Origin of the sequence: Microtetraspora niveoalba, from assembly GCF_001570405.1 — a bacterium.
GTDB lineage: Bacteria > Actinomycetota > Actinomycetes > Streptosporangiales > Streptosporangiaceae > Microtetraspora > Microtetraspora niveoalba.
The window spans coordinates 1-54,631 of sequence record NZ_BBYM01000046.1; the positions used below are offsets into that span (position 1 = coordinate 1).

The 54,631-nt window shown below is 67.2% G+C and carries 59 protein-coding genes, 1 tRNA gene and 4 pseudogenes; 37 read left to right on the forward strand and 27 right to left on the reverse strand.

Annotated features, from left to right (window positions below):
- Positions 1-462: pseudogene (locus tag AWQ70_RS33405) on the reverse strand (hypothetical protein); the annotation flags it as partial.
- Between the two features lie 441 nt (positions 463-903).
- Here AWQ70_RS33405 and AWQ70_RS38190 point away from each other — a divergent pair.
- From AWQ70_RS38190 to AWQ70_RS33430, 8 genes are all read left to right on the forward strand, one after another.
- Positions 904-2,271, forward strand: coding sequence for a 3'-5' exonuclease (locus tag AWQ70_RS38190; protein ID WP_281197168.1), 1,368 nt, complete (start codon positions 904-906; stop codon positions 2,269-2,271).
- Between the two features lie 47 nt (positions 2,272-2,318).
- The gene (locus tag AWQ70_RS38195) at positions 2,319-2,969 is read left to right on the forward strand and encodes a DarT ssDNA thymidine ADP-ribosyltransferase family protein (protein WP_245647274.1); all 651 of its coding nucleotides are present in this window, start codon (positions 2,319-2,321) and stop codon (positions 2,967-2,969) included.
- Positions 2,969-4,909 carry an ADP-ribosylglycohydrolase family protein gene (locus AWQ70_RS38200; protein WP_084518099.1) on the forward strand — a complete coding sequence of 647 codons (1,941 nt, stop codon included), beginning with the start codon at positions 2,969-2,971 and terminating at the stop codon, positions 4,907-4,909. The genes AWQ70_RS38195 and AWQ70_RS38200 overlap by 1 nt, the downstream gene beginning before the upstream one ends.
- Positions 4,910-5,099: 190 nt before the next feature.
- Complete coding sequence (locus AWQ70_RS33410) at positions 5,100-5,933, forward strand: helix-turn-helix domain-containing protein (RefSeq protein WP_169808779.1); 834 nt, start codon at positions 5,100-5,102, stop codon at positions 5,931-5,933.
- Positions 5,934-6,036: 103 nt separating this feature from the next.
- A complete protein-coding gene (locus tag AWQ70_RS33415; RefSeq protein WP_169808780.1) occupies positions 6,037-6,444 on the forward strand; it encodes an ATP-binding protein in 408 nt (135 codons plus the stop codon).
- Complete coding sequence (locus AWQ70_RS33420) at positions 6,441-6,713, forward strand: hypothetical protein (RefSeq protein WP_157530774.1); 273 nt, start codon at positions 6,441-6,443, stop codon at positions 6,711-6,713. The genes AWQ70_RS33415 and AWQ70_RS33420 overlap by 4 nt, the downstream gene beginning before the upstream one ends.
- Before the next feature lie 137 nt (positions 6,714-6,850).
- Entirely contained in the window at positions 6,851-7,690 is an 840-nt protein-coding gene (locus AWQ70_RS33425; protein WP_067185486.1) for a sigma-70 RNA polymerase sigma factor region 4 domain-containing protein, read from the forward strand.
- Positions 7,690-8,514 (forward strand): protein phosphatase 2C domain-containing protein, encoded by an 825-nt coding sequence (locus tag AWQ70_RS33430; protein WP_067185488.1) that lies wholly within the window; start codon positions 7,690-7,692, stop codon positions 8,512-8,514. Before AWQ70_RS33425 ends, AWQ70_RS33430 begins: the two co-directional genes overlap by 1 nt.
- 43 nt (positions 8,515-8,557) lie before the next feature.
- On the opposite strand, the gene AWQ70_RS40730 is transcribed toward AWQ70_RS33430, so the two are convergent.
- Positions 8,558-10,183: a restriction endonuclease gene (locus AWQ70_RS40730; protein ID WP_218004752.1), complete on the reverse strand. Its 1,626-nt coding sequence runs from the start codon at positions 10,181-10,183 to the stop codon at positions 8,558-8,560.
- 235 nt (positions 10,184-10,418) lie between these two features.
- Here AWQ70_RS40730 and AWQ70_RS33435 point away from each other — a divergent pair, with 235 nt between their 5' ends.
- From AWQ70_RS33435 to AWQ70_RS33460, 8 genes are all read left to right on the forward strand, one after another.
- Positions 10,419-10,829 carry a plasmid replication, integration and excision activator gene (locus AWQ70_RS33435; RefSeq protein WP_067185574.1) on the forward strand — a complete coding sequence of 137 codons (411 nt, stop codon included), beginning with the start codon at positions 10,419-10,421 and terminating at the stop codon, positions 10,827-10,829.
- A 23-nt stretch (positions 10,830-10,852) separates the two neighbouring features.
- Positions 10,853-11,101 carry a hypothetical protein gene (locus tag AWQ70_RS33440; protein ID WP_157530777.1) on the forward strand — a complete coding sequence of 83 codons (249 nt, stop codon included), beginning with the start codon at positions 10,853-10,855 and terminating at the stop codon, positions 11,099-11,101.
- Complete coding sequence (locus AWQ70_RS33445; protein WP_067185492.1) at positions 11,101-11,415, forward strand: hypothetical protein; 315 nt, start codon at positions 11,101-11,103, stop codon at positions 11,413-11,415. Before AWQ70_RS33440 ends, AWQ70_RS33445 begins: the two co-directional genes overlap by 1 nt.
- Positions 11,416-11,503: 88 nt before the next feature.
- Positions 11,504-13,006 carry an FtsK/SpoIIIE domain-containing protein gene (locus AWQ70_RS33450; protein WP_084518094.1) on the forward strand — a complete coding sequence of 501 codons (1,503 nt, stop codon included), beginning with the start codon at positions 11,504-11,506 and terminating at the stop codon, positions 13,004-13,006.
- Complete coding sequence (locus AWQ70_RS39520; RefSeq protein ID WP_157530779.1) at positions 13,003-13,155, forward strand: hypothetical protein; 153 nt, start codon at positions 13,003-13,005, stop codon at positions 13,153-13,155. Before AWQ70_RS33450 ends, AWQ70_RS39520 begins: the two co-directional genes overlap by 4 nt.
- 98 nt (positions 13,156-13,253) lie before the next feature.
- Positions 13,254-14,831, forward strand: coding sequence for a replication initiator (locus AWQ70_RS33455; protein ID WP_067185576.1), 1,578 nt, complete (start codon positions 13,254-13,256; stop codon positions 14,829-14,831).
- The gene (locus AWQ70_RS38210) at positions 14,831-15,007 is read left to right on the forward strand and encodes a helix-turn-helix domain-containing protein (RefSeq protein WP_084518095.1); all 177 of its coding nucleotides are present in this window, start codon (positions 14,831-14,833) and stop codon (positions 15,005-15,007) included. The genes AWQ70_RS33455 and AWQ70_RS38210 overlap by 1 nt, the downstream gene beginning before the upstream one ends.
- Positions 15,007-16,356, forward strand: coding sequence for a tyrosine-type recombinase/integrase (locus AWQ70_RS33460; protein WP_218004753.1), 1,350 nt, complete (start codon positions 15,007-15,009; stop codon positions 16,354-16,356). Before AWQ70_RS38210 ends, AWQ70_RS33460 begins: the two co-directional genes overlap by 1 nt.
- Before the next feature lie 88 nt (positions 16,357-16,444).
- Here the strand turns inward: AWQ70_RS33460 and AWQ70_RS33465 are convergent.
- Positions 16,445-16,534, reverse strand: a tRNA-Ser gene (locus tag AWQ70_RS33465).
- A gap of 335 nt (positions 16,535-16,869) precedes the next feature.
- Positions 16,870-17,433, reverse strand: coding sequence for a YceI family protein (locus AWQ70_RS33470; protein ID WP_067185495.1), 564 nt, complete (start codon positions 17,431-17,433; stop codon positions 16,870-16,872).
- Between the two features lie 100 nt (positions 17,434-17,533).
- Here AWQ70_RS33470 and AWQ70_RS33475 point away from each other — a divergent pair, with 100 nt between their 5' ends.
- Positions 17,534-18,016, forward strand: a complete 483-nt coding sequence (locus AWQ70_RS33475) for a MarR family winged helix-turn-helix transcriptional regulator (protein WP_067185497.1) — start codon at positions 17,534-17,536, stop codon at positions 18,014-18,016.
- A gap of 13 nt (positions 18,017-18,029) precedes the next feature.
- Here AWQ70_RS33475 and AWQ70_RS33480 read toward each other — a convergent pair whose 3' ends face one another.
- Complete coding sequence (locus AWQ70_RS33480) at positions 18,030-18,518, reverse strand: SigE family RNA polymerase sigma factor (protein ID WP_067185500.1); 489 nt, start codon at positions 18,516-18,518, stop codon at positions 18,030-18,032.
- Between the two features lie 281 nt (positions 18,519-18,799).
- On the opposite strand from AWQ70_RS33480, the gene AWQ70_RS33485 reads away from it, so the two are divergent.
- On the forward strand, positions 18,800-19,750 hold the full coding sequence (locus tag AWQ70_RS33485) for a hypothetical protein (RefSeq protein WP_245647269.1): 951 nt from the start codon (positions 18,800-18,802) through the stop codon (positions 19,748-19,750).
- 3 nt (positions 19,751-19,753) lie between these two features.
- Entirely contained in the window at positions 19,754-20,575 is an 822-nt protein-coding gene (locus AWQ70_RS33490; RefSeq protein ID WP_067185505.1) for a MauE/DoxX family redox-associated membrane protein, read from the forward strand.
- Between the two features lie 105 nt (positions 20,576-20,680).
- Here the strand turns inward: AWQ70_RS33490 and AWQ70_RS33495 are convergent, their stop codons facing one another.
- The 5 genes from AWQ70_RS33495 to AWQ70_RS33515 form a co-directional block, all read right to left on the reverse strand.
- The gene (locus tag AWQ70_RS33495) at positions 20,681-21,862 is read right to left on the reverse strand and encodes an ATP-binding protein (protein WP_067185507.1); all 1,182 of its coding nucleotides are present in this window, start codon (positions 21,860-21,862) and stop codon (positions 20,681-20,683) included.
- A 291-nt stretch (positions 21,863-22,153) separates the two neighbouring features.
- Positions 22,154-22,792 carry a hypothetical protein gene (locus AWQ70_RS41710; RefSeq protein WP_245647270.1) on the reverse strand — a complete coding sequence of 213 codons (639 nt, stop codon included), beginning with the start codon at positions 22,790-22,792 and terminating at the stop codon, positions 22,154-22,156.
- Between the two features lie 23 nt (positions 22,793-22,815).
- On the reverse strand, positions 22,816-24,372 hold the full coding sequence (locus AWQ70_RS33505) for a radical SAM protein (RefSeq protein ID WP_067185510.1): 1,557 nt from the start codon (positions 24,370-24,372) through the stop codon (positions 22,816-22,818).
- Positions 24,373-24,377: 5 nt separating this feature from the next.
- Complete coding sequence (locus AWQ70_RS33510; RefSeq protein WP_218004754.1) at positions 24,378-24,677, reverse strand: hypothetical protein; 300 nt, start codon at positions 24,675-24,677, stop codon at positions 24,378-24,380.
- 296 nt (positions 24,678-24,973) lie between these two features.
- Positions 24,974-25,795, reverse strand: a complete 822-nt coding sequence (locus tag AWQ70_RS33515; protein ID WP_067185586.1) for a prolipoprotein diacylglyceryl transferase — start codon at positions 25,793-25,795, stop codon at positions 24,974-24,976.
- 390 nt (positions 25,796-26,185) lie between these two features.
- Here AWQ70_RS33515 and AWQ70_RS33520 point away from each other — a divergent pair, with 390 nt between their 5' ends.
- The 5 genes from AWQ70_RS33520 (at position 26,186) to AWQ70_RS33540 (ending at position 30,736) form a co-directional block, all read left to right on the forward strand.
- The gene (locus tag AWQ70_RS33520; RefSeq protein WP_245647271.1) at positions 26,186-26,725 is read left to right on the forward strand and encodes a M15 family metallopeptidase; all 540 of its coding nucleotides are present in this window, start codon (positions 26,186-26,188) and stop codon (positions 26,723-26,725) included.
- 523 nt (positions 26,726-27,248) lie between these two features.
- On the forward strand, positions 27,249-27,431 hold the full coding sequence (locus tag AWQ70_RS33525; RefSeq protein ID WP_067185512.1) for a hypothetical protein: 183 nt from the start codon (positions 27,249-27,251) through the stop codon (positions 27,429-27,431).
- 28 nt (positions 27,432-27,459) lie between these two features.
- Positions 27,460-28,545, forward strand: a complete 1,086-nt coding sequence (locus tag AWQ70_RS41715) for an NUDIX hydrolase (protein WP_067185514.1) — start codon at positions 27,460-27,462, stop codon at positions 28,543-28,545.
- Between the two features lie 197 nt (positions 28,546-28,742).
- Complete coding sequence (locus AWQ70_RS33535) at positions 28,743-29,756, forward strand: permease (RefSeq protein ID WP_084518096.1); 1,014 nt, start codon at positions 28,743-28,745, stop codon at positions 29,754-29,756.
- 5 nt (positions 29,757-29,761) lie between these two features.
- Positions 29,762-30,736, forward strand: a complete 975-nt coding sequence (locus AWQ70_RS33540) for a TIGR03943 family putative permease subunit (protein WP_157530782.1) — start codon at positions 29,762-29,764, stop codon at positions 30,734-30,736.
- Positions 30,737-30,879: 143 nt separating this feature from the next.
- Here AWQ70_RS33540 and AWQ70_RS33545 read toward each other — a convergent pair whose 3' ends face one another.
- Positions 30,880-31,725 carry a GNAT family N-acetyltransferase gene (locus AWQ70_RS33545; protein ID WP_067185519.1) on the reverse strand — a complete coding sequence of 282 codons (846 nt, stop codon included), beginning with the start codon at positions 31,723-31,725 and terminating at the stop codon, positions 30,880-30,882.
- A gap of 177 nt (positions 31,726-31,902) precedes the next feature.
- Here AWQ70_RS33545 and AWQ70_RS33550 point away from each other — a divergent pair, with 177 nt between their 5' ends.
- Together AWQ70_RS33550 and AWQ70_RS33555 are read left to right on the forward strand one after the other, a co-directional pair.
- Positions 31,903-32,682: an alpha/beta fold hydrolase gene (locus AWQ70_RS33550; RefSeq protein WP_067185593.1), complete on the forward strand. Its 780-nt coding sequence runs from the start codon at positions 31,903-31,905 to the stop codon at positions 32,680-32,682.
- A 113-nt stretch (positions 32,683-32,795) separates the two neighbouring features.
- Entirely contained in the window at positions 32,796-33,491 is a 696-nt protein-coding gene (locus AWQ70_RS33555) for a PRC-barrel domain-containing protein (protein WP_067185521.1), read from the forward strand.
- 137 nt (positions 33,492-33,628) lie between these two features.
- Here the strand turns inward: AWQ70_RS33555 and AWQ70_RS33560 are convergent, their stop codons facing one another.
- The gene (locus AWQ70_RS33560; RefSeq protein WP_067185524.1) at positions 33,629-34,594 is read right to left on the reverse strand and encodes a YihY/virulence factor BrkB family protein; all 966 of its coding nucleotides are present in this window, start codon (positions 34,592-34,594) and stop codon (positions 33,629-33,631) included.
- A gap of 290 nt (positions 34,595-34,884) precedes the next feature.
- Complete coding sequence (locus AWQ70_RS33565) at positions 34,885-35,682, reverse strand: hypothetical protein (protein ID WP_067185526.1); 798 nt, start codon at positions 35,680-35,682, stop codon at positions 34,885-34,887.
- A gap of 427 nt (positions 35,683-36,109) precedes the next feature.
- On the opposite strand from AWQ70_RS33565, the gene AWQ70_RS33570 reads away from it, so the two are divergent.
- Positions 36,110-37,477, forward strand: a complete 1,368-nt coding sequence (locus AWQ70_RS33570; RefSeq protein WP_067185528.1) for a PAS domain-containing protein — start codon at positions 36,110-36,112, stop codon at positions 37,475-37,477.
- Positions 37,478-37,562: 85 nt separating this feature from the next.
- Positions 37,563-37,949: a VOC family protein gene (locus tag AWQ70_RS33575; RefSeq protein WP_245647275.1), complete on the forward strand. Its 387-nt coding sequence runs from the start codon at positions 37,563-37,565 to the stop codon at positions 37,947-37,949.
- Between the two features lie 165 nt (positions 37,950-38,114).
- Here AWQ70_RS33575 and AWQ70_RS33580 read toward each other — a convergent pair whose 3' ends face one another.
- The 7 genes and pseudogenes from AWQ70_RS33580 to AWQ70_RS33605 form a co-directional block, all read right to left on the reverse strand.
- Positions 38,115-38,873, reverse strand: a complete 759-nt coding sequence (locus tag AWQ70_RS33580) for a MerR family transcriptional regulator (RefSeq protein WP_067185532.1) — start codon at positions 38,871-38,873, stop codon at positions 38,115-38,117.
- 75 nt (positions 38,874-38,948) lie between these two features.
- Positions 38,949-39,827: a DUF2268 domain-containing putative Zn-dependent protease gene (locus AWQ70_RS33585; protein ID WP_067185534.1), complete on the reverse strand. Its 879-nt coding sequence runs from the start codon at positions 39,825-39,827 to the stop codon at positions 38,949-38,951.
- Positions 39,828-40,053: 226 nt separating this feature from the next.
- A pseudogene (locus tag AWQ70_RS42510) lies at positions 40,054-40,260 on the reverse strand (sigma factor); the annotation flags it as partial.
- Positions 40,261-40,417: 157 nt separating this feature from the next.
- Entirely contained in the window at positions 40,418-40,891 is a 474-nt protein-coding gene (locus AWQ70_RS33590; protein WP_067185536.1) for a carboxymuconolactone decarboxylase family protein, read from the reverse strand.
- Between the two features lie 200 nt (positions 40,892-41,091).
- A complete protein-coding gene (locus AWQ70_RS33595) occupies positions 41,092-41,490 on the reverse strand; it encodes a VOC family protein (RefSeq protein ID WP_067185538.1) in 399 nt (132 codons plus the stop codon).
- Between the two features lie 192 nt (positions 41,491-41,682).
- Positions 41,683-42,036: a DUF1330 domain-containing protein gene (locus tag AWQ70_RS33600; protein WP_067185541.1), complete on the reverse strand. Its 354-nt coding sequence runs from the start codon at positions 42,034-42,036 to the stop codon at positions 41,683-41,685.
- A 218-nt stretch (positions 42,037-42,254) separates the two neighbouring features.
- A complete protein-coding gene (locus AWQ70_RS33605; RefSeq protein ID WP_174552448.1) occupies positions 42,255-42,707 on the reverse strand; it encodes an Lrp/AsnC family transcriptional regulator in 453 nt (150 codons plus the stop codon).
- A 30-nt stretch (positions 42,708-42,737) separates the two neighbouring features.
- On the opposite strand from AWQ70_RS33605, the gene AWQ70_RS33610 reads away from it, so the two are divergent.
- Positions 42,738-43,622: an SMP-30/gluconolactonase/LRE family protein gene (locus AWQ70_RS33610; RefSeq protein WP_067185546.1), complete on the forward strand. Its 885-nt coding sequence runs from the start codon at positions 42,738-42,740 to the stop codon at positions 43,620-43,622.
- 163 nt (positions 43,623-43,785) lie between these two features.
- Here the strand turns inward: AWQ70_RS33610 and AWQ70_RS33615 are convergent, their stop codons facing one another.
- On the reverse strand, positions 43,786-44,745 hold the full coding sequence (locus AWQ70_RS33615) for a HEAT repeat domain-containing protein (RefSeq protein ID WP_373282415.1): 960 nt from the start codon (positions 44,743-44,745) through the stop codon (positions 43,786-43,788).
- 51 nt (positions 44,746-44,796) lie between these two features.
- Entirely contained in the window at positions 44,797-45,465 is a 669-nt protein-coding gene (locus AWQ70_RS33620) for a HEAT repeat domain-containing protein (RefSeq protein ID WP_067185552.1), read from the reverse strand.
- 167 nt (positions 45,466-45,632) lie between these two features.
- Here AWQ70_RS33620 and AWQ70_RS42515 point away from each other — a divergent pair.
- Positions 45,633-45,713, forward strand: a pseudogene (locus AWQ70_RS42515) (helix-turn-helix domain-containing protein); the annotation flags it as partial.
- A gap of 97 nt (positions 45,714-45,810) precedes the next feature.
- On the opposite strand, the gene AWQ70_RS33625 reads toward AWQ70_RS42515, so the two are convergent.
- Positions 45,811-46,482 carry a helix-turn-helix transcriptional regulator gene (locus tag AWQ70_RS33625; protein WP_245647272.1) on the reverse strand — a complete coding sequence of 224 codons (672 nt, stop codon included), beginning with the start codon at positions 46,480-46,482 and terminating at the stop codon, positions 45,811-45,813.
- A 90-nt stretch (positions 46,483-46,572) separates the two neighbouring features.
- Here AWQ70_RS33625 and AWQ70_RS33630 point away from each other — a divergent pair, with 90 nt between their 5' ends.
- Together AWQ70_RS33630 and AWQ70_RS33635 are read left to right on the forward strand one after the other, a co-directional pair.
- Entirely contained in the window at positions 46,573-47,004 is a 432-nt protein-coding gene (locus AWQ70_RS33630; RefSeq protein WP_067185555.1) for a hypothetical protein, read from the forward strand.
- A gap of 644 nt (positions 47,005-47,648) precedes the next feature.
- A complete protein-coding gene (locus AWQ70_RS33635; protein ID WP_306303428.1) occupies positions 47,649-48,023 on the forward strand; it encodes a VOC family protein in 375 nt (124 codons plus the stop codon).
- 315 nt (positions 48,024-48,338) lie between these two features.
- Here AWQ70_RS33635 and AWQ70_RS33640 read toward each other — a convergent pair whose 3' ends face one another.
- A complete protein-coding gene (locus AWQ70_RS33640) occupies positions 48,339-48,929 on the reverse strand; it encodes a hypothetical protein (protein ID WP_067185561.1) in 591 nt (196 codons plus the stop codon).
- A gap of 1,141 nt (positions 48,930-50,070) precedes the next feature.
- Here AWQ70_RS33640 and AWQ70_RS33645 point away from each other — a divergent pair.
- The 3 genes from AWQ70_RS33645 to AWQ70_RS33655 all read left to right on the forward strand — a co-directional run bounded on the left by AWQ70_RS33645 (position 50,071) and on the right by AWQ70_RS33655 (position 51,851).
- Positions 50,071-50,439 carry an antibiotic biosynthesis monooxygenase gene (locus AWQ70_RS33645; protein ID WP_245647273.1) on the forward strand — a complete coding sequence of 123 codons (369 nt, stop codon included), beginning with the start codon at positions 50,071-50,073 and terminating at the stop codon, positions 50,437-50,439.
- Positions 50,440-50,503: 64 nt separating this feature from the next.
- Complete coding sequence (locus AWQ70_RS33650) at positions 50,504-51,163, forward strand: DsbA family oxidoreductase (RefSeq protein ID WP_067185563.1); 660 nt, start codon at positions 50,504-50,506, stop codon at positions 51,161-51,163.
- 94 nt (positions 51,164-51,257) lie between these two features.
- Positions 51,258-51,851 (forward strand): DUF6000 family protein, encoded by a 594-nt coding sequence (locus AWQ70_RS33655; protein WP_067185565.1) that lies wholly within the window; start codon positions 51,258-51,260, stop codon positions 51,849-51,851.
- A gap of 10 nt (positions 51,852-51,861) precedes the next feature.
- Here AWQ70_RS33655 and AWQ70_RS33660 read toward each other — a convergent pair.
- A pseudogene (locus tag AWQ70_RS33660) lies at positions 51,862-52,047 on the reverse strand (NUDIX hydrolase); the annotation flags it as partial.
- A 174-nt stretch (positions 52,048-52,221) separates the two neighbouring features.
- Between AWQ70_RS33660 and AWQ70_RS42305 the strand changes: the two are divergent.
- Entirely contained in the window at positions 52,222-52,443 is a 222-nt protein-coding gene (locus AWQ70_RS42305; RefSeq protein WP_306303429.1) for a site-specific integrase, read from the forward strand.
- Between the two features lie 139 nt (positions 52,444-52,582).
- Here the strand turns inward: AWQ70_RS42305 and AWQ70_RS33670 are convergent, their stop codons facing one another.
- Both AWQ70_RS33670 and AWQ70_RS33675 read right to left on the reverse strand, forming a co-directional pair.
- Positions 52,583-52,948 (reverse strand): hypothetical protein, encoded by a 366-nt coding sequence (locus AWQ70_RS33670; protein ID WP_157530786.1) that lies wholly within the window; start codon positions 52,946-52,948, stop codon positions 52,583-52,585.
- Between the two features lie 177 nt (positions 52,949-53,125).
- Positions 53,126-53,599, reverse strand: coding sequence for a GNAT family N-acetyltransferase (locus AWQ70_RS33675; protein ID WP_067185600.1), 474 nt, complete (start codon positions 53,597-53,599; stop codon positions 53,126-53,128).
- Between the two features lie 309 nt (positions 53,600-53,908).
- Between AWQ70_RS33675 and AWQ70_RS33680 the strand changes: the two genes are divergently transcribed.
- Positions 53,909-54,451 (forward strand): GNAT family N-acetyltransferase, encoded by a 543-nt coding sequence (locus AWQ70_RS33680; protein ID WP_067185572.1) that lies wholly within the window; start codon positions 53,909-53,911, stop codon positions 54,449-54,451.
- Positions 54,452-54,631 lie beyond the last annotated feature (180 nt).

The window sequence follows — 54,631 nt, forward strand, 5'->3', positions numbered from 1 at the left end:
GATCGAGGCTAGGTCCAGCTCCAGAGTGTCAGCGATGATTTCGATCAGCGTCATGGCGTCGACGTCGCGTGGATAGTGGTTCAGGGTGTGCCGCCACCATACGCTGATGGTGGCGATGACGGCTTCCTGCTCGGTCTTTCTCCAGCTGTGCCACCTGACGCCGAGTCGCAGCATCAAGGAGGGGGCGTGCAGGCCGTCGAGCTCTTCGAGGATGAGCAGCTCCATTAACCGGGGCAGGTAGTGCTTGAACTCCTCGACATCTCCCCATGTGTTCAGGCCATTCCAGGCGTAGGGCTCCAGCGCGGATGCGGTGAGCATCCGAAGTGGTGCGGCACGCGCCGCGCGAACCCGCTCAGCTGACACGCAGTGGTCACACACGTCGGTCTTGGCTGGAAGCGGGTACCGGGAGAAGGCCGCGTAGAGAGCGTCCAACGCACGGTCGAGATCAGGCGGCGTGTCCATACCGGGATGCTATTGCGCGCCTGCTCTGGGGCTGGGAACTGTTTTCCGCTGGTTACGCGGCCCGAGCCGCCGGCGGCCGGGACCGGCCCCCAGGCCGCATGCCCGGCCGCCGAGCGGGCGAGGGTCGCGAGGCGGCGCGGAGCGCCGCCCTTGATCTCTAAAAGACCAATTCGGCAGTGCGACGGAAGCCGCGCTGCGCGGTACATGACTTGGCGCAACAGAAGCGCACAGTTGCCACCGAAGAGTAGCAGATCTGGGCAGTTTGTCCCATTACTCCTAGAGTGAGAACTTCGCGCCCGTACATACGTTTAAGGATGCCATGTTTAATAGGTGCCACCTGTACCGAAAGGAAGTACAATACAGCCCCAAGGAGACATAAGATAAGAGATTAGAGAGTGGCAGAGAGTGGCTCTACTTCGGCCCCGTGGCAGGCAGTCGCAGGTGATATATCTTCCCCCAACGGGCCACTCCGTCGTCCTTGGCACAGCAGGCACGGGCAAGACTGTCATGGCAATGCTGCGCGCCCGCTACCTGGCAGATCCATCAACTCGCGGCCACGGCCCCGTTCTGCTCGTCACGTACAACAATGCACTGGTCGCATATATCAAGCATCAACAAGGTAAGGCCTTTGCGGGTGTACGGGTAGAAACGTACAGTCGCTTCGCGCGGGGATATTTGAAGAGCCGCGGACTAATGCCACATTGGGGAGCTATCGCTGAAGGAACTCCTCAACGGTCTATTATCGAAGAATCACTTCGCACTGTGGCTGCGCAATATCGACCATCAAGTTTTTTTGGGAGGGATGTCGACTTTTTCAAGGATGAGCTAGACTGGATCGGCGGAATGGGTATAGCCGACCTTGATTCATACTTGAAAGTCGACAGGATCGGTCGGGGGACAGGGCTTACGAGCAGTTCCCGAACTGCCGTATGGCGAATTCGAGAAGACTACCTGCAGCGACGAAACAAGGCAGGATATCTATACGACTGGCACGATATCGCTACAGCCGTGCGACAGCAATTAGTCAGTGACGAACGTTCATATATGTATAAGCATATAGTAATCGATGAAGGCCAGGACTTGACCCCAGAGATGATTCGTTCTCTGGTGGAGGTGGTCGATCCTTCAGGTTCCGTGACGTTCTTTGGAGACTATGCTCAGCAAATTTACGGTCAAGGACTGTCCTGGCGAGCATGCAACCTTAACATCAGCAAAGAAGAGCGCTTTGCCGATAACTATCGAAACACGGCAGCAATCGCTAGACTTGCGATTGCCATGAGCAAAATGCCGCACTTCGGTAGTGCGTATGAGGATCTAGTCGAGCCAATAGCGCCAACCGCCGAGGGTAGCCCTCCTACCGTCGTCAAATGCCGGAGCGTGGCGGAGGAACTGCTTGTTGTTCGCACTCGGGCGGCTGCCCTTTCTCAGGTTAATAGAGTCGCAGTCCTCGCCCGCACGTGGTCTGATTCCCAACGGGCAATAAATGGCCTCCGAAATGCGCGCCCGCTAACGGCCGGCTTGAATCGGTGGGATGACTCTCCGGGCATCTTCTACGGTCCCTATCATTCTGCTAAGGGACTTGAGTTTGACGTTGTGATTATGCCATTTTGCGGCGCTAAGAAGGTTCCCCTGCCTGAAGTGGTTTCAGCATTCGGACACGCTGATGCTTTGGCTCGCGAAGCAAAGCTCTTGTACGTCGGAATTACACGGGCCCGCTCCGAACTCATTGTCACCTATAGCGCGGATAACGATACACTCACCCCACTCCTCCCTGTCGAGCCGGGACTCTATGTGACGGTGACGCCTTGAAGGACATATCCGTAGCTGAAGCCCTCGCAAATCTTGAAATTAGCAGATTGGCGCATTTCACGCCCGCACTCAACCTCCCACATATACTCGGCGATGGATATATTCGTAGCAGCAAAGACTTAGCCTCTCAATCACCAGAATACTTCAGCCCCACCGACAGGGAGCGATTTGATAGGCACCCCGATAAGGTGTGCTGCAGCATGGAGTACCCCAATCCATATTATCTGGCAGAGGCTACGGGAAAGCCTGAATTCAGGAACTATCCTGATTGGGTATGTTTACTCCTGGATGTTCGGCTTGTCCTTCGACCAGGGGTTCTTTTTAGCCCGCACAACGCTGCAACGGGAGGCGGCATCCACGCGCGTGCTGGCGGGGGTGCCTTCATGGCATGCTTCCAGCACAAGGTGGGGAGCTGGGAGCGTAGGAACACCCATCACCCCAGAGTTCCTACTGACCTCCAAGCAGAGGTGCTGATCCCAGGCCCGATCGAACTGTCGTACCTCCAAGGCATAGTGGTCCCTAGCGCCGAGGACGCCCAAAACGAGTGGGGACGGCTACGCTTGCTGGGAGTCTCTAGTAACGGCTATCGGTGGGTAGTGGCTCCAGGCTTCTTCCGTAAGCTGGAGCTCTCCAGCCGGCTGCGCTTCGGTCGCGATGTCAGCGAGACCATCTGGCAGCCACCTCAGGACGGGACCTGATGAACAGCAAGAGCAGCATCGCAGTCGATCTCCTTCCAAAGGTAGAAGGAACGATAATTGGAGCTGCAGTCGGTGACGCGCTCGGATGGCCACAAGAGCAGCGAAGCGGCATCAAAGGTGGCCAGAAAGCGCGACTAGTATCGCCTCAGACGACATTCAGAGAATGGGTACGTCAAGCAGGCTCGCGCTTTAACCGGTATGACGACCCTGTTAGGCGTGGCGAATATAGCGACGACACGCAGTTGTTGCTCGCGGTCGCACGTGCATGCCTTAGCGATGAGTGGGACACACATCTTTCACGCGTAGAGCTGCCCGCTTGGATTTTGTATCAGCGAGGGGGCGGTAGAGCAGTTTTAAGCGCTGCGCGTTCTTGGGCCGTTACCGGCAAGCCGCCTTGGTACCCGTCTTCACGAACAAGATCGGAAGAGCGCGAAGCGGACTACTTCGCCCGTGGAGCAAATGGTGTTGCAATGCGTATTGCGCCACACGCGATAGTAACTGCTACGGACAGTTCCTCATCTAGGCTCATACATAGGGTTATCCGGGATGGCATTTACACGCACGGCCATCCACGCGCGCTTATCGGTGCCATTATTCACGCTCTGGCCTTGCGCTATGCTCTGACACTTAGAGGAACGCTGAGATATAGTGATCTATTGGATTTTCTCTACTCCGATCTAAGTTGGCAGGATTCTGCATTAGCAGATCTACTGCCAGCTAGCTGGAAGAGCGGTTACCAACTTGTTGCCCACGAGCCGGCGCCCTCTGCATGGCAGCGGACCGTAGACGAGACTCGTGCACTCCTAGAGATTGCACTACTCGCGCTTGAACGCGGAGCAGCAGTAGATGATGAAGTCACTCTCGCTCGTTTAGGGTGCTTCGACACTCAAAAGAATGGCGCTGGCCACATTACTGCCGTCGCATCCGTCTACATTGCAGCTCGCGCAGCCACTCGTCCAATGAGCGGCTTGCTTCTTTCTGCTTTCCTTTCTAATGCCGATACAGATACCTTGGCTTCTATGACGGCGTCGCTGCTGGGTGCTTTGCACGGTGCTGACTGGCTGCATCCACTGGCCGATCAGGTTCAGGACTCAACGTATCTTAAGCAGATGTCTCGCCTGCTGTTGGAACGCACGTTATACGGCGACGATGCGAGATCGGAAGGCGCTCTGCTAACTGGCCGGCCGCCAGTGTCCATGCGCGATATAGATCGGTTCAAGGAGGAACTTGCAGCCGGAGAGACTGACAAGAATATCTTCCTAGACGGCCGGACGGCATGGATCGAAGAAAAGGAAAAAATGTCAACGGCGAGTAACTCGTACCAAGTGACTCGCTGGAGACTCCGGACCGTCGATGGTCAATCGTTGATTTTGGACAGGGTGAGCCGTGATCGCAGGAGTGCGCCACCGAGTCAACCCGTCTCGGAGTTTCGTGGATCACGGTCATTTGCTCAACAGAGCCTTTTTCACGATCCGGTGGAGCATCTGGACGCTATCTATGATCCATCAATGTACTCTACTCGAGAGCAGCTTGCTGCTGCACTAGCTACAGCGCGACGCGAGATACAAGTTCGAGAGGAATTTAGGCGCCTCTACTCCATAGCGGCTGAATCGCCTATGTCGGCGATTATAGAAAGCCGTGGCCGCATGGAGAGTTTCCTCACGGAGCTGACCAGGCATAATGATGGCACTATGGATGATCGGCAGCCCGCCCGTCAGGTTATTAAAGATGTACGACTGTCCAAAGATGCGCTAGATGATCAGATCATTTTGGCAGCTAGAGACATTTGGCGCATGGGTGCAAGCATTGTGCATGGGCGGACTCCAGCGCCAACGAGTGAAGTAGCAAGGGACTATGTCGATGCTGCGGAGCGTGTAGCTATCCAAGTAGTGCGTTTCCATATAAGGACGCATGCAGATTCGTGGAAGAGCGGGAAATAGTTCGACAATTGAAGCGGCCACTCACAGCCACGCAGTGTCAAGCACGCGCGTGACGGCCTATTTGCGTGACGGGTTTAAGCCGTCCACCTAAGGATTGGAGGCTTCGTTCGCGGAGCATCTCCTCCCGGGTGCGCGCTCGTGGACCTATTCGTCAGTAAGGCAACTACTCCTACGTGGTAGAACCCTCGGTGTGGAGGATCGGCGAGATCGGTTGCGGGAGCTGGGGGAGCTGCTGCGGCGGCTGCGTAAGGATGTGGGGCTGACCGGGAAGGACCTGGCGCAGCGGGCCGGAGTGGCTCAGCCGACGATCTCTCGGATGGAGACCGGGCGACTGCTGCCGACTCCCGAGACGGTTGAGCGGGTGTCCGCGGCGCTTAGCCTCGACGTGGACAGGCGGCGTGAGTTGGACGCGCTGCTGTTGCGGCTGCGTGATGAGGTGTCCCGGTTGAAGAGTGGGCTTGCCGGTCGAGAGGCGGCGAACGCCGCGCGGGTTCGCTCGGCTCAGTGGATGGCCGTGTTCTCCTCGGCGATGATTCCGCCGCTGTTGCAGACGGCCGAGTATGCTCGGCTCGCTCTCTCGATCGGCCAGGATGTGGACCAGGACGACGCGGCCAAGGCGGCTGCCGTACGGGTCGAGTCTCAGGCGGTAGTTTTCGAGCCAGGTCGGAAGTTCGCGTTCGTGCTGACGGAGGGTGCGGTGCGGACGTGGCCGGGATCGCCGTCGTTGATGCCCGCGCAGCTCGACCGGCTTGCCCAGGTGTCCACGCTTCCTCATGTGCGTCTGGGGGTCGTGCCGTGGAGCGTGGAAGCGCCGGCTTTCCCTCTTCACGGGTTCACGATCTACGACGGCGCCGTGAGCGTGATCGAGAGCCTGACCGGTGATCTCACCCTGACGGAGACCGGCGAGATCGACACGCATATGGACGTGTTCGAGGCGTTCGCGGCTGCCGCTGTGTACGACGACGCTCTGCGGGATCTTCTGGGGCAGATCGGGGCGGACTACCGCGCTCTCGCAAGCAAGTAGCAGGTTCTGACGTATTTATACGTCGAATGCCTTGAGCGGCTTCTAGCGTTGGTCATACGCTGCCGGCATGGATGTATAGCCCCCTATACAACGGAGTATGCCCATGTCAGGCTGGCGAATGTCCCGCCACTTCCTCGGCTCCCCCGCCTCGATCACCGAAGCCCGCCGCTTCGTCACCACCTTCTTGAAGGGTTGGCCGTCCCTGGAATCGGCCGAACTCATCGTGAGCGAACTGGCCACCAACGCCGTACGGCACTCGGCGAGCGGTCGATTCGGCGGGATGTTCATCGTCACGATCCGCGTCAACCACCGGCGGCTGTGGCTCGGTGTCGCCGACGAGGGCGGCCCCCGCTCCCCGGAACTGCTCCCCGCCTACGAAGAGGCCGAAGGTGGCCGCGGCCTGATGCTCGTCTCCACCCTGGCCACCGGCTGGGGCGTCCTGGGTGACCACAAGGGCCGCACCGTGTGGGCCGTCCTCGACCCCGCCCCGGCCATGGCGACCCGCACATGAGCGACTGCATCGCCCCACACCTGTCCTTGCCGCAACCCAACTGCCGCGAGCTGAAATGGTTCGAGTTCGTACCTGGTGACCGGTGCCGGGTGGTGGCGTGGACATGTGACTGCACGGCCCGGTTCTACGAGCTGTACGCAATGGCCGGCGTCGGATTCATCAGGCGCACCATTCAGGGAACTCCGGTCTCGATCGTTGAGACCAACCGCTGGCCGCTCCGGCAGGCCCGCGAGGTCTGGGCGGACATCATGGCCGGACGGGCGAGATGAGCCCGCGAGGTGTCCCCAACCGACGCTCCGCCATACGGGCAACGAATCCCAAAACGGGTGAAGTCATACCGTCTAGAGGGATAGACGGCATTCTGTCCAGGGGTCTAGACTCGGCGGAGTTCAACCCTGGGGGAGCAATGCCACCGAGCGACCTTGAGCGCATAGCCGCCATCGACGATCCGTACCTGCTGCTGCGGACCGCAACCGAACGACTGAATGCCGCCCAACAGGAGGTCACCGAGTTGGCTCGGCTCCGCCGACGCGTGATCCAAGAGCTACACGCGCAAGGCATGTCATACGCGCAGATCGCCCAGGCGGCCGGGCTCACCCGTGGCCGTATCCACCAGATCCGCCACACCGGCCCGGCCCCTGAAGGCGCGTTCCTCGGCACCGGCACCATCACCCTAGCCACCCCGCTCAAGCGCGAAGCCACCAACGCCCGGCCCGTGGTGGCGATGGAAGACGTCGCAGCAGCCAAGCGGCTGGAAGACCTGGCCCGCGGCTTCGGCTTGTCGATGGAGCTCGAACACGTCCCCCTGGGCGGCGAGATCGACCTCAACCGGCCCAACCTCATCGTGATCTGCGGCCCCAAACTCTCCCCGGTCATGGGCGCCCTGTACGAGACCGATCCCGTATTGGAGTGGGTCAAGGACGGAGCTTGGACGCTGCGCGACACCCGCACTGGCGAGAGTTACCGGTCTGGCTCCGACAGCGAACCGGCCCGTCCGGTCGACTACGCGTACCTGGGCCGACTGCCTCGGCCGGACGGCAAGGGCAACGTCCTGGTCTTCACCGGCATCCACCCTCAAGGCACCCTCGGCGTCGTCCAACTCATCACCACCGAGATCGCCACCCTGTGGGGCCAAGCCGGGGACGGGCGCTTCTCCACCGTGGTCGGCGTCGAATACGACCCACAGACAGGGGAACCGGTCACAGCGGAACTCGCCAGCCCGCTCTACCGCCACGAGGACACCTGATGCGCGTCACCTTCGCCACCGAACCCGCATCCCTCAACCGACCCAACGAAGACTTCATCGCGGCAACCCCAGACGCCGTGGTCCTCCTCGACGGGGCGGGCACGCCCGCGGGCTCGGAATCCGGCTGCTCCCACGGCGTGGCCTGGTACGCACGGACGCTCGGCTCAACACTGATCGCGGCCCTCACCCAAAGCGCCGGCACCCTGACCGAGATCCTTGCCGAGGGCATCAAGGCCACCACATCGCTGCATGACTTCACCTGCGACGTCACCCACCCCGGCTCGCCTTCCGCCACCGTCGCCATGCTCCGCCGTACCGGTGACCATCTGGGCTATCTCGTCCTGGCCGACTCCGTCCTCGTACTCGACCTGATCGGTGAAGACAAACCAATGGTCATCACCGACGACCGGGAAGGCCAGATCGGCAAGCGCTACCGGACGGCCATGGACGCGCTCGACTCCGGCACCCCCGATCACACCGCTGCTCTGCGCGCGTACGTGGAGGCCATGCGGGCGCACCGCAACCGCGACGGCGGATTCTGGGTCGCCTCATCCGACCCCCTCGCCGCCGAACAAGCCCTCACGGGAACACTCCCCGCTGACCAGATCCGAGCAGCGGCACTCCTCAGCGATGGCGCATCCCGCCTCGTCGACCGCTTCCATCTCGCCACCTGGCGCGACATCCTCGACATCCTCGACCAGCACGGCCCTGGGGAACTGATCTGCCGCGTCCGCGAGGCCGAGCACTCTGATCCTCATGGGGAGCGCTGGCCCCGCGGTAAGTCGCACGACGACGCGACCGCAGCCCACTGCTACCGAGCCTGACAGCCTCTTGGAGGGCCGTGTTGCGGTCCTCCCCCGCTTGCTGTCATTGAGTGGGGCCGGGGCGACCTGATTGCGTATTGTTCGATGCGCGGGCATTTCGAGGTGGCGTTGTTCCTGGGATCACATCGATGTTCAGGTACTGCTTGATCAGGTGTTTGAGCTCGGCACCATTGATCAGCGTGATCCTGTTCCGCTGGGCGAACTGCTCGCTGGCACGTCCAAACCATGAGGTAGTGACCAGGACGCCTGTCGTTGCGTTGTGGTCTGCCATGACGCCAGTCAGTGCGTGGACGGCATCGAGGCCAACGAGACCCGCCCATCGCTTCGCCTGGATGAGGCAGACGCCGCCGAAGAAAAGATTCTTGCTGGTAGCAACAGCATCTACGCCGCCGTCCTTGGATGGAACAGTGGTCCAAGCCTCAGCTCCCATGGCCACAAACAGTTCCCTCACCAGGTGCTCGAACTCAGTGGGCGAAAGTTTGAGCAGGTTGCGGCGGGAGTCCAACCCTGAGACGACGTCCATATCTTCAGAGAACCGAAAGCGCTTGAGGTCGAAGGTGATGAATGGCTCAATGGCTTCCAAGTCATAGGGATTGGGTGAAACGAGGGCATTGAGGCGCTTTAGACAAGCAACGGGATTGACATCCGCTAGAACCAGGTCCTCGAATATTCCCCTTTCGGCCTGCACGCTCAGCAAGTGCGGACGGGCCTTCTTTCCAGTTGCCTGATCCGTAGTGTTTATCCGTCCGTTGAACACGATCGCCTCCACGATTTCGTGAGGAGTAGCCGTGAAAATTTCATGCAGCGTACGCAACGCTACACAGGCAATGAGCTTGGCGTATATCTGCTTTATTTCGGACTGCGATCGGGGCACTGAGTCTATGGCGTCACGCGCCTTCACGTACTTGTAGGCGCGGGCCATCGGGATGACGCTTTGCGGAGGGAGTTCGAACTCAATGACCAAGTCGTGATTCTCGGGACGGTATGCTACTTGATAAAGTCGAGGGAACCCATCCGGGTATACCGACCTCTCCAGCACCTTCCCCGCGAGCCACTCCATGGCTTCAGGTTGGCCGGAACTAAACTCCCTTCGCAGCTCATTTAAATGAGCGTTCTCTGCCGCCACCTGCGTTTTGACTGCAGCGACGTGGAGATCGTAAGCGGCACGAGCGGCGCTAAGATCACTAATGCGCTTTTTCTCGCGCTCTTGATGATGGGCGACCGCGCTCTCAAACCGCCTGCGCGCTGCCTGCATTTCGCGCTCGTAGCGAGACTGACCTCCGAAGAACTTACTAAGACCAGACGGTGGGAGCGGAGCATATTTCGCCCAGTCAGGAGCAGGTTCGGCGACCGCTAGGCCGCCTGGATCGAACGGTGCCAGGGAAGCTGTAGCTCGCATGTCATCGAAAGACAGAGGGCGCACATTTAGTGCCTCCAATAAGACCCTGTCCAGTTTATCGACACGCTTTGCAACATCTGAGCTTCTCTGCTCGGCCGTCGCCTGTTGCTTTTCCACGTGCAGTCGTTGGCGTTCACGTTCCTGCTCCTTGGCCCGTCTTGCCGCCTCGCGAGCCTGCCGTTCGGCTTCACGGCGAAGAGCGGCCTGACGCCGTTCCCACTCGCTACGACCACCCGCCACTCGATCGCCCCTTATTCGCTTTCGGTGCATATCGATCCATATGACGGATTCCCAGCACCTACTGTGACGTTCACTCAAGAGTAGATCGTCTTTCGGCGTTCGTCAGGAGTGCTTCCGCTTCTGGAACGGCGATGCGTTTACCCCCCTAGACAGTTAGGGTAGGGCCGGGCTATCGTCATCCGCATAGCCCCCTAGACAGTTCTCGCACAGGGCGGGACGCAAGCCAAAGCGTCTAGGGGGGTCGACAGAAGAGGAGGTGGGCTACGTGGCTCTACAGGGACCGATCCCGGTCACGTTCGACATGGTGTTCCCGCACGGCTGCTACCTGGTGGGCGAGGTCGAGGCGGTCAAGGACTTCGACGCCTCGACCAACGGCCGGTTCGTCCAGGCCCGGGACAAGCAGACGGGGGAGCTGGTCTGGCAGGTCGCGGTGATGGACGCGGACCCGACACTCAAGCCGTCGCAGAAGACGGTGGCGGTGAAGATCCTGGCCGCAGTTCAGCCGATTCCGCCGGCCCCGGTGCCGGGGGTGCCGTTCACGCCAGTCGAGTTCAATGCCGTCACGATCACGCCATACGTCAACAGCAACACCAACCGCCTGGCGTACTCGATCCGAGTCCGCGAAATGCGCGCCGTTCGGACGGGCAAGGCCGCGAGCGCGAAGGACGCAGCGTGATGGGGCGGCGGGCGGCTCACCCGGTGAGCACGATCAGCCTCAAGACGGGTCCGGGCGCCTCGGCGGTCAACCACCCGTACCCGCAGCGCTCCCCAGTGCTGGGGCTGGTCTTCGGCGGAGTTCAGGTGCTCGTCACCACCTCCGCCGCCGACCACGTCACCGCCGAGGACGTCGAGTTCGCGCAGTGCCTGGCGCGTGAGGCGGCCTCGTTCGCCCGGTCGGTGGAGCGCATGTTCCACGGCCTGCCGAACGGTCGAGGGGTGGCGGCCTGATGAAGCGCACCCCGTACACCTACGTGACCATGTCCATCGATCCGGGCAAGCCGCCCCGGCTTGCTGTCTCGTTCTACACACCCGATCTGCGGGTGGCGGCCTCGGTGCTGGACTCCGGGCGGCCGTACCTGTCGATCGAGTCCAACGAGGCCGACATCGCGGTCTCGACCAGCGGAGCCGGACCCGTCACCACGACCGATGTCGACATCGCCCGGCAGATCTTCAACGCCGCCGCGCGCTACCTGGCCGACTGCGAGCGCCTACACGACGAGCAGGAATCGGCCACTCCTCGGGCCTCCGGTGAGGCGGCCTGAGAGATGAAGCGGGGCCGCTGGAACTGGTCCTTCCGGCGGCCCCTGATCTCCCACACACGCGAATGCTTGAGAGAGGAAACCAAGCCTAATGTTCCGAAAGCTCCCCGGAGACGAGGCGCGTAACCTCGTCTCCACCACACCCGACACCGCTATCGTCTTTCGCCCGGCCGTCGTCCGGACCCCGGCGTTCGTCACGATCGTGATCTGGCTGTCACGCCTGCTCGCGGGCCTGGTCCGACTCGTCTGGCGGCACCCGATCGCCGTCGCCGTGCCGGTCGTTCCCGGTGTGATCTGGACGCTGTACGACTGGCGTCTCACCCTGCTCCTCGTCGGCCTCGTCCTCCTGGCGGGCCTGTCCTGGGCGTCCTTGCACCGGGCCTCGTTCTTGCGGCTGGTCGGCTGGCGGCTGCTGGCCTTCTGGCGGCGCGCCTGGATCTACCGCCGTCACTGGCAACCCGTGATGATCGTCTCAGGGCTCGGACGGCACTTACGCGGCCGGGACTACCTGCCCCGGCTCGTGCGAATCGACTGCGACGGCTGGGCCGACCGCGTCACCGTGAAGATGCTCAACGGGCAGGCGGTCAAGGACTGGGCCGACCGTACCGACCAGCTCGCCCACGGCTTCGGCTCACGTAGCTGCCGGGTGTCGATCGCGCGGGCGGGACGGCTCGTGCTGACCTTCCCGCGCCGTGACCCGCTGGCCGTTCCGCTGCATGCGGTGCCGATTCCGGATGTCGTCTCGGTGGGACCGGTCGAGATCGGCGCTCGTGAGGACGGCACACCGTACCGGCTCAAGGTCCACGGCACGCATGTTCTGATTGCGGGCGCGACCGGGGCCGGCAAAGGCTCGTTCCTGTGGTCGACGATCCGCGGCCTGCTCCCCACGTTGCGCGCGGGTCTGGTCGAGCTGTGGGCGCTCGACCCGAAGCTGATGGAGCTCTCGTTCGGCCGGGACCTGTTCACCCGGTACGCGGCCGACCCGGAACAGTGCGCCGACCTGCTCGACCAGGCCGTCACGGTCATGCAGGAACGCGCCGGACGTTTCGCAGGACTTCAGCGCTCCCACGTCCCTACGACATCGGACCCGTTCGTCCTGGTGCTCGTCGATGAGGTCGCGTTCCTGACCGCCTACCAGTCCGACCGCACGCTCAAGCAGCGGATCACGGCCGCGCTCGCCACGCTCACCACACAGGGCCGTGCGGTCGGCGTCGGGGTCATGGCCGCGTTGCAGGATCCGCGCAAGGAGGTCATGAACATCCGCAACCTGTTCCCCGACAAGATCGCGCTGCGCCTCGATGAATCCGAACAGGTCGACATGGTCCTCGGCGACGGCGCACGTGATCGCGGCGCTCTCGCTGACCACATCTCACCGGTTCCCGAACTCGGGGCGGGCGTCGGATACGTCCGACTGGAAACCTCGCCGGATCCGGTGAGAGTGCGGGCCGCATACGTCTCCGACGACGACATCCGCGCGATGGTCGCCGAGTATGCACACGCTGTGGACACCGTGCCGGTCCCGGACCAGGCGGCGGCCCTGGATTCCACGTCCATAACGACCCGCGTGCCGGTGATAGGGGAGGTGGCCCCGTGATCCTGGCTCACCTGCTCGCTGGGCTCCGTTGCTCCGGCTGCGGAGTGCTCGACGTGCTGTGGCTCGACCCGGTGCGCGGCCTGATCGAGTGCCACGAATGCGGACAGACCGCCCTTACCTTCCCAGAGATCGGAAAGGAGGACAGTTGACCGACACCATCGACGCCAACCCGGCCGGGGGAGACCAGGCGATCTCCCCCGGCCCCTCCTCTCACCTCAGCAACCGGGCCACCCCCCGTGCGCTGCGCATGGCCCAGCCACTTGCCCGCGAGGTCGTCGAAGAGATCGCCAAGCAGTACGGCGTGTGCATCCGCCCCATCGCCCTCCGGCGGCTCGACACCTACACGGGCAAGGCCGAAACCATCGACGTGCCGTGCGGGGCCACGCTCGAAAGCAAGTGCCCGCCGTGCGCGAAGCGGAACCGACAGCTTCGGATGGCTCAATGCCGGGAGGGCTGGCACCTCAACTACGAACCCGTCAACACCCCAAACGAGGCCGACGACTATCAGCGCTACCTCGTCGAACTCCGCGCCGACGCCCAGGCATGGCGGGCTGAGGCGGAAAAGGCCGGCGAGGACACCACCGACCTGGACGCCGCGATAGGCGATCTCGATAACGAGATCACCCGGGCTGGGATGCGCGGCACCGTCCTCGGCCGTACGACGGGGAAGCGGTCGCGCTCGACAAGGCGGCGGCAGGATGCCCCAGACTTGCCCAGGCGGACCATGAGTAACACGACGCTCGGGCGGACCTTCACCGGCTCGGACGGCAAGACGTTCCGGCCGTCGATGTTCATCACGCTCACCCTGCCGTCGTACGGGCGGGTCAGGAAGAACGGCGCGCCCGTCGATCCGGCCACGTATGACTATGAGCGGGCGGCTCGGGACGCGCTGCACTTCTCCAAGCTGGTGGACCGCTTCGTGCAGAACCTCCGGCGCGTGGCCGGGTTCGATGTCCAGTACTTCGCAACCGTCGAACCGCAAAAGCGACTCGCTCCGCACCTGCACATGGCCGTCCGGGGCCACCTGCCACGCGCGGAGATCAAGCAGATCACGGCGGCCACGTACCACCAGGTGTGGTGGCCGTCCGTCGATCAAGTCGTGTTCGAGGGCGATCACCTACCCATCTGGGAGGACGGTGCCGGTTACCTCGACCCGACAACCGGCGCGATCCTGCCTACCTGGGATGAAGCCCTCGACGAACTCGACCAGGACGACGAGGCCGAACCGCTGCATGTGCTCCGCTTCGGCCCTCAGCTCGACATTCAAGGTGTCCTGGCCGGGACCACCGACGCCGACACCTGCATCCGCTACCTGTCCAAATACCTGACCAAATCCATCGGCGACGCGATCGACCCGGACGACTCCGCGCAACGGGAGCACGCGGAACGTCTCGGCAACGCCCTCCGCTACGAACCGTGCTCGCCCACCTGCCCGAACTGGCTCCGCTACGGCGTGCAGCCCAAGGGCGCCAAGCCGGGCATGACCCCCGGACGGTGCCGGGGCAAGGCGCACAAGCCCGAACACCTCGGCTACGCGGGCCGGCGCATGCTCGTGTCCCGGAAGTGGTCGAACAAGACCCTCACGGAGCACAAGCACGACCGGCGCACCTGGGTCCTGGAAGCCCTCGGCCTGCCAGACGAACCGATCGATCCACACCGGTACCTCTGGCGGCCGGTCAAACCCGGAGATCCCGGCCTCGACCCCATCGGCGTCCGGCTCCTGCGCTCCGTTCACGAACGCCAGCGATGGCGCAACCACCTGGCCCGGCTCCAAGCCCAAGCAGACGGACAAGAACTTTCGGCAACTGAAGGGAGGGCGGCGTAATGGATCGACTCTTCTATCGACCCAAGGACGCGGCGGTCGTGCTCGGAATGAGCCGTACGGCGGTGTTCCGGCTGATCAAGTCGGGCGAACTGCGCTCGGTCAAGTACGAGGGCTATCGCCTCGTCCCGGCTGAGGCCCTTCAGGAGTTCGCCCGTCACCTGGAAGAGGTGGCGTAATGGCCGACCGCAAGCCGAACGGCCGCTCCTCCATCTATCTCGGCAATGACGGCTACTGGCACGGCTGGGTCACCATCGGCATCAAGCCGGACGGCTCCCCCGATCGTCGCCACCGTATGGCGAAGACGGAAGCTGAGGTCACTCGTAGGGTTCGCGAACTGGAGGGCAAGCGAGAGGCCGGGCACGTCAGCAAGCCGGGCCGCATTCCCAACGTCGCAGAGTGGATGACGGAGTACCTCGACGTGATCTGTGATCGCCTCGTCGCCTCTGGGAAGATGGCGCCCCGGACTCTGGAGGACTACCGGTCCAAGACACGTCACTGGATCATTCCGCTGCTCGGCCGTCATCGCCTCGACCGGCTCGCCCCTGAACACCTGGACAAGGCGTACGCCACGATGCTCGAACAGGGCCTCTCCTCCAGCACGGTTCTCAAGGTCCATCGCATCCTGTCGCGTGCGTTGAAGATCGCCATGCGCCGAGGGAAGGTCACGAGGAACGTCGCCACCCTGATTGACGCACCGGTCGCCGCCGACCCTGACCTCGCACCACTGACCCGCAACGAGGCACGGAAGATCCTCGAGGCCGCCAAGCCACGCAGGAACGCCGCCCGGTGGTCGGTCGCCCTGGCTCTCGGTATCCGTCAGGGCGAAGCACTCGGTCTCCGCTGGTCCTTCGTCGATCTCGAAACCGGCGTGATCAAAGCCTGGTACCAGGCGCAGCGGTCCCCCTGGCGGCACGGCTGCGATGATCCCCAGGCGTGCGGAAAGGAGTGGCACCGCTGGCCGTGCAAGCCGCGGTGCAAGGCCCACAAGCACAACCTCAACTGTCCACAGGACTGCAAGAAACGCGGCCATGCCTGCCCGACAAGAACATGCCCCAAGGGATGCACCGGCCACGCCGACCGCTGCCCGAAGCGCACCGGCGGCGGCATCGTCTTTCGGCAACGCAAGGGTCGGAGCAGGCTGACCCTGCAATGTCCGCCGGAGCTCCTGCCCATCCTCCGCGAGCACAAGAAGTTCCAGGACGCCGAACGCGTGGAAGCCGGGGAGCTCTGGGAAGATCACGACCTGCTGTTCCCGACAAGGCGGGGCCGGCCGATGGAACGCAGCGAGGACTACAAGATGTGGAAGGCGCTCCTCAAGCAGGCCGGGGTCAGGGAAGCGCGGCTCCACGACGCCCGCCACACCGCCGGTACTCTCCTCGTCGAGCAGGGCGTCCACATCCGCGTCGTGCAAGAGATCCTCGGCCACGCGCGCGTGACCACCACGGAGCGATACACCCACGTGGCAGGCGCGCTCATTCAAGACGCGAGCGAGCGCATGGGGGCCGCCCTCTGGGGTGAGTCCTGAGAGCAACTGCAACTAAAACTGCAACTACAGCGCCTCTGAAGATCGAAAGAGCCCCCCTCGCTGAAGTCGCGAGAGGGGCTCTGACCTGCGGAGGCTCGGGGATTTGAACCCCGGATGGGCGGTAAACCCAAACCGCATTAGCAGTGCGGCGCCATAGACCTGACTAGGCGAAGCCTCCTGGTTGCCGATTGGCTCAAGACAGAGTACCGGCGATTGTCCCAGCCAGCAAAGCGAAACCGGCTCTGTTTGATCATTCGTGATGATGGGCCGTTTCCGGCGGCCCCGTACGGCCGTTCGAGCTTCTCCGGCCCGTGCCGTGCGGACCGGCCCCGGCCGCGCTCGCGGACCGGTCCGGCATCGCGAGGGAAGCCGCCGCGCCCGGTTTCGCGGAGGCGCGAGGTGGCGGTTAGATCGGATGGCGGGCACGCAGCCTGGGGTGAGTAAACGCACAGCCGTTGTCCACAAGCTGTGGACAACGGCTGTGGGTAAGGCTGTGGAAAACCGAAACCCGGGTCAGGCCTGCCGTACGGCCTCGCCCTCGATCTCGATCTTGACCTTCTTGCCGACCAGGACGCCGCCGGCCTCAAGAGCCTGGTTGTAGGTCAGGCCGAAGTCCTCGCGGTCGATCTCGGTCTCGGCGCTGAAGCCGAAGATCTCCTGACCCCACGGGTTCTGCGCGGCGCCCCCGAACTCGACCTTGAGCTCGACCTCCTTGGTGACGTCACGGATCGTGAGGTCGCCGACGAGGACGAACTCGTCGCCCGAGTGCTCGGAAACCCGAGCGCTCCGGAAGGTGAGCTCCGGGAACTTCTCGGCGGACAGGAAGTCGTCGCTCCGGAGGTGGTTGTCGCGGTCGCCGACACCCGTGTGGATGCTGGCGGTCTTGATCACTGCCTCGACCCCCGACTCCAGCGGGTTCTCGGCGACGGTGATCTTGGCCTCGAACTCGGCGAAGTTGCCCCGCACCTTGCTGACCATCATGTGCTTGACGACGAAGCCGACGCGCGTGTGCGCGACGTCCAGGGCGAACGTCCCGGCCGTCGGAATCTTGATGCCTTCCCACTCACGGATGCTCATGCTGGCCTCCCGATGTACTTGCCGTGTGGATGTCTGACTCTGCAACTGTCTACATGAGGAATATTCCGCATGTCAAATAAGACGCGGTAGACTGAGGCGTATGAGCCCCTTTGACGATCCCCGGCTCACCGCTATGGGACTGCTCGCCGAGGTCATGGCGGGGATCACCGACAAGATGAGCCCCGCGCTGGCAGGAGCAGGACTGTCCGACGTCGACTTCGAGACGCTGATCAGGCTGGCCCGCTCCCCCGAGCACGGCCTCCGGATGAGCGACCTCGCCGCGCAGACCTCGCTCTCCACCAGCGGGATCACCCGCGTCGTGGACCGGCTGGAGCGTGACAACCTGGTGACCCGCCGCGCCTGCCACAGCGACCGCCGCGCGTCGTACGCGGTGCTCACCGACGAGGGCAGGCAACGGCTGCTCGGCGTGCTGCCCCGGCACCTCGACGACATCGAGACATGGTTCACCGGTCTGCTGACCCCCGAGCAGCTCGCCGACTTCCTGACCACGCTCCGCCTCATCCGCGACGTCGTACGGCCCTGCGCCACGGCGGGTGTAACGGAGCCGGTGAAGGCCGAGTGACCGGAGGGGGCGGTCAGTTCAAGGAGTGCTGGACGGCCATGTCCCCGCGGAGCTTGGCCATCCCCCGCGACACGGTGCTCTTGACCGTTCCGATGCTGATCCCGAGGGCCTTGGCGATCTCGGGCTCCGTCATGTCCTCGTAGTAGCGCAGCACGATCGCGGTCCGCTGCCGCACCGGGAGCCGTTCGAGCGCCCGTTCCAGGTCCTCGTGGTGGTGCCGCGCGTCCGGCTGGACGGGGACTTCGGGAAGCTCCTCCGAGGGGAACTCCTGGAGCTTGCGCCGCCGCCACCAGGAGATGTTGATGTTGACCATGGCCCGGCGCACGTACCCGTCGAGCGCGGAGCGGTCCTGGATGCGCTCCCAGGCGACGTACGTCTTGACCAGCGCGGCCTGCAGCAGGTCCTCGGCGTCAGAGGGGTTCCCGGTGAGCTGGTGAGCGGCGCGCAGCAGTGCCGGCCCGCGCGTCACGACATACTCGCGGAACTCCTCATGATTCCCCATAAAACGATCACCGGTCCGGCCGTGGAGAGGCTGCTTCGTGGCCAGAATCGCAGTTGGGACCCGCGATCCGGCTGAACCGGCATCCAGGTTTCGTCCCGTCAAGTGCAAAGAGACGGCAGATCGGTGGCGCACCGGCACCGCCCCTCGTCGGCCCCGGGCGGCCCGGTTGGGGGAAATCGGGAGACAACAGCTTCCACCAAGTGGGGGAATATTGCTCCCCAACCCACCATCGGCCTCGAAAGTGTCTCTATCGGTCATCGGTCTCATGTGACGCTGGACGGGTGAGAGTACCCATGCCGCACGCGCGGGTCGAGCGCCGGCACCTGCTGTCCGCGGCGGCGCTCGGCCGGGCCGCGCAGCCGCCCCGCCCGGCCGAGGAGGACGACGGCCCCGCGCTCGACGCGGTCAGCGGCCGGATCCTCGACGCCACCCCGCACCTCCTGATCGTCGAGAACGACGACGGGCAGGAGGAGCGCCTGGTCATCGCGCCGTGGGCCACCGCCTGGCGGGGCGGGCCCATCCCTCCGGACAGTCTGCCCACCGGCTCACGCGTGATCATCAGGACACGCGCGGGGCGCGTCGCCGACTGCGTGTGGGCCGACATGACGCGGATGACCGGGATCGTCCTCGACGTCCGCGGCAGGCGGGACCTCACCGTCGAGATCGACGGCGGCCCGCACCGGGGGCGGCGCACGATCGTCATCCCCTACCGGTCCACCGGGCGGATCCGGGTACGGCACCCGAAGCTGGAGCCCGGCTATCTCTTCGACGCCATCGGGACGGTCCAGGACGGCACGGCTCTGGCCCAGGTCCCGGCGACGTCCCAGCCTCCGTACCGGGCGAGCGCGGTGCCCGCGCCGCCTCCGGCGTTCGGCGGGACGCAGACGAGGGTCTCCGGGACGGCCGTGTGGTCCGACCACGCCGACCATGGGGCCGCCTACCCCATGCTGGAGAGCTCCGACACCGGCTGCGACCAGGGCGTGGTCCCGTGCACTCGGCTGCCGTTCCTCTCGCTGGGCTCGATGCTCTTCGTCCGGAACGTCTGCGGGCGGCGGGCGGCGAGCGTGCCCATCGTGGCGTGCGGCTGCATGGCGGCCCGCTTCTGTGACCGGTGCGTCGACTGTGAAACCTCTCCGCGCGGAAGGATCGTCGAACTGTCCGCGCTCTCGTACGTACGACTCGGTGGCGACCTGACCAAGGGCTGCTTCAACGCCCAGGTCGGATTGGGGTGACGTGTGCTGGTGAACGCGGCGGTGGCCGCCCTGCCCGTCCTGACGCTGCTCCTGATCATGGGCGGCGTCGCCAAGCTGTTCACCGCCGGAGACGACGGCGGAGGGCAGGACGCGCTGAGCCGGCTCGGCCCCGCCGTCCTCGTCCCGGAGCGCTTCAGGAGAACGGCCATGCTCGTCTGCGCCATCGGCGAGTTCGCGCTGGTCGCCGGCCAGCTCGCCGCCGACCTCGCCGTCGCCCGCTGGCTCACCGTCGTGTTCTTCGCCATCTCGACGTATGTGCTGTGGGATCTGCGGCGGCGACGGCCCGACGTGGGGTGCGGCTGCTTCGGCGAGGTCAGCTCCACGCCGGTCGGCCTGCGTTCCGTCACGCGTACGGCGGTGCTGACCGGGATGGCCGTGGCGGTCGCCGTGTCCGACATCGGCGCGGCGGACGCGCTGGCGGGCGTCTCCTGGACGGCGGCCGCGTGGGCGGCGGGCTACCTCGCGCTGCTGCTGTCGCTCTCCCCCGAGGTGGAGGAGATCTTCTCGCGGCTGCGTCACCGGGCCCCGTGCGAGGAGCGGCCGATGCCGGCCGACCGCGCCCTGACCCGACTCAGATCGAGTACGGCATGGCGGGCCCACGCGGCGGGACTCGAGTCGGACGAGCCGTACGACTCCTGGCGCGAGCTGTGCTGGCGGTTCTTCGTCTTCCCGGGGCAGGGCGGCGCCGACGTCGTCTTCGCCGTCTATCTGAGCGGGCGGCGCCCGGCCGTCAGGGTCGCCGTGGTGGGCCAGGACGGCAACCCGATCGAGCCGCTACAGGAATCTATCGCTGTATCGGCCTGACGCTATACACCCGTAGATTTCGGAATGCGGGCAGGGGAATTCAGCTCTCTACGGCTCTCTAGCTTCCCCACTAGAAAGCCGTAGAGAGGTCGATGGCGGGAGTCGCTACAGCGGTTGCGCACGTAGGAACCTCCCGAAATGGGGAACGGTGAAGGCGATCACACCGCGCTCCGCGCTGTAGATCAGGCCCTTCTTGATGAGGCTGTCCCGAGCCGGCGACAGGCTCGACGGCTTGCGCCCGAGCAGCTCCGCGACGTCGGCAGTGGGCACCGGATCGTCGCCGAGCTGGGCCATCGCGTGCATGTAGTCACGTTCGGCCGGCGTGGCGCGCTCGTACCTGCTGCCGAAGAATCCGACCGCGAGCTCCTCCTCGGCCTCGGGCGCGGACACCTTGATGTCGTCGGCCGTGATGGGGCTGCGCGGAGCGAGATCCCAGGCGACCTTGCCGTACGCCTGGACGAAATAGGGGTAGCCGTCGGCCGCCTCGTAGAGGGCGTCGAGCGCCTCGGCGGTGAACTCGACGTCCTCGCGCTCGGCGGGAGCGATGAGCGCGAGGTCGGCGGCCTCCCGGTCCAGACGGTCGATCCGGGCATAGCGGAACAGGCGCTCGGAGTAGCTCTTGCTCGCGGACAGGACGCCGGGCAGGTGCGGCAGCCCCGCCCCGACCACGATCAGCGGCCCGCCGTTCTGCGACAGCTCGTGGCAGGCGGCGCACAGCGCGGAGATGTCCGGCGCCTGCACGTCCTGCATCTCGTCGATGAACAGCGCGATGCCGACGCCGAGATCGGTCGCGACACCGGCGGCGTCGACGAACAGCTCGGTCAGGTCGATCTCCAGGTCGCCGGAGTCGGCCCGGCCGCGCGACGCGGGGACGTCGATGCCGGGCGACCAGTGCGAGGTGCCCTTGGCCGCCGCCGGGTCGCGCATCGCGAACGCCTTCAGCACGCCGAGGAACGCCTCGATGCGGTCGGGCGCGCGATGCCGGGGGGCCAGCTCGCGGATCGCCATGTGCAGGGCGGCGGCCACCGGGCGGCGGATCGACTGGTCCGGCCGGGCCTCGATCTTGCCGGTGCCCCACAGCCGCTGCATCGCCATCGACTTGAACGTGTTGAGCAGCACGGTCTTGCCGACGCCGCGAAGCCCGGTGAGCACCATGCTCCGCTCCGGGCGGCCGCGGGCCACCCGCTCCAGCACGACCTCGAACTGCTGCAGCTCACGATCACGCCCGGCGAGCTCGGGTGGGCGTTGCCCCGCACCGGGGGCGTAGGGGTTGCGCACGGGGTCCACGCTCTCGGACTTTATGACCGGATATAGCGGCCGCCGTAGATTTCCGTAGAAAGCGCTACGGCGTGTCGCTCCGGGCCGGAGCGGGACACATCGCCCCGAGGTGGCCGGCGTGCGCTCCCGGGACGCCAGCGGTGCCGCGAGCAACGCCATGGCACACCTCACCTGCAGAGTCGGCGACCGAACCCGTGTTCGATCCGATGCCCACGACTGTAGCGCTCCCTCGAACAAGTGCGCGACGTGTTCGGGAAAAAGCCACGCCGGGGAACGCCCGCCCCGGGCCCGAGTCTCGTCCTAGGTGAAGATTTTCAGGACGAGAGCGGCGATCGCGGCGACGACGACGAGGCCGAGATAGGCCAGGACCAACCGCGTGTCGCGCAGCAGGCACTTGCTCCGGACCAGTCCGGCCCGGCGAGCCCGGACATAACCGGCGAACCCCACCCCGGCGAACCCGAGCACCGCGAGCGGGCCCAGCAGCCAGCCCAACAGGGCCACGGTCGCGTAGACGCACAGCCGAAGGGGATCGAACGGCGTGACGATGACCGGCCCTCCCCGGCCGCCGGAAGTGCCCGCTCTCGGGACTCCCGGTCCACGCGTTCCGGCGCCGTACCCGCCGGCCCCGCCTGCCCCGGTCCCGTACGTTCCGGCGCCGCTCCCGTACTCGCCGGCTCCGCCGGATCCGTTCACCGTCGACCCACCGCCCGCGGTCCCCCCGGCCCCATTACTCCTCGTCCCGTAGACCCCGGAGACGTCGTCGGCGGCGAACCACATGGTCCTGGAGCCGTTCACCGTCCGCCCGTCGGCCGTGAAGCCCTCGGTCATGAAGCCCTCAGTCATGAAGCCCTCGGTCGTGTGCCCGTCGGCCGCCGCCTGGGCCGCGAGCGCTTCCTCGTAGGCCACCCCGATCAGCGGCGGCCTCCGTTCTCCTGGCATCTCTCCCCTCGTCTCTCCCGATTTCATGTGATCTCCACCAGCGGGAGCCGCACGCCGGCGTCGACGGAGGCGACGGCGGACATGCGCTGGCGGGCGAGCGCCGGCCACGCCTGGACCGCGCAGAACGGCGCGCACTGGTCCTGCCCTGAGCGGGTACCCACATGCACACAACACTGGATCAACCGCTCTTCGATCATGGTCGACATGTCCATGAACGGCTTGATGGTGATGCGGACCACCCGTTCTCCGAGGAGGCGCCGCAGCCGCCGCCTGCGTCCGGGCAGCGCCGAGGAGGCGAGCGTCAGCAGCGTGGACATGCCGAGGTCGCAGTTCTCGCAGATGTCCCGCCAGAGCTTTCCCACCTCCGGATGGGACAGCGACGACTGCTCGGAGAGCAGTCCGAGGAGCGACTCCTGTACCGCGAGGCGCAACTCGCGCGGGATCTCGGAGTCGGCGATCCGGTTGGAGACCAGGCCGAGGTTCTCCTTCAGGCGCTCGTGTCCGATGAGCGCGGTCAGGGAACGCCACGCGCCGGCGTCGTCCTTGATCATGTAGCCGACGGAGCAGCAGTGGGGGTGCGAGCACGGCAACGCGGTCAGGTCCCGCCAGGTGACCAGGCCGTCCGTCTGCGGGCCCAGCCGCTTCAGCACCCCGGTGTGGGTCAGCCGGTCCATCGGGTCGATCAGGCCGGAGCGGCCGGAGCCGAACTGCGGCTGGATCGACACCCCGCCGACGTACGGTGTGTCGAGCGCGAGCCGTACGACGTCGCCGATCTCGGCGTCGTTCACTCCGAGGGCGGCGGTCATCACGAGCGTCGTGAAGATCTCACGCTCGGAGAGGCGTTCGAGCGCCTGCGCCTTGAACCGCCGCAGGTCGCCGCCCCGGTGGTGGCGGGACGCCTCCGCGCTGACGCCGTCGTACTGGAGGTAGATCTCGACCCGCTCGCGGTGCTCGGTCAGCAGGTCGAGCAGGGCGTCGTCCCTGGCGATGAGGACGCCGTTGGTGTTGATCAGGATGCGGGTGACGGGCCGGGACACGAGCCGCGCGAGCAGCTCGGGCAGCGCGGGGTGCAGGGTCGGCTCGCCCCCGCTCAGCATGAGGACGTCGAGGCGGCCGTTCTCGCGGGCCAGCCGCTGGTCCACGTTGGCCAGGACCTCCTCAACCGGCACGACGCCGCGCAGGTCCGGCGAGGAGTCCGCGAAGCAGGTCGGGCAGCGCAGGTTGCACACCTCGGCGATGTCCTCGAGCAGGATGCAGGTGTGCTGCGTCTGCATCTCCGGGAGACCCTGGAGGTACGCCTCCGGAATCGGGGCGAAGTTTCCCGCGACGTCGGGGATGTGGGCCTTCGTCGGAGCGGTCCATTCCTCCAGATAGGTGAGGATCTCCGGATCCTCGTCGTAGAGCGTGCGGACCATGCCGTGGGTGCGGCAGCCGCGCTCCAGGTAGACCCGGTCGTTCCGGACGGCCAGCCGGCCGGACAGGCGGGGCACCCGGTCGAGGGACCGTTCCGGATCCTCCTCGTGGCAGAGGGGGCAGAACGCGTTGACGTAGCGCAGGATGCGATCACCGCGCAGGGGCATACCGCTCACAATGTTCCACCGGTGTAGATATCGGGGTTGACGCCGGTGCAGAACCCGACGGAGAGGATCGAGACGAGCGCCCAGCCGATCATGAGCCCCAGGCCGAGGCCCTTGGTCCACGGACGTCGCAGGAGGACGAGCCCCACGCCGCCGCCGAGCGCGATCGCGGCCAGGATGACCGCGGCCACGCCGACCACCACTTCCTTGTTCTCGGCGACGCTGTCGGCGACGCCCAGCGTGACCAGGAACCCGACGAAGTTGATCAGGATGAAGGCCGCGAACCCGGCGAACGCCGTGGCGACCACGATCCCGCCCGAATTCTTCGGAGGCGGGGGAGGCGGCGGGGGCCACCCCTGACCGGGCGGCGGTCCGTACGGTCCGTGGGGACCGCCCGGAGGCGGGAAGCCCGGTCCCTGCGGCCCCTGAGCCCATTGCGCGGGTGGGGGTCCCTGAGGGATCCCGGGGCCGGATCCTCCACCCGGATGCCGCGGGGCACCGGAAGGGGGCGGCGGTCCCTGCCCGTCCCCGGATCCGCCCGGAGCGGGCCGGCCCCGTTCGTCCCGGGGTTCGCCGGCAGGCTCGGGGGGAGTGGTCATGGCGTCTACGGGCCCCCGGAGGCGCCCTCCTCCTGTCGTCTGTTGATCCGGCTGTCCCTCTTGTGTACCAGCATGTCGTAATAACCACGGCGATGGCCGTACACCAGCCTGATCGAGACGAGCACGAGGCCGGGGACGAGGAACCACTGCGGCCGGGTGAGATCGAGCCAGACCGTCTCGTTCGCCCGGGTGAACTCCACCAGGAAGCGGAACACCGCGTACGCGCCGACGTACAGCGTGAACAGCTCACCCGGACGGACGACCCGGTCACGGGCCCAGCGCAGGGCGAGGAAGGCGGCCAGCTGGAAGGCGACCTCGTACAGGAAGGACGGGTGCATGGCCTGCCCGGCGACGCATCCGGGGCATTCCGGGACGGAGGCGGGCGCGTGAACCCCCCAGGGGAGGCCGGTGGGCCGGCCCGGCGCCTCCGTGAGGAAACAGCCGATGCGGCCCACCGCCATGCCGAGCGCGACGGCGGGAGCGAACAGGTCGCCCGTCTTGCCGCGATAACCGATGATCCGCTTGGCGATCAGCACACCGACATAGGCTCCGGTGAGGCCGCCGAGGATGCTGCGGGAGCCGAACATCCACGCTTCGAGAAGGGTGGGATTCAGATGCGGGTCCAGATGCTCGGCCCAGCCGGACAGGCGCATCCCGATCGCGCCGCCCACCAGCGCGCCCGCGACGGCGACCAGCGACTCCTCGTGCGGCGCTCCCCTGCGGCGCGCCTCCAGGACGAACACCACGGCCGCCAGGAGCACGCCGAGGCCGACGAAGAAGCCGTGGGTGGGGACGGCCAGCCCGCCGAAGCGCAGCTCGGGAAGCACGGTCGCCACCCTAGCGGCGCCGTCCGACGTTCCCGGCGCCCGCATCGGACCGTGGGAGCTGCCGCGGGGGAGTTACGCTGACGTATGGCTACCACACATTTCCGCAGATCAGCGATAGTGCTGTTGGCCATCGCCGGAGTGTCGGCGTGCAGCGTCGAAGGCAGGGCGGCGATGCCCCCTCCGGTCACGGTCACACCCTCGGAGAACGCGACGGCGGCTCCCACACCCGCTCCCGGCGGGGGCACGCCGTCCCCGGGGGAGAGCACACCCGCTCCCGGCGGGGGCACGCCGTCCCCGGGGAAGAGCACACCTGCGCCGGCACGGAGCCCGAGCGGGACAGGGACCCCGTCCCCGGGCGTCGCCCCGCCCTTCTCGGCGAAGGTGACGAAGGTGTCCCGGGACCAGGTGCCGTACTCATGGCGGCCGGGCTGCCCGGTCCCGCTGAGCGGCCTACGCATGATCACGATGACCCACTGGGGGTTCGACGGCAAGACCCACACCGGCAGGCTCGTCGTCAACAAGGCCGTCGCCGACGACGTCGTCTCGGTCTTCAAAAAGCTGTACGGCTTCCGCTACCCGATCCGGAAGATGGAGCCCATCGACGCCTACAAGGGCGACGACTACGACTCGATCGACGCGGACAACACCTCCGCGTTCAACTGCAGGAACGCCACCGGGTCGACCAACTGGTCCGAGCACGCGTACGGCCAGGCGGTCGACCTCAACCCTCTGGAGAACCCGTACGTGTACGCGAACGGGTCGCACGCGCACCGCAACGCCGACGCGTACGTCAGGCGGCCGCTGCACAAGCCCGGCGTGATCAACGCGGGCGACCGGGTGGTGCGCGCGTTCTCGACGATCGGCTGGGGCTGGGGCGGCTACTGGTCGGGCGCGAAGGACCTCCAGCACTTCTCGAAGAGCGGCAGGTAGAGGGCCCTCGCCCGGCGAGCCGGCCGCCCGCGCCGCAGCGCCTGTACGGCGGGTGCGACCTGGGCGGCGGCGCGGCGATCCGAATCACACTGGTGTGAGCGGGACCGGGCATGTCAGGCTGACGTCTGGCCCGGCCGCCGCCGGAGTCCGGCCGGACACGGAGGGGACTGACACTGCGATGGGGTCGAGCGGAGCACCCTCGTGAGACGCGTACGCCCGCTCCTCCGGCCGAAGGGGCGGGCGCCTGTGTCGTGCTATGAGAACTCGCGACCCCCGGTGCCGCCGGGAATCGCGAGCGAGGGCTCACACGCTAACGGATGTGGCGAGGGAAACCGGAAGGATCGCTTACCACTTCATAACGATCGGCAATCGGGCCAGTCACGTTCCAACGGGACCGGCCATGTCCACGGATCAACTGCTCGTCTTCACGACGGCGTGACAGGAGAAGCACCAGATGTCTGGCTGGAACAACTCAGGCCCAACCGTCCGCTTGTGGCCACCGGACCGCTTCGAAGTCCGCTGTGTGCGGGCGAGTCCGGAGTTCTCCTCAAGTGACCGTTACCACTACGCGAAGAACGCGCATGAGGCCGTGCTCCGGCTCAGAGACGCCGGGCTGGTGACGCAGTTGCAGGCCATCCGGATCGAGGACGGCGCCGTCCTTTTCGACCTCGCGTCCGGCACGAGTGTGCCGGCCGAGCAGTGGTGAGCCGCCGAAACGACGAGGAACAAGGACCATGGCGGCGAAGGACGGGGACGGCTGGGCGCTGTGCGATCGCGGGCACCGGCACTGGGGCGTCCACGGCGCCGCCGGCCTGCTCGCCGTCCACCACACGCTGGACGGCATGCCGTACATCCTGATGCAGAAGCGCTCCTGGTGGAGCCACCACGGCGGCACCTGGGGGCTGCCCGGCGGCGCGCGCGACAGCCACGAGGACGCGATCACCGGGGCGCTGCGCGAAGCCCGCGAGGAGGCGGCGCTGACCGGCGACCAGCTCCGGGTCCAGGGCGTCTATCTCGACGACCACGGCGGCTGGTCGTTCCAGACCGTCATCGCGCAGGCCGAGGGGCTGCTCGACGCCTCTCCCGCGAACGGCGAGAGCACCGACATGCGCTGGATCGCGGCCGACGAGGTCGCGGCGAGGAAGCTGCATCCCGGGTTCGCGGAGACCTGGCCGCGGATACGGCTCGCGCTGGCGCCCCTGGTCGTCATCCTGGACGCGGCCAACATCGTCGGCGCGCGCGCCGAGCACGGCTGGTGGCGGGACCGGGCCGGGGCCACCGCCCGGCTGATCGCCGAGCTGGATGATCTCGCGGCGCGCGGCCTGCACCGGCTCCCGGAGGGCCCGCACGACCTGGCCCAGTGGTTCCCCCGGATGACCGTGGTGGTCGAGGGGGCCGCCAGGGGCGCCATCGCCGGCCTCGGAGGACGGAGCGCCCTCACCGCCGTTTCCGACGCCATCTCGGGAGGCACCCCGGAGGGCGTCTCGGACGATGTCTCCAGACGTGACGCCGGGCGTGACAGCGGACATGAGAATGGACGCGGCCCTGGGGACCTCGTCGCGGACCGCGGCTCGGAGCACCTTCCAGGCGGTGTCCCTGTATCCGGTCGTCCGCTCGGTGGTGTCTCGGGGCGTGTGACCGGCGGTGTCTCGATCGTCGAGGCGCCCGGCAGCGGTGACGACGCGATCGTGGCGCTCGTACGCGAGGCGAACCCCTGGGCGAAGGTGCTCGTCGTCACGGCGGACCGCGAGCTGCGCCGCCGCGTGGAGGCCCTCGGCGCCTCGTTCAGCGGTCCGCGCTGGCTGCTGAACCAGCTCTGAATCGACCTGCGCCGGCCACAGGGCGCCAAGGATCGTGTCTCTCGTGAATGGGACGACGACGCTGAGGGTTCCGCCGTGAGCGACAGGGCGCTTTGCGCGGCGAACGGGACGACGCGATGGGACTCGGCGGGGCGGGAGTGGCACCGGTTGTCCACAGGCCGGGCGAGCCCGTCTCACAGCTCTGCCAGGATGACCCCATGTCCGACCGGACCCTGACCGATGTGTCGGCGGAGTTGCCCCCGGCAGAGTGGGGGCGGAGATCGGCGGCGCCTTCCGCGATGCCGTGGATCTTCGCCGCGCTCGTCGTTCTGCTGATCGCGGGACACTTCGTTCTGACTCCCCTGCTGGCGTTTCCCTCGCTCCAGACATGGGCGACGATCTTCGTGGCGATCTCCGTCCAGGCGCTGCCGTTCCTCGTCTTCGGCGTGCTGCTGTCGGCCGCGATCACCGCATTCGTCCCGGCCTCGTTCTGGACCCGGGCCCTCCCCCGGCATCCCTACGCCGCCGTACCGGTGGCCGGGGCGGCGGGCGCGGTCCTTCCCGGATGCGAGTGCGCGTCCGTCCCGGTCGCCTCCGGCCTCATGTCGCGCGGCGTCACGCCCGCGGCCGCGCTGGCGTTCCTGCTCGCCTCGCCCGCGATCAATCCGGTGGTCGTGGTGGCCACCGCGGTGGCGTTCCCGGGACAGCCGATGATGGCCGCCGCCCGGTTCGCCGCCTCCCTCGTCGTGGCCGTCCTGGTGGGCTGGCTGTGGCTTCGCTTCGGCCGCTCGACGTGGCTGCGCATCCCCGCTCGCACCGCGCCGGGCGGCTCCAAGTGGGAGGCGTTCCGCGAGGCGGCGCAACACGACCTGCTCCATGCCGGAGGCTTCCTGGTCGTGGGTGGTCTGACCGCCGCCACGCTGAACGTCTCCGTGCCGCGCTCCTGGCTCACCACGGTGGCCGACGTTCCGGTGCTTTCCGTCGTGGTGCTCGCTCTGCTCGCCGTCCTGCTGTCGATCTGCTCGGAGGCCGACGCCTTCGTCGCGGCGTCCCTGACCACCTTCTCTCCCACGGCACGGCTCGCCTTCCTGGTGGTCGGGCCGATGGTGGACCTGAAACTGATCGCACTCCAGATCGGGACGTTCGGACGCGCATTCGCCGCCCGGTTCGTCCCTTTGACGTTCGTCTTGGCGGTATTGGTGAGCCTGGCCGTCGGAGGTCTCCTGCTGTGAACCGCATGTCGCAGAGCCTGGTCATGGTGTTCCTCGGCGGAGCCGTGTTGCGGATCACCGTGCTGTCCACGACCTACCTCAATTATGTGAAGCCCGGTTTCCACCCGTTCCTGGTCGCCGCCGGGGCCGTGGTGCTGGCGCTCGGTGTCATCGGCCTGATCCAGGAATGGCGCAAGCCGCGCTTCACGATCCCGGAGCACGCGCGTGAAAACCGCGCCCCCTATCAGCACCGCACCGCCGATCATGATCGCACCGGACATCGGGGATACGACGCACAGGACTCGCCCGGACACTTCTCGCACGGGGAGGGCGATCGGGGCGGAGATGCCCGGCTGAGCCACAGCGAGAGCACGGACCACGGGAGCCGTGATGACCATGAGGGTGGTCCCTGGGGCCATCTGGGCTACGCGAGTCATCGAAGCCACTTGGGCCAGGGGGACCATGAGAGCGGTCATGGGGGACATGAGGGCCACGACCACTCTCGCGGGCCCCGAGTAGCCTGGCTGCTCTGCCTACCGGTGTTCGCGATCTTCCTCATCTCCCCGCCCGCGCTCGGAGCGTTCGCGGCCCGCTCGGAGGAGCCGCCTCCGCGCCCACCGGTCACCTCGGACACCTACGCTCCCCTCGGGGACGACACCGTGATCGCGATGCCGATCGGGGAGTTCATCGGCCGGGCATGGGCGGACTCCACCTACTCGTTGTCGGGCAAGCGGGTTCGGCTCACCGGGTTCGTCGTGCCGTCGGCCAAGAAGAACCGGTGGTACGTCACCCGCATCCAGATGAACTGCTGCGCCGCCGACGGCATCCCGTTGAAGGTGTCCGTCCTCAAGGCGGCCCAGCCACCCGTGGACACCTGGGTCGAGGTCACCGGCACGTGGGTACCCCCCAAGTCCGACAAAATCCCCAACGGCACGGTGGCTCCCGAGCTCGTGGCCACCGACGTCATCGAGATCCCCCAGCCAGTGGAGCCGTATGAGTAGGGCTGAGCGGGGCCGATCGGGGCCATGGCTCGGGCCGAGCGGGGGAGTCGGGGCCCCGGCGCCGCCGGGCCGGCCAGAGGACGGCCCGCGCCGGTCACCGGCCGCCGGTCAGAGCGGTGGGTCAGCCGAGCGGGGCGGGTGGGTCAGCCGAGCGCGACCATCACGGGCGTGAACAGGCGGCTGCGGTCGCCGGGGAGCGGCGCGCCGTACTCCATGATCGTCGTGGAGAAGGAGTGGTGCAGGCCGTGCTCTTTCGCCCAGGCGAGCAGCTCGGAGCGGCTCGTGTCGATGTCGATGCGCACCGGCCCCTCGACCTCGGAGGCCAGGTCGGAGAGCAGGCCCAGCGCGGTGTCCGCATCCTGCGCGATCGCCGGGCCGAGCACCGTCTCGCCCAGGTTGCGCCAGGCGCCGGCGAAACCGGACAGACCGCCGTCCGGTCCGTCGACCACGCGGAACCGCTCCGAGAACGCCTGCAGCCGGGTCAGCAGTTCGCCGCGCGGCGCGCCGAAAACCTCGGCGTCCAGGGCGAGGATCGCGGACAGATCCGACGGCGTCGCCGGCCGTGACGTCCCGCGGGTGAGACCGGTCGCCTCGCCCACATGCGTGGCGCACTCGCCGATCGCGCGGAAGCCCAGCCGCTCGTACATGGGCCGTCCGTACGCGGTGGCGGTCAGCCAGGCGGTCGCCGTCCCGGCCCTGTCCAGGGCGTACCTCAGGAGCGCGCCGCCGAGGCCGCGGCGTTCCCGCCGCTTGGCGACGAGCATCATGCCGATGGCGCTGATCTCCTGGCCGAACCGGGTGCACACGACCGCCGCGGCCAGTCCGCCGTCGGGATCGTCCACGCCGTAGACGTCTCCGACCTCGAACAGCAGTCGCCATTTCCGCTCCTCGGGCGACCACTCGCGGTCTTCGGCCAGGCGGAGACAGGCCGGCAGGTCGGTGACATCGAGGAGACGGACGGGAAAGCCGGAGATCAACTGATCGGTCACATGATTCCTTCTGATCGGTGCGGGTCGGCGGTCGACCGTGGCCAGACAGCACTTGGATCGTAGCCAGGCGGCCCTCGGCGGGACGGACTCGAACAGGCCCCGAGCGCCTGCATCATGTCGCATCGCCCGCGAGGGACTCAAACGGATTTCTACCTGCTTGGATCAACAGTCATGAGCATGACGGCGCATGTGTACGGCGACGGTTTTCCCCTCATCGGCCTGTCCTGGTTCGGCCTGGACGGCGCCGCGATGGCGGCGGCCGTGGAACCGGCCCTACCCGAAGCCACCCCCTTGCAGCGGATATATCCGGACCTGCCGGGATGCGGGCGGACACCGGGAGGGCCGAAGGATTCCGACGGTGTCGTGGACGCCGTGCTGGAGTTCCTCGACACACGGATCGGCTCCCGCCGGTTCCTCCTCGCGGGCTGCTCGTACGGCGGCTACATCGCCGCCGCCGTCACCCGGCGGCGGCCGGAGCAGGTGGCCGGGCTGATGCTGATCTGCTCCGGGGTGAAGATCCGGCCGGAAGATCGGGAGCTGCCCGAGCCGCCGGACCGCCCCGCCCCCGAGGGGTGGTTGTCGGGCGTACCCGATGATCTGCGGGAGCACCTCTCCCTGGCGCTCGGCGACCGGACCGGCGGGGCGGCCGAACGGGTGGCCGCGGTGCTGACCTCGTCGGCCTCGCGTGACGACGAGTATCTGGCGCGGCTGCGGGCGACGGGATACCAGCTCTCGGACGAGGGCGCACCGTCGATCTACCGGGGGCCGACGACCGTCGTCTCCGGCAGGCAGGACCGGATCGCGGGGTACGCCGATCAGTTCCGGGCCCTGTCGTCCTTCCCGTACGCCTCTTTCAGCGCGCTGGCCGACGCGGGGCACTACCTCCCGTTCGAGCGGCCTGACGCCTTCCGCGATCTCGTACGGGAGTGGCTCGCCCGCTGCCACATCGGCCGGTGACGGCGGCACCCGTGGGAGGCAACACAATTTTTAGATGCTTCGTCCGCTATGTCGGGTTTCTCGTCAAAGTCCAGCGGTAGGGCCGATGGGGACAACGAAGGACGGAGGAAAAGATGATCACCCAGGAGGAGATTCCGCGGGTGCTGGACATCCCGGTCCAGGGCACCGGCGGGCAGAAGCTCGGCGAGGTCAAACACGTCTTCCTCGACGACGACACCGGGCAGCCGGAATGGCTCTGCGTGAAAACCGGCCTGTTCGGCACGAGTGAGACGTTCGTCCCGATCCGTAATGCGGACCTGGTCGAAGACCACGTAGAGGTCCCGTACGACAAGGAGCGCGTCAAGGGCGCCCCCAACGTCGACGTGGACGCCGGCGGCCATCTGTCCGTCGAGCAGGAGCGCGAGCTCTACCGCTACTACGACATGAGCTGGGAAACGTCCTGGGAGCAGGCCAACCAGCCCGGCCAGGGCTGGGCCCACGCCGGCGGCGAGCAGGAGCGCGAGCGCCTGTCCGGGGGCGTCGGAGGCGAGACGGCCACCCGCCCCGGCGAGACGGTTCGGCCGGGAGAGACGGTTCGCCCGGGCGAGACCAGGGGCGAAACGGCGACCACCCGCCCCGGCGAGACCGGCCGGATAGGAGAGCCGACCCCGCCCGGGCGCACGGGAGAGACCGCCGGCCGCAGGACAGGGGAGAGCCTGCGCACGCGCCTGCGCCGGTACCTGTCGCCCGAGGAGTCGCGTCGGGAGCGCCCCGATGCCAAGCGGGACGACTTCGGCGACACCGGCGGCCAGTCCGGGCGCTCCTTGTGAACGACGCCGACCGCGTGAACGTCGTCGCCCTCGCCGGCTGACGCGTTCCCGGTACGGCGGAAAGCCCGGCACAGGCTCGGAGGTCGACCCTCCGGGTCTGTGCCGTGTCATGCCCCCGACTCCCGGAGGAGGAGGCGTCACGCCTCTTTCTTCATCTTCCTGGTGTCCCGGGGATCGACGTACGGCGTCTCGTCCTCGGGGTGGCCGGCCTCGATGGAGCGCTGACGCGCCAGCTCGGCGTCGAACTCCACTCCCAGCAGGACGGCGATGTTGGTGATCCACAACCAGATCAGGAAGACGATGACCCCGGCCAGGGTGGCGTACGTCTTGTTGTACGAGCCGAACTTCGTCACGTACACGGCGAAGATGATCGACGCGACGATCCACAGGATCACCGCCAGCAGGCTGCCCGGGGTGAGCCAGCGGAAGCGCGGCTGCCGGACGTTGGGAGCCAGCCAGTACAGCAGGGCGAGGACCAGGGCGACGAGGATCACCAGGATCGGCCACTTGCCGATGTTCCAGATCATCACGCCGGTCTCACCGATGCCCAGCGCCTGACCGGCCTTCTCCGCCAGACCGCCGGTGAAGACCGTCACGAACGATCCGATGGCGATCAACACGACCAGCAGAGCGGTGATGCCCACGCGCAGCGGCAGGGTCACCCAGATCGGCCGCCCTTCCGGCATCTCGTACAGCGCGTTGGCCGCTCGTATGAACGCCGCGACGTACCCCGAGGCGGACCACAACGCCACGACGATCCCGATGATGCCGGCGACACCGGCCGCGCGCGGGCTGCTCTGCAGGGCCTGCAGTACGGGACCGAGGGTCTGCTTGGCCGGGCCCGGGGCCATGGAGGTGATGTTGGCCATCAGCGTCCGCGAAGCCGAGGCGCCGAACAGCCCGAACAACGACACCACCGCCAACAGCGCCGGAAAGAGCGAAAGCACCGCGTAATAGGTCAGCGCGGCCGCCCAGTCGGTGACCTTGTCCCGCTGGAACTCCTTGACGGTCCGCTTGAGCACATGGAACCAGGACTTCCTGGGCAGTTCCGTGGGGCTCTCCGGCGCCCTGCCCGAATCCGGCTGCGGCTCTTCCCGCGTCATGGCTCTTTCCCCCCAACTGCGCCCGTTGCCAACCAGGTCAGGCGCTACCCACGCAGTCAGGGCGTATTCGCCGAACGCCGCACGGTGATCACCTTGGACGCCCGCGGCGGAGCCGCCCGGGCCCGAGGACTCCCCCTCGTGCGACAGGCGACAACACCACGATCACGAGGGCGCGACCGAAGCCCCGGCCCGGCACGCCCGCCTCCACGAGAACGTCGCGGCCGACCGGCCGGCCACGTCACCGCCCCACCGGCGCCGCGTTCTCCGCCCGAGGCCCCCGGCCGCGGCGGTCACCTGGACGGAGCGAGCCGCGTCACCTCCTGGCGAGCGGCGGCGTCGATGTCCCCTTCGAGGAGCCCGTTCTGGGTCGCCGAATCGCAACCCGGCCTGACCCACACCCCCGCCGGCGGCCCCTCCGGATAGCCGAAGATCAGGCGAAATGTGCGCTTTTCCGGCACACTGCCCTTCATCCGGCAGGGGGTGCCGTCACGACGCGTCACCGCGGCGTTCAGCGCCGCCGCCAGGGGCTCCGCGACGTCACGTCCGTACGAGGCCCGCGGCTGCCGCGGCACACCCGCGTCGGTCCAGCAGACCAGCACCGACGTCGGCCCCTCGGGCACCATCCGGGTGTCCTGCCCTCGGCGGCCCCCGGGCCCCCGGCACGGGTCCTCCGGCCGGCTTCGCGACCACGTCCCGTTCAGGTACGCGGCGGTGATGTCATCCCCGATGTACTCGCGGCTGCTCGCGGTGCCGTTCGTCGTCATCACGCACGCGTTGACCTCGTCGGCGCTGCCGACCCACAACCATCGGCCGTCCGGATAGGTGAACCGGACGAGATAGTTCGTCATCGGCCCGGCCTTGAGGTTGCACGACCCCACGTCGGCCGCGCCGACCGGCAGGTAGGCGAGGTCGCGCGCCATCGCCGCCGCCGCGCCGCCGGTCAGCGTCCGGGTGCCGGCGTGGCGTTCGTTCCCCTCGTCGGTGTTGTGGCCGGGATAGCCGCAGATCATCGCCTCGATCGGGGTGCCGGGCACCAGTGATTCCCCGGCGCCGGAGAGGTGGGTGGCGGCGGGGACCCAGCCGCGCATGGGCTCACCGCCCCATCGCTCCGGGCATGCCGGTGGAGCGGGGGGCGGCTCCCGCCATGGCCGGGCGACCAGTACGGCTCCCGCCGCGACCGCGAGAAGGGCCGGCACGAGAAGAGCCGCCCGCCACGCCGCTCCACCGCGGCGGATCCTGTTCCAGCTTCGCGTGATGATGTCAGCGCTCCGGTTTCTCCGCGTCCGGCCGGCGTTTCACCGGACCGGCCGAAGTGGCGTCGATCCCGCGTCCGTCTCCGTGGAAGGCGCCGCCGGGTCGAGCCGGCCGGCGAGCGGCGCGCTTGGCGACAGGCGGCCGGCCGCGGGAGAAGGACGCGCCGGGGACAGCCTGCCACGCAAAGCGGCGCGTGATCCACAGGCGGTCACGGGACCGCCGTCGGCCGTGGATATCCTCTCCGGGATTCGGGGAGGCGACATGGGTCTTGGCGGGTTCCACTTGCCCACAGGGGCAGAGCAGTTCATCGGTCCGGAGGAGCTCTTCTTCTCCACGACGGACCGCCGTGGGTTGATCCGCAGCGGCAACTCCGTCTTCGTACGGACCTCCCGGTTCTCTCTCGACGAGCTCACCGGCGCCCCGCACAACATCGTGCGTCACCCGGCCATGCCGTCCGGGGTCTTCCGGCTGATGTGGGACCGCCTGCTCACCGGACGCCCGGCCGGCGCGTACGTCCGGAACCTGGCCAAGGACGGCAGCCACTACTGGGTCTTCGCGACCATGACGCCGTCGGGCGACGGATTCCTGTCGGTCCGCATGGCGCCTCGATCGGAGCTGTTCGAGGAGGTCAAGCGGCTGTACAAGTACGTCGCCGACATCGAGGTCGAGGCGGCCGAACGCCACGGGATGGACCGGCGCGAAGTGGCGCAGGTCGGGATCAGACGGCTCGAACAGCTGTTGGGCGAGCTCGGGTTCCGGTCGCACGACGACTTCCTCACCGAGGCGCTGTCCACCGAGATCGCGGCACGCGAGGGGCTCGCCTCCTCGGCCTACGCCCGGCCCGAGGCGACCGGGCCGATCGCGGAGGTGCTGGCCGGGGCCGGGGCGCTCGAAGCGATGCTCACCGACCTGGTGGAGCGGCTGGAGTCGTACCGGATGCTCAGCGACCGGCTCGTACGGTCGTCCGTCCAGGTGCTCGACATCGCCCGCAGGCTCGACCGCGCCGTGGCCGCCGCGCAGACCGCCTCCGCGAGGGTCGCCGAGACCGCCCCGGTCCTGCACAACGTCGCCCAGGTGATGGCCGCGCCCACCCACACCGCGGTGGACACGCTCGAACGGCTGGTGCCCCGGCTCACCACGCTGCGCTCGTACGTCACGGACCTGCGGTTCCGGATCGCGCTGGCCAACCTGCACAACGACATGGTCGCCGCGTTCGCGGCCGAGGTCGTGGACGGCGTCGCGCCGCACACCGCGCTGAGCGAGGTGCCCCGGCTCTGCGACGCCGTACACGAGAGCGTGCGGGAGATGTCGGCCAGGGCGCGGCAGGTGAACGAGGAACTGCGCGCGATCCTCTCCGAGGTCGCCGTCGCCGGCGAGCGCCTGGCGGAGTTCCGCCGTTTCCTCGGGCAGTGGCGGATCCTCGTGACGCGTCACCGGGCCGAGCGCGCCCTCGGCGACCTGGTGCGGCCGATCGACGAGGAGTTCTCCGCGAGCTGGGACGGCATGGACATGCTGCATGCCCTGGGCCGGGAGTTCGAGTCCTCGGCCGTGCCGTTCGACGTCGAGACGCTGGACGCGCAGCTCACCAGGATCCGCGCCGGAGCCGTCGGCCCCCACGACGCGTCCTGAGCCCGGGCGCCGCCGACGCGCCCCGGCCGCCGCGTCGGGCGAAGTCGGGCACGTCCGCGTACGCCCGTACGATCAGGGCGTGAAAATGGAGCTGGTCGCGATCATCGTGGAGGACTACGACGAGGCCATCGGGTTCTTCGTCGACGTCCTCGGTTTCGATCTGGTGGAGGACTCGCCGTCGTCGACGAACGACGGCCGTCCGAAGCGGTGGGTCGTCGTCCGTCCGCCCGGCGCCGAGACCGGCATCCTGCTCGCCCGCGCCGACGGGGAGCACCAGACCGCGGCCGTCGGGAACCAGGTGGCCGGGCGGGTGGGGTTCTTCCTCCGGGTGGACGACTTCGACGCCGCCCACCGGCGCATGGTCGCCGCCGGGGTCGAGTTCGTGACCTCACCGCGCACCGAGCCCTACGGCCGGGTCGCCGTCTTCCTCGACATCGCCGGAAACCGCTGGGACCTGCTCGGCCCGGCCTGAACCGTCCCGACGCGTCCTCGCGGTCCGGCGATGTCGGCACGCGGTCGGTCGGCGTCGACGCGGTCGAGGACGTCCTTCAGGACATCGCTCCACAGCCCCCGGATGGACAGGGGCTCCTCCCTCGTCAAAGCACCCCACGGCGAGTTTCATAACGCGCTCCAGGGGCTACATCCGCGTCCGCGCGTACTCGTGCAGTGCGTCGCGGACGAACGCCGCCCCCTCGACGCTGTGGTAGGTGGTGGCGAAGGCGGGGTCGTCGACGTACATGTGGCCCAGGCCCTTCACCATCTGGATCGAACGGTCCCGGTCGCCCTCGGCCGTGGGGGTGCCGGGGATCTCGCACAACCACTGGACGTGTCGGGCGGCCAGTGACTGCGCACGCTCCGACGTCGGTGAAACCCCGGCCTTCCACGCGGCGACCCATGCCGCCACGAGTTCGTCGGTGGCCTGCTTCCAGGCCATTTGCTGCTTGAAAGTCTTGGCGTGCCACCAGTCGTTGCTCGCCCGGAACGCGTGCTCACCCCAGCGCGAGATCACCTCGTCCTTGTAGCGGTCGTTGAAGCCGTCGAGCAGCACGTCCGCGCCCAGGTCGGTCCCGGCCAGCTTGGCCTCGAGAGCGTGACGCGCCGCCCGGATCTGATGCTCGATCCGGTCTCGTTCGCCTTCCAACGCCGCGATGTGCGCCCGGAGTCCGTCACACTCGTCCACCTCCTCGGCCAGGACCTCGGCGATGGCCGACAGGCCCAGCCCCAGCCGGCGCATCAGCAGGATCCGCTGCAGTCGGGCGACCGCGCTCGGGCCGTAGTAGCGGTATCCGTTCGCGCCCACTCGGGACGGCGCGAGAAGCCCGATGCGATCGTAGTGACGCAGGGTCCGGCTCGTGATGCCCGCCCTGACCGCGAGCTCGTGGATCATCCACTCCATCGTCCGCTCCTGTTGCCGCGCCCCTTCGATCGAGTATCGCCCGATCTCCGAGTCCGACCGCCGGATCCCGGATGATCAGCGCAGCGCGGTGGCGATGATCTCGGCGGCTTCGACCTGCAGGGCCTGCGCCGCGGTCTGCCCCGTCGCCGCCAGGTAGGTGTCGACCAGTCTGTTGCCGACCGCGTACCCGGCCCCGGTGGGCAATCCCACCGGGGCGACGCCGAAGCGCTCCGCGCTGGCGTCGCCGTGCACCCAGGCCGTGAAGTTCTGCATGCCGGTCACGTCGAGTCCGGACACGACCTTGGCGAAGACCGCCTCGTCGTGGAGGTGCGGCACGCCCATGCGGGCGTAGCCGAGCTCGTCGCCGTAGAGCTGGCGGGCGAATGCGTCGGCCAGGCCCTCCGATACCACGTGGTCGCCGACCGTGACGGTCATCGGGTTCCACACCACGCCGCCCGGGCCGAAACGCAGGTTGTGGTTGAGCTCGTGCACGGCGGTGGCCTCCAGCCGTTCCACGTTCTCGGGGAACGGCCACAGCGTGATCGCGATGTAGCCCGGCGTTCCGCCGTAGCCGACCATTCCGAGGCAGGGACCCATGAAGTGGGCATCGCCGGGATCACCGAGCACGAACAGCACGGTGATGTCCGGGACCTCCAGCCCCGGCGTCGCCGCCAACTGCACGGCGAGAGCATCGTCAAGAGCACGCTGCATGCGTTCCCAGGCTCCGGCCGCCGCCAGCGTCTCAAGCGCGTCGAGGCAACGCTCCTCGTCACGGTCGATGGGAAATCCGGACGCCCCTTGGTGCATGGCCACCAGATCGACGTCGCCGGGGAAATAGCGGTACATGTCTTTGACGGGCTCCAGCATCGAGCCCAGCATGGCGACGCGATCCGTGACCGGGGCCCGCAGGATTCGCGTCATGGACGAGTAGGTGTCGAGAACGGTGATCGCCATGCCCGGGAACCTAAAGGTTGACGCAGCGGCAAGGTCAAACGGCCGGAGCGCGTCCAGGCTCCGGCCCGGCTCCCGTGTAGGAGGCTCGGAGTGCGGTCGGCTGTCGCGGTCATTCCGTGGCCGGCGTGCCTGTCCTGCTTCCCGGTCGATCGCCCAGGCGTCCGCCACCGGGCCCACGTGCCCGAGCTTGTCGGGATTGATCACTGAGCGGATCGCCTGGATCCGCCCGTCGAGTACACAGCACATCGATCGAGATCCGCGTCACCGCGGCCGACAGAAGAGCCTTGGTCGACGTGGGCCGGGTCGCCGAGCCCTCGAAGCGCAGCCATGTCTCCTGCACCGCGTCCTCTGCCTCACCCACACTGCCCAGAATGCGATAGGCGATCGAGAACAGCAGCGGCCGCAGCTCCTCGAACTCCTCGACCTTGCTCACGCCGGGTCCCCTCCCCCTGACGCCCTCCCGCCCCGCCGTACTCGCCGGCGCGGGCATCTTCTGGTGATCATCCGGACCACCGGCAGGCCGGAGTGATGCCCGCCGGCCCGGGGGTCCGGAGCCCGCAGCCGGGCCCCGGACCGGTCGCTGACGCCGATCAGTGGAACTGCCCGGGCTCGTAGTCGCCGGCCGGCTGCCGGGTGATGATATTCAGCCGGTTCACCGCGTTCATGAAGGAGACCAGGATCACCAGTGCGGTGAGTTGCTCCTCGTCGTAGTGCTCGGCGGCCTGCGCCCACACCTCGTCGCTGACCCCGTCGGCCGCATCCGCGACCCGGGTCCCCTCCTCCGCCAGCTCCAGCGCGGCACGCTCGGCCTGGGTGAAGACCGTGGCCTCCCGCCACGCCGCGACCAGGTTCAGCCGCACCGAGGTCTCCCCGGCAGCGGCGGCCTCTTTGGTGTGCATGTCGATGCAGACGGCGCAGCCGTTGATCTGACTCACGCGAAGCGCCACCAGCTCCTGGGTAGCTGTCGGCAGCGGCGTGTCCTTGAGCGCCTTGCCTGCCGACATGAGGTACTTGAGGACCTTGCCGGCGGTCGGGTCGGCGAAGTAGTTCAGTCGCGCGTCCATGGTGTGCTCCTCTGCGGTCGTCAGTGGCTACACACCCTGAGACGAGGTAGCCCGCACCCCTGTGACATGGACGAAATGTGACCCGCGTCTCCCGATCGCCGAGCCCGGCCACCGACCGCCCCTGGGTGGCGTCCGATCACCCTCCAGCCGCAGCCTCGCGCGATCATCACTCGGGGCGTTTTGGGCAAGACAGTGAAGCCTCAGGCGGCGATAGGGGTCAGGAAAATCCAGACGTGGCCGAACGGATCACGAAGCATCGACTGCCGGGCACCGTAGGGCATGTCGGCCGGAGAGGAGAGAAGTTCGGCCCCGGCGGCCACGGCCTGGGCGGTCAGCGCGTCCACGTCCGGCACGTAGACGTGCAGGACAACGGATACACCGCCTTCGCCAGGGCGCGAGAACGGCGCCTCGGCGTCACCGAGCATGAGAGTGGAGCCCTGGACGCTGATCTCGGCGTGGACGATCCGCCCTTCATCCCCGTCGAGCCGGAAGAGTTCGGAGGCACCGAACGCCTTGACGTAGAACTTGATCGCCTCCGCGGCCCCGTCGACCATGATGTGGGGGATGACCGCGTACTTGTAATGCTCGGGAATCTCCATGCCGGCTACGGTAGGGACGCGTCGATCGCCCCGGCATCGGGCGAGGGACCCCTTCACACTCCGTCGAAAGCCCTAGGCCGAGCCTCCCGCCGCCCTGGCCCGGCAGTCCTCCGGGCACGACGCCGGACCGATGGGCTCCGCCCGCCCCGGCTGCGGGCACGACCCGGGCCGCACCGCCTCCGGCCGGCGCACCTACATTCTCGGCGGCGACGCGGCCTCTCGTATCGCGGTGGCGGCCGCCGTCGGGACGTAGTTCTCGGGCACGCCGTCGACCAGGATGATGTCGCCCTCGATGTGCCGCGAGCGCAGCGGCGCGATCTCCCGGTACGAGGGAGAGTCCCACCACGCCCGCGCCTCGGCGATGCCCGGGAACCCGATCATCACGACATGTCCGGGCCAGTTGCCCTCCTTCACCTCGTGCTGCGTGGCGTGAACGAGGTAGCGGCCGCCGTACGGCTCGAAGGTGGTGGGCAGCCGCTCGATGTACTCGGCGATCTCCGGGTGCGGGGCCGCCTCCCGCAGGTGGGCGATGACATAGGCGGGCATGGTGTCCTCCCGGTGGGATCGTGCTCGGTACACCGCCGATCCTGACAGGCCCTTCGCGAGCGGGCGATTACCCGGCAGGTAAGCGATCTGCCATCGCGGGCCGAGTGGACGTCGCCCCGGGCCTCGGCGAACACGAAGGTGTCGCCGCGCGGCCGGGCCGGCTCGAACCGCTGCGGCCCGCCGTACTCACCGGGGGAGAGGGCACGGCGGATCGCCGGTCAGGAGCGCACCGGGCGTTCGAAGAAGGTCTCCAGGACGACGATCGCCTGGGTGCTCGCCACTCCCTGGATGCCGTAGATCCGCCGCAGCACGTCCTGGAGCTGCTCGGTCGTCGCCGTACGCACCTTGACGAGCACCGACGCCTCCCCCGCGATCACGTGCGCCTCCATGATCTCCGGGATCTCCGCGAAGGCGCCCCCGGACTCCCCCATCCACGCGTCGGCGCCGACCATCACGTACGCCAGCACCGGCCGGTCCAGCGCCACGGGATCCACATCGACGGTGGTCGCCCGGATGACCCCGCGCTCGCGCAGCTTGCGCACCCGCTCGTGCACCGCCCCGGCCGACAGCCCGACCGCCCGCCCCAGCGCCGCGTAGGACTGGGCGGCGTCGCGCTGCAGTTCGGCCACGAGCGCGCGATCGACGTCATCCAACTGAACCTGGTTTGGCATGATACGAATAATACCGAAGGAGGTTCAGTCATGGAGCGATTCCGGGCCGAGTTCGAGGTGCTCGACAAGCGTTTCGGTTACGACGGCGGCGACGAGTACGTGGAGGTGCTCCACAGCGGCAGCCGCAAGACCGAAGGGCCCGTCTACTTCCCCGCGGGGCGCTATCTGATCTGGAGCGACATCCCCAACGACCGGCTGCTGCGCTGGGACGAGACCACCGGCGCCGTCGGCGTCTTCCGCACTCCGTCGGGCAACGCCAACGGCAACACCATCGACCTCGAGGGCCGGCTGATCACCTGCGAGCAGGGCGCCAGGCGGGTCACCAGGACCGAGCACGACGGCACCGTCACCGTCCTCGCCGACCGCTACCAGGGCAAGCGCCTCAACAGCCCCAACGACGTGGTGGTCCGCTCGGACGGCACGATCTGGTTCACCGACCCGAGCTACGGCATCATCGGCTACTACGAGGGCAGCCCGGCCGAGAGCGAGATCGGCGGCGACCACGTCTACCGCCTCGACCCCGCCTCCGGCGAGCTGTCGATCGTGGCCGACGACTTCGACCGGCCGAACGGCCTGGCCTTCTCGCCGGACGAGTCGCTGCTGTACATCGTGGACACCCGCAAGCGGCACCTGAGGGTGTTCGAGGTGACCGCGGAGGGGACTCTGACGGGCGGCGAGGTCTTCGCCGAGGCCTGGTTCGACGGGATCCGCCTCGACTGCTACGGCCGGGTGTGGGCGGCGGCCATGGAGGGCCTCCACTGTTACGACCCTGACGGCACCCTCATCGCCCGCCTCCGCCTCCCCGAGTCGGCCTCGAACCTCACCTTCGGCGGCCCCAAGCGCAACAACCTGTTCATCACGGGCTCGGGCGGCGACCTGTACTCGATCCGGGTGACCTTCGCCGGGGCCAGGTGAACCTCGTACTCCGGCGGCTCGGGCCGCCGGCACCCGTGGATGCCGGCCGGTTCCCCTAGGCGATCACCGGGCTCGGCCGGGCGCAGCTCTTCGCCTCTTCGGTGAGCTTGGCCGGCAGAGCGGGGACCGGCTCCGGCTCGTCAAGGACACGCACCTCGGTCCGTCATCGTGCGTTGCGTAGCTTGAGAATGTATGTGGCGGTAAGCGCGACGGCGCGGTCTTCGTCATGTGACAGATCTGCGAGGGCACGTGACGTCGTGATCCCCGGGATGTCCGCGAGCGCCTGTGTCAGCCGTCCACGTGCGGACGACTCAACGGTGCCGTGGGCGAGGCGGTCAACGAGCCCGGTAGCGATCTGATCCGCCAACACGGGATCACTCGCCAGCGCGCTCAGCGCATCGGCCGCGTCGACGTCGTTCGTCCCCTCGACGATCATGTCGATGAGCGTCGGGACCGCGTCGGCCACTCCACGTGCCCCGAGCGCCAGAGCCGCACACCTGCGGACCACGATGTCGGCGTCCGCGAGGGCCTCCTGAAGCAGTGCGGTCGCCTCACCGTTCGGCATCTCGGCGATGGACTGGACGGCACGTTTCCGCACCTCGGCCACCGGGGAGCCGAGGCCCTCCGCCAGCAGTGCCAATCCGCCGTCGCCCGATCGTGCCAGCGCCCATCGAAGGGCGCCGGCGACGTTCGGGTCCGTCTCGCTCAACGCCGCCTCGACCAGAGCTTCCACCGGCACCGGAACCTCTCCGACTGAGGACAACGCCGCGCGCTGGCGCTTCCCTGCGCTCTCCGAGCCCAGGTCCTGGAGGAGCGCAACGATCTGGAGGACGTCCTCCCAGTCGGCGGGTTCCGCGGCACCGATCCGACGGAGTCGCGTGAGCAGCTCCATCTCACCCGCGATGCGTCCTCGCGTCTGGCGGATGAGGTCGTCGACGAGCTCCGAGGGCTGGAAGCCGGGATCATCCAGCGCGCGCCCGACTTCACGCAGCGACAACCCCAAGGACCGCAGGCTCTCGATGTGGAAGATCCGCCGGATGTCCTCGCTGGAGTACTCCCGATAGCCGGCCTCGGTACGACCCGTTGGCCGCACCAGGCCGAGCGACTCGTAATGTCTCAGCATGCGGGCGCTGACCCCGGACCGTCGTGCCACATCACCGATCAACACTGCTTGTCACCCCTCCTGGCTGGTCGTGCCGAGGGCTACGACGCGCTTCGCCTCCTCGATCGCGAACTCGAATCCGGCATCCGGGTTGCGCGACAGCCATTCCGTGGCGATCGCGTGCTGACGTACGCGAGGGGCGGGATCCGTCGTCGCGGCGCGCAGGACCGGCGTGATCACCTCACCGAGCGCGATCAGCGCCCGGCTGAGGCTCAGCTGCGTCTCACGCTTGCCGCGCCCGAGCTGTGTCGCCAACACTCCGGCCAACTCGGCTTCTTCCCCTTCCGGCACGAGTACGACCGCCGCTCGCCAGGCGCTCCGCGCGACCTCGTCGTCGGTGTCGGTCAGGTGCGCCCGTGTGATCGCCGGCCACGCTTGCCGATCCCCGATCTTGGACAGCGTGTGCAACGCCTGGCTGCGTGCCTGCGCACGCTCCGAGCGGAGTTCATCGATGAGCCTTGGGACCGTCATCGACGATGAGTGCCGGGTGAGCGCCCACGTAAGCATGTCGCGCACGTAGAAGTCGGGCTCGATCGCGCATCGTTCGATGAGCTTGTCGACGAACCGCGGGTCCGGGGCCGTGCCGACCGCCAGCGCCGCCTGCAGCCGCACCGACGAGCTGCCGTTCTCCAGCCCCTGGAGAGCTCGCTTCGTGTTCGTGTCCTCTTTCGACATGGTCATCGGGGCCACCTCCTTGGCTGCAGTGAAGTCCTTGTCACTGTGTCAAGGTCAAGCGGCACCACGCCGTGAGCCGGCCAGGTGCCGGATGTGTGTGCGCCGGGGCTACTACGCCTCGAAGAACCGCGTACCCTCGCGGCGGGCGCGTTCAGGACCGGGCATCGACCGAGATGATCACCACGATCCACGCGGGATCCGGGGGAACGTATGGATCCCCGCGCGTCCACGCCGAGCTGCGGGAGGAGTACGGGCTGCGCGTCGGCGCAAGCGGCCGTCAGGCTGGGGTCAGGTTGAACTCGGCCTCGGATCGCCGGCTGGGCCCTGGACGGCGTGACTGCTCCCACAGGATCAGGAAACCGGCTCCAGGCGGACACAGCACCGGTCGGGGGCGGGCGCCAGGCACGCTTGCAGCCTGTCTTCATCGAGCCCCTGAAGCACGCCGCGGAGCAGGTGGAGGTTCATGCCGCACACCGTCTGGGTGTGTTCGCGGGCGAGCACGTGGAAGGGACAGTTGCCCAAAACGATGACATCACCGTCATAGCGGGGCTCGAATCCATACCGCTCCAGCAGGTCGAACACCCCCGCGCGGTCCTGGCCGACCAGCCGCGTGCCCAGTTCGTGGGCTTTGCGGTGCAGGACGGTCCGCACCGGCTCACCGGTGTCCTCGGACTCCTCCAGGGCCTGAGCGAGGAGCCGTCCGGCCAGTTCGTAATTCCGTTCCGGGAGGCTGACGGTGACCTGCTTGGTGGAGCGCTTATAGAGCTTGGCGGGCCTGCCCGCACCCGGCCCGGTACGTCCGCTGCGCCGCTCGTAGACGACGTCGAGCAGTGACTCGTCGGCGAGGCGCTCCAGATGGAAGGCCGCGGTCCGCAGGGCCAGGCCAAGGGCGGCGGCAGCCTCCTCGCGGCTGACCGGGCGCGGCTGGCGCACGACGTGTTCGTAGAGCCTCCTGCGGGTTGGCTCGTCCAGAGCGGCGACGGCGGAGACGTCGGTGTGGGGCGCTTCTTTCGGGTCGTCCACGAACACCATTCTAAAACCCAAAGTCATTGACGAAAGAGAGCCCGTGCGCTTCTATCGTAAGCAAGTGTTGCCGATAGAAGGAAGGGCGTCATGTCGTCCGCAACCACCACGTCCACCACACCGAGGCGGGCCGCGCTGGCCGATCCCGGCTACCAGGCGTTCGTCATCCTGCGCACCGGGTTCACCGTGGCGCCGATCCTGTTCGGGCTGGACAAATTCACCAACCTGCTCGTGGACTGGACCACCTACCTCGCCCCCTGGATCAACGACGTCGTTCCAGGCAGCGCCCAGGCAGCCATGTACGCCGTGGGCGTCGTCGAGATCGTGGCGGGCCTCGTCGTCGCGCTCGCCCCGCGCTTCGGGGGCTGGCTGGTGGCCGGATGGCTGGCCGGCATCATCCTCAACCTGCTGACCATTCCCGGTCACTATGACGTCGCGCTACGCGACTTCGGCCTCCTGCTCGGCGCGGTCGCGCTCGCCCGGCTCGCCCAGCGCTATCACGGCACACGGCAGTCGCGCTGAAGACCCGCAGCAGGCAGCGCGCCTCTCCGCCCTCCGCCTCCTCGCGATTCGCGGCCAGGGACGCGGCGATGCGGATGGCCAGGGCGGGGCGCCTGCGGTGCACCGTCATGGAGACGACGCCTTCCTCCACTGCCGACACACCACGCGCGGCGCCCGCCTCGGCAGCCCGACGGTTTGCGGCCGAGGGGTTCGAGGCCGGCGATGAGGGTGAGGGCGCGGATCTGGGCGGCGGTCATGGCGGGGCGGAGTTCGCGGGCCGCGTCGTCCACGGTCCACAGCTCGATCGCGCCGGCTGCCGCGTCTCCATGATGCCGAGGCCCTGGAAGCATCGCAGAGCCGGCGGGGAAGTCGCGGCGGCCGATGAGTCGACAGCCTGGGGTCAGGTTGGACCTGACCCCAGCGAGGTCAGTCCAACCCGATCTCGAAGCGACGTATGACTGACGGCCAAGGTGTGGAAACCCGGACAGAGTTCCCTGCTCTTCTCGAAGGAAAGAGAGCAAGCAATAACTCCTTGTTACAGTCCGTGATCTTCGTTTAGATGGTGCGGCCGTATTCGAGCTGGAACAGGACGAGAGCGGCGCGGGCCAATACTTCGAGCCCCGTCCGCACCATCTGGGAGAGTCATGACAAGTAGGTTCACTGAGTTGGCCGTTGACTGCCACGATCCGGAGAGGCTCGCGGCCTTCTGGTGCGAGGTCCTGGACTTCAAGGTGATCGACCGGAGCGAGGGCAAGGTCGAGATCGGCTCCTGGGTGCCGACCGTTGAGGATGTTCGGGCCCGCCAGATGTCGCCCACCCTGCTGTTCATCCAGGTGCCCGAGGGCAAGACCGTGAAGAACCGGCTTCACCTCGACGTCAGCCCGATCGACGGCAGCACCGAGGACGAGGTGACCAGATTGCTCGGCCTCGGTGCCACCAAGACGGATGTGGGCCAAGGCTCAGGCCGGAACTGGGTGGTCATGGCAGACCCCGAGGGCAACGAGTTCTGCGTCCTACGCACCCTGGCACCGCAGAACTAGGCCGCGAGCGGGCACCCACCCCCGTCACACACGGCAACCGTCACGTTGGCGCGAAGACCTCAATGACCTGAGACCGGCGCGACAAGGCAGCGAGGAAGCCCACCTCCAACCCGAGCCGAGACCGCCTACGGCACGGGCTGTCTCTCCGTTCGAGCGACACAGCTAACGTCTTTCCGCGTATGTTCCGCGAACAGCGGCCGACGGTGGCTCGGGGTGGCGTGTGGCCGCACATGGCTGAACACGATCAACGGCGTCTGACCGCGACGAAACCACTGGTCAGACGCCGCCACCCGGTGACCTTCAAAGCTCTTTGGACTAGTCGAGAACCGCTGGCCCCTGAAACGGCTCCCACTTTATGGCGACAAGCCCGCCATATCGCTTGGCCAACCGGTGGCGCAGGTCCTGGTCGGACGTGTTCGCTTCCAAGATCACACGATTGAGCTCCGCTTCGATCCCCATGCTCAGGACCTCGGGCTCCTCGATCGGACCGCCCTCCACCTCCGCCAACGCCGTCAGCTCGGCCTGGCTGTTCTTCACCTGCCGCCCCTGCGGCACCACCCTGTACGGCACGTACTTCCCGTCCGACCAGTTCGCTCCTGAGATCGGCGGGGCGGCCAGCTCGCGACCCCGCGCGGTGACATAAGGGGCGACCAGCCGGTACGGCTCGTGCAGGATGTACGGCGGGGCGAGATCGCGCGGGTGGGCCGCGGCCCGCCGCTCGGCGGCCTCCAGAGCGCGCTGATAGGGCCCGACGCCCTCGTATGACCTGAGCATCACGGGAGAGATCGGCCGCAGGAAGACCTCGACCGCGTCACTCGTCTCGGGCTGCACGATCACCCGCCACTCTCCCGGCAGGAACTCGGGCGCCGCCGTGACGGCATATAGGGCGAAAAGGGTAAAGATCATCCTTAATCGCATGCGGAAGGAGTGTAAAGCACTCAGTCGAGACTGGACCGTAAACGCAGCTTTCTGATCAGAACTTGATCTTGTCGAACGCCTCATCCGCCGTCTTGCATCTGCCGACTGCTTCGCTGGCTGTTCTCCGCGGCACGCAGCACGGTACGGCAGGCGTTCGCGGAGTTGGAGAGCGAGTGGCTGATCGTGTCCCGGCACGGCAAGGGCCGGTTCGTGCGCTCCTCCGCAGTGACGTTCAGGATGAGACGTCCTAGGACGTCTCACCGAACGCTCTGGGCGTGTTCGGGGGTTTGGTGCCTATTTGTCGAGGGCGTGACACAAGCTGAGTGGGCGCGCGACCTGGCCAGACAGCTCCACGAGAAGCCGCTTCCTCGCCGGTGGGCGCATACACAAGGCGTCGCCGCGCGGGCGGCCTCGCTGGCCGCGATCCTCGGCGACGACGCCTACACCCTGCCCCCGCCGCGTAGCTGCACGACGTCGGATACTCGCCCAAACTCGTCGACACTGGATTTCACTCTCTCGACGGGGCGCGCTAACTGCGAGACGTCGCCCAGGCCGACGAGACGCTTTACCGCCTGGTCGCGCATCACTCCTGCGCGGTCAACGAGGCGACCGAGCGCGGCCTGTTCGACGTCTTAAACAAGGAGTTCATGCCGGAGCGGACCTGACCTGATGGATGCGCTCACCTACTGCGACATGACCACCGGCCCCGACGGGCGACACCTCGACGTCACCGAGCGCCTGGCCGAGATCCATTCGCGCTATGGCCCCGAGCATCTGGTCAGCGATCGATCACCGCATCAACGCCGTGCATCCTGGCCGCCGTCCGGGCGACTGAAAGTGCGCTTGCCTCGGCTGGGGATACCCATGGGAAGGGCCCGGGGTCGTAGGCGATCAATGATCGGGTGATGAGCTGGCAGGCCTAGGTCCAACGACGGATGAACGCTCGATCCATGGGGCGAGGTGTGGGGTGATGTCCCGGATCTAACGTGTGTCCATGACGTTCCTGATGACTGGAGCGACCGGCAAGGTTGGCAGCCATGACGCGACGCTGCGGACCGGTCCCGAGCTTGCAGTGGTTGAGACTGCACGATGACGGGCGGGGCCTGCCCCGCATCCGACCTTGAGGAGTATGTCCGTGAGCACGGATTCCGGTTTCTATTCGATCATTGACTACACCGTCGATGGCTTTGACACGCAGCGTGAGCTTGTGGAGGCCTTCGCGGAGATCCAGGAGCGGTGGGTACGTTTCTATCCCGGTTACCGCTCGGCCCGCTTCCACGTGAGCACCGACGGCACCCGCGTGTACAACATCGTGCACTGGGCGAGCGAGGCGGACTATCGCCACTTCGTGGAGACCTCCGACACCGATGGCCGGATGGCCGCCATCGGCAAGGCGTTGGAGGGCCTGTCAGGCAAGGCCGAACCACGAATGACCGGAGTACCCACCTACACCATCGTCCGCGAAATCGGTCCCGGGCCCCAGCGCCTGGATGCCTGATCGCCCGAACCCCGGTGGTCGCCGGCACCAAGGCAAACCTTGCTCCATCACTGTGAGGACGCTCATGAAGCTCGAGATATACGCCGATGTGCTGTGCCCCTGGTGCTACATCGGCAAAAGACGCCTTATGGCCGCACTGGCCGAGCACACCGCCCCTGACCGCGTCGAGGTCGTCTGGCGCGGCTACGAACTTGCGCCGGAGGAAGGCCGGATCCCCGGTCCGACCGCCGCAGAGGCCATGGCCGGCTGGTGGGGCGAGCAGGCGCCCACCCGAATCGCCCGGATCCGGTCGCTGGGCGCGGCGGAAGGCCTGGAGCTGAACCTGCATCTGGCGCGCCCGGTGAACACCTTCGACGCCCACCGGCTGGTCAAGCTCGCCGCCGACCGCGGCCGAGCCGACCAGATGATGGAGCTGCTGCTGCACGCCTACCACACCGAGGGGCTCAACGTAGCCGATGCGCGGGTCCTGCAACGGCTGGGACGCGAGGCCGGGCTGGACGCCGGGGAGGTGCACGCCGTCCTGGACGGCGACGACTACGCCGACAAGGTGCGCGCCGACCGGCGCCGCGCGGCCGAGCATGGCGTCACCGGCGTTCCCAGCCTCGTGATCGACGGCCGCCCGCCGGTCTCCGGAGTCCAGCCCGTCGCCGATCTGCAAGTGCTGCTGAGGCGCGGTCAGACCGGCTCACACAGCGTCCCGGCCACACCCGGCCGGTCTGGCTGACGGGTGATCCGGTCATGCCCCTTCGGACACGAACCTCTTGATGGAAGGAATCACGGAGATACCCCTGGCTGATCGACATCGGCATGATGAGGACATGCGACTCCCCACGCCGGATGACCCCGAAATGATGGCAGTCGTCGATCAATACCTCATGCCGCGGGAACGGTATTTGAAGCTGCTTCACGGCAACTTTCTGGCGATGCCGGAAAGGAAGCGCTCACGGTTCGGGCGCGAGTTGTCAGCCTCGGCACATCAGATCAGTGACCAAGAACTCTCGTTGCTCCTGGACGGTGAATGGCGCTCCCGGCTCACAGCGGCCTGGCTGATCGGCATCGATCGTCGCACTCAGTTCCGCAGCCGCCTCCACGGGATGCTCCTGGACAGCGAACTCGTCTATTCAGGCCAGGGGTACTGCTTCGCCTTCGCCCGGTTCGCCGATGAGCCCGCCGCCGCATCACTCGTCGCTTACCTGGACCGCTACCTCCCCGATCCGACGTGCCACTACAACCAGGATTGGGCGATGGGCGCGCTGCTCCACCTCGACGAACGGCTGAGAACCGATCACGCCGCTCGCTTCCTTGCTCCACATGGTCTGTGGGCGAGATCGGCCATGCGCGGCCGGGACCCGATGGAACTGAAGGAAGAGATGGACCGGCGGTGCTCATTCGCGGAGGCCATCACCTCATGACCGTTCGCTGTCACCCGATGTACGGCAGGGCCTTTCCGGTGAGGTAGTGGCTGATCCGCATTCGCATTGACCGGTCCATTGAAAGTGCTTCGACCTCGTCACGGGGCACCCAGCGGACTTCGCGGGACTCGTCGCTCTGAGTCGGCTCGCCGTCGACCGCTCGGGCCGTGAGCACGATGGAGAACTCCTGCCGGGCACCGTGCCGAAGACGAGGGCCGTCCCGTCCCGATCCCGCCGGAGCTGGTGACGATCCTCCGCGAGCACATGGAAGAAGTTCGGCATTCACGAAGACGGGCGTCTGTTCCGTACATCGCGGGGCGGTGTGATCTCCATCGGGACCTACTGCGAAGCGTGGCAGAAAGCTCGAGTCATGGCGCTCACGCCGGAAGAGGTCGTGTCCCCACTGGCGGCCCGGCCGTACGATCTCCGGCACGCTGCCGTCTCGCTCTGGCTCGGCGCCGGGGTAGCCGCTCCAGAGATGGCCGAACGCGCCGGGCACGGCGTGGACGTGTTGCTCAGGGTCTATGCGAAGTGCATCGACGGCGGTGTAGAGATCGCCAACCGGCGGATAGACGACGCTTTGGAGACATGAGGGCGCAAGCTAGTGGCCCGTCACCTAACCTCAGCCGGATACTGCTTGGTCGGTGGAGACCCCGTCGATGGCTCCGCAGCCTTTCGTGTATAGCGATCGGTGGCCGGACAGGCTGCCACTGCGCCGGTGGGACGGAGCCTCAGGAGAACCGGGCGAGGGCCTGGTCGTAGATGCCATCGAAGCTGACCTTGAATTGCCGCCCGTCGGGGGTGGTGAGACCGATGGTCACGTATTCCGCACCCTGTTCCATCTGAATCTCGACGGCGGCTCCTGCTCGTGGAATTGTCCTTGGCAGGACCTTGCCGTCCCTGTCGATGGTGTGGACCACCTGCTGATCCGAGATCGTCAGGTAGCCGCCTATCCAGCCCTGGTGACTGTCGATCGAGGTGAAACCGTGGATCAGTCCGGGAACGGTCACCGAACCATCGGTATTCAACTTCGCGCGAGGCATTCCCCAGCGACGTGGGGCCGAGCCCAGGAACCAGCCGAGAATTTCGCCAAGCATATTCCCAGGCTAGGTTCCAGAAGAGATGGGCGCGCGGATTCGCTGCCTGTCACGCGATCTCGGCGGGGTAACTGATCCAGTTTCTGACGGGTGAGCTGGCGGTTATCCGTCCAACGTTCGGTAACGGGCAACTAGCGTCAGAGAGTCCCGGTCATCCCGGGGCCCTCTTCGTTTCGCCTAGCCCAGGCGCAGGGTGCTTTCCTCGATTTCAGCGTTTCGCGCGGGCGCGTACGAGGTCTCGGTGCCGGTGATCGTGAAACCGGCCTTCTGCAGGACCCTGAGTGAACCGAGGTTGTCACTGGCGGCACGGGCATACAGCGGGCGGACGGGGACGAGCTCAAGGAACTGGGCGAGAGCTTGGCTGGCGACTCCTTGCCCCCATGCCGCGCGGTCGATCCAATAGGTGACCTCGGTGTCCCCTTCGATGACGAAGCAGCCGATGCTGCCGACCAGGTGACCATCCCGAGTCACCGCACGCAGGATGACATCGGGGGACGTCCTCAGCTTCGACATATGCGCATCGAACGCTTGGCGATCGTCGGGGTCCTTGGAAGTGAAGGCGGCCATCTGAACCGACTGGGGATCGCGCATCTGGTGGAACAGCGCATCCAGGTCGCCGTCCTCAACACCCCGCAACGCCACACCTGACATCGACGCTCTCCCCATCACCTGGCCGTTTCAACTCGTGCAGCAACCTAACAGCGGCTACCGACAGTCCTGCCCGAAGGAGTCGCAGGAAACAGGAGAGCATCGCGAACAACGCCTGACACGGAAAACCCGAGCTGACCGCACAGCACCATCGAACCTGGCCGGTAGCTCCCAACCCTCCCAACTCCGTCCTCCCGCGCATGGCCGCTCCGCATCAACAGGCCCATGCACCTCCGCTGTTCGGCCGAATCCAGGGCGAAGCTCCCGCTAATTTGTTTGCCGCCGACCAGCCTGGCCGGATAGGAAGCTTGAGTGCTAAAGGGCAGCAAAGTCGGGCTCAGGGCCCGGCACGAGGACGACATCCCGATCCTGCGGACCGAGCTCTACGACGACGTGGTCAACGCCTCGCGGTCCCAAGGGCGGCCGTGGCGGCCGATCACGCCCGGCTCGAAGGATTCGCGGCTCGTGGTGGACGACAATGAGCAAGGGCACGTCCCGTTCTCCGTGGTGGAGCTGGACGGCGGCACGCTGGTCGGCACCGCGACGCTGTGGGGCATCGACACCCACCACCGGTCCGCGCACATCGGGCTGGGGCTGCTGCCGTCGGCCCGCGGCAAGGGCTACGGCACCGACGTGGTAGCGGCGCTGTGCCACTACGGCTTCGTCGTGCGCGGCCTGCAGCGACTGCAGATCGAGACGCTGTCGAACAACGCCGCGATGTTGCGCTCCGCCGAGCGCAACGGCTTCGTCCGCGAGGGCGTGATGCGCTCCTCGGCCTGGGTGATGGGCGAGTTCCTGGACCAGGTGCTGCTCGGGCTCCTCGTCCAGGAGTGGAAGCTGGCCTCGAAGGGCTAGCCGACCTGCGGAAACGCGCCATGATCCATCCCGGATATATCCCGGGAACAGCGGCCGAGGGCTGCTCAGGGTGGCGCATGGCTGCACACGGCCCAGAGTCGCCCAGGACCGTTGTCAGCACCGGCGTTAGCAAGATCAGCGGTCATCATGCATCCCGATGTTGATCAGCCACGGCATCAC

Bases quoted from the DNA above. Each gene is read 5' to 3' on its own strand.
- AWQ70_RS38200 (WP_084518099.1), top strand. From the start codon at position 2,969: ATGAACAGCAAGAGCAGCATCGCAGTCGATCTCCTTCCAAAGGTAGAA.
- AWQ70_RS33415 (WP_169808780.1), top strand. From the start codon at position 6,037: ATGTCAGGCTGGCGAATGTCCCGCCACTTCCTCGGCTCCCCCGCCTCG.
- AWQ70_RS33420 (WP_157530774.1), top strand. From the start codon at position 6,441: ATGAGCGACTGCATCGCCCCACACCTGTCCTTGCCGCAACCCAACTGC.
- AWQ70_RS33425 (WP_067185486.1), top strand. From the start codon at position 6,851: ATGCCACCGAGCGACCTTGAGCGCATAGCCGCCATCGACGATCCGTAC.
- AWQ70_RS33430 (WP_067185488.1), top strand. From the start codon at position 7,690: ATGCGCGTCACCTTCGCCACCGAACCCGCATCCCTCAACCGACCCAAC.
- AWQ70_RS40730 (WP_218004752.1), bottom strand. From the start codon at position 10,183: ATGCACCGAAAGCGAATAAGGGGCGATCGAGTGGCGGGTGGTCGTAGC.
- AWQ70_RS33445 (WP_067185492.1), top strand. From the start codon at position 11,101: ATGAAGCGCACCCCGTACACCTACGTGACCATGTCCATCGATCCGGGC.
- AWQ70_RS33450 (WP_084518094.1), top strand. From the start codon at position 11,504: ATGTTCCGAAAGCTCCCCGGAGACGAGGCGCGTAACCTCGTCTCCACC.
- AWQ70_RS33455 (WP_067185576.1), top strand. From the start codon at position 13,254: ATGGCCCAGCCACTTGCCCGCGAGGTCGTCGAAGAGATCGCCAAGCAG.
- AWQ70_RS38210 (WP_084518095.1), top strand. From the start codon at position 14,831: ATGGATCGACTCTTCTATCGACCCAAGGACGCGGCGGTCGTGCTCGGA.
- AWQ70_RS33460 (WP_218004753.1), top strand. From the start codon at position 15,007: ATGGCCGACCGCAAGCCGAACGGCCGCTCCTCCATCTATCTCGGCAAT.
- AWQ70_RS33470 (WP_067185495.1), bottom strand. From the start codon at position 17,433: ATGAGCATCCGTGAGTGGGAAGGCATCAAGATTCCGACGGCCGGGACG.
- AWQ70_RS33475 (WP_067185497.1), top strand. From the start codon at position 17,534: ATGAGCCCCTTTGACGATCCCCGGCTCACCGCTATGGGACTGCTCGCC.
- AWQ70_RS33480 (WP_067185500.1), bottom strand. From the start codon at position 18,518: ATGGGGAATCATGAGGAGTTCCGCGAGTATGTCGTGACGCGCGGGCCG.
- AWQ70_RS41710 (WP_245647270.1), bottom strand. From the start codon at position 22,792: ATGCCAGGAGAACGGAGGCCGCCGCTGATCGGGGTGGCCTACGAGGAA.
- AWQ70_RS33505 (WP_067185510.1), bottom strand. From the start codon at position 24,372: ATGCCCCTGCGCGGTGATCGCATCCTGCGCTACGTCAACGCGTTCTGC.
- AWQ70_RS41715 (WP_067185514.1), top strand. From the start codon at position 27,460: ATGGCGGCGAAGGACGGGGACGGCTGGGCGCTGTGCGATCGCGGGCAC.
- AWQ70_RS33535 (WP_084518096.1), top strand. From the start codon at position 28,743: ATGTCCGACCGGACCCTGACCGATGTGTCGGCGGAGTTGCCCCCGGCA.
- AWQ70_RS33540 (WP_157530782.1), top strand. From the start codon at position 29,762: ATGTCGCAGAGCCTGGTCATGGTGTTCCTCGGCGGAGCCGTGTTGCGG.
- AWQ70_RS33550 (WP_067185593.1), top strand. From the start codon at position 31,903: ATGACGGCGCATGTGTACGGCGACGGTTTTCCCCTCATCGGCCTGTCC.
- AWQ70_RS33555 (WP_067185521.1), top strand. From the start codon at position 32,796: ATGATCACCCAGGAGGAGATTCCGCGGGTGCTGGACATCCCGGTCCAG.
- AWQ70_RS33560 (WP_067185524.1), bottom strand. From the start codon at position 34,594: ATGACGCGGGAAGAGCCGCAGCCGGATTCGGGCAGGGCGCCGGAGAGC.
- AWQ70_RS33565 (WP_067185526.1), bottom strand. From the start codon at position 35,682: ATGCGCGGCTGGGTCCCCGCCGCCACCCACCTCTCCGGCGCCGGGGAA.
- AWQ70_RS33570 (WP_067185528.1), top strand. From the start codon at position 36,110: ATGGGTCTTGGCGGGTTCCACTTGCCCACAGGGGCAGAGCAGTTCATC.
- AWQ70_RS33575 (WP_245647275.1), top strand. From the start codon at position 37,563: ATGGAGCTGGTCGCGATCATCGTGGAGGACTACGACGAGGCCATCGGG.
- AWQ70_RS33580 (WP_067185532.1), bottom strand. From the start codon at position 38,873: ATGGAGTGGATGATCCACGAGCTCGCGGTCAGGGCGGGCATCACGAGC.
- AWQ70_RS33585 (WP_067185534.1), bottom strand. From the start codon at position 39,827: ATGGCGATCACCGTTCTCGACACCTACTCGTCCATGACGCGAATCCTG.
- AWQ70_RS33590 (WP_067185536.1), bottom strand. From the start codon at position 40,891: ATGGACGCGCGACTGAACTACTTCGCCGACCCGACCGCCGGCAAGGTC.
- AWQ70_RS33595 (WP_067185538.1), bottom strand. From the start codon at position 41,490: ATGGAGATTCCCGAGCATTACAAGTACGCGGTCATCCCCCACATCATG.
- AWQ70_RS33600 (WP_067185541.1), bottom strand. From the start codon at position 42,036: ATGCCCGCCTATGTCATCGCCCACCTGCGGGAGGCGGCCCCGCACCCG.
- AWQ70_RS33605 (WP_174552448.1), bottom strand. From the start codon at position 42,707: ATGCCAAACCAGGTTCAGTTGGATGACGTCGATCGCGCGCTCGTGGCC.
- AWQ70_RS33610 (WP_067185546.1), top strand. From the start codon at position 42,738: ATGGAGCGATTCCGGGCCGAGTTCGAGGTGCTCGACAAGCGTTTCGGT.
- AWQ70_RS33615 (WP_373282415.1), bottom strand. From the start codon at position 44,745: ATGCTGAGACATTACGAGTCGCTCGGCCTGGTGCGGCCAACGGGTCGT.
- AWQ70_RS33620 (WP_067185552.1), bottom strand. From the start codon at position 45,465: ATGACCATGTCGAAAGAGGACACGAACACGAAGCGAGCTCTCCAGGGG.
- AWQ70_RS33630 (WP_067185555.1), top strand. From the start codon at position 46,573: ATGTCGTCCGCAACCACCACGTCCACCACACCGAGGCGGGCCGCGCTG.
- AWQ70_RS33640 (WP_067185561.1), bottom strand. From the start codon at position 48,929: ATGATCTTTACCCTTTTCGCCCTATATGCCGTCACGGCGGCGCCCGAG.
- AWQ70_RS33645 (WP_245647273.1), top strand. From the start codon at position 50,071: ATGTCCGTGAGCACGGATTCCGGTTTCTATTCGATCATTGACTACACC.
- AWQ70_RS33650 (WP_067185563.1), top strand. From the start codon at position 50,504: ATGAAGCTCGAGATATACGCCGATGTGCTGTGCCCCTGGTGCTACATC.
- AWQ70_RS33655 (WP_067185565.1), top strand. From the start codon at position 51,258: ATGCGACTCCCCACGCCGGATGACCCCGAAATGATGGCAGTCGTCGAT.
- AWQ70_RS42305 (WP_306303429.1), top strand. From the start codon at position 52,222: ATGGCGCTCACGCCGGAAGAGGTCGTGTCCCCACTGGCGGCCCGGCCG.
- AWQ70_RS33670 (WP_157530786.1), bottom strand. From the start codon at position 52,948: ATGCTTGGCGAAATTCTCGGCTGGTTCCTGGGCTCGGCCCCACGTCGC.
- AWQ70_RS33675 (WP_067185600.1), bottom strand. From the start codon at position 53,599: ATGTCAGGTGTGGCGTTGCGGGGTGTTGAGGACGGCGACCTGGATGCG.